This is a genomic window from Paraburkholderia xenovorans LB400, assembly GCF_000013645.1.
GTDB classification, from domain to species: Bacteria; Pseudomonadota; Gammaproteobacteria; order Burkholderiales; family Burkholderiaceae; genus Paraburkholderia; species Paraburkholderia xenovorans.
Genome location: NC_007951.1, coordinates 3,502,693 through 3,559,928 on the forward strand (window position 1 = coordinate 3,502,693; position 57,236 = coordinate 3,559,928).

Annotated in this window: 52 protein-coding genes and 3 tRNA genes; 13 read left to right on the forward strand and 42 right to left on the reverse strand. The window is 62.0% G+C overall.

The genetic code is table 11. The features are described from left to right. Positions 1–53 precede the first annotated feature (53 nt). The 11 genes from BXE_RS15545 to BXE_RS15590 all read right to left on the reverse strand — a co-directional run bounded on the left by BXE_RS15545 (position 54) and on the right by BXE_RS15590 (position 5,931). Positions 54–341 carry a hypothetical protein gene (locus BXE_RS15545; protein WP_011489229.1) on the reverse strand — a complete coding sequence of 96 codons (288 nt, stop codon included), beginning with the start codon at positions 339–341 and terminating at the stop codon, positions 54–56. Beyond that, a complete protein-coding gene (locus BXE_RS15550) occupies positions 338–748 on the reverse strand; it encodes a DUF2280 domain-containing protein (RefSeq protein ID WP_011489230.1) in 411 nt (136 codons plus the stop codon). The genes BXE_RS15545 and BXE_RS15550 overlap by 4 nt, the downstream gene beginning before the upstream one ends. An 11-nt stretch (positions 749–759) precedes the next feature. Further along, complete coding sequence (locus BXE_RS15555; RefSeq protein WP_011489231.1) at positions 760–1,056, reverse strand: hypothetical protein; 297 nt, start codon at positions 1,054–1,056, stop codon at positions 760–762. Continuing rightward, positions 1,053–1,256, reverse strand: coding sequence for a hypothetical protein (locus BXE_RS15560; RefSeq protein ID WP_038457592.1), 204 nt, complete (start codon positions 1,254–1,256; stop codon positions 1,053–1,055). The genes BXE_RS15555 and BXE_RS15560 overlap by 4 nt, the downstream gene beginning before the upstream one ends. Positions 1,257–1,281: 25 nt before the next feature. Continuing rightward, positions 1,282–1,533 (reverse strand): hypothetical protein, encoded by a 252-nt coding sequence (locus tag BXE_RS45875; RefSeq protein ID WP_148222951.1) that lies wholly within the window; start codon positions 1,531–1,533, stop codon positions 1,282–1,284. A gap of 27 nt (positions 1,534–1,560) precedes the next feature. Continuing rightward, positions 1,561–2,007 carry a hypothetical protein gene (locus tag BXE_RS15565; RefSeq protein WP_011489233.1) on the reverse strand — a complete coding sequence of 149 codons (447 nt, stop codon included), beginning with the start codon at positions 2,005–2,007 and terminating at the stop codon, positions 1,561–1,563. Further along, positions 2,004–2,525 carry a hypothetical protein gene (locus BXE_RS15570; protein ID WP_148222952.1) on the reverse strand — a complete coding sequence of 174 codons (522 nt, stop codon included), beginning with the start codon at positions 2,523–2,525 and terminating at the stop codon, positions 2,004–2,006. The genes BXE_RS15565 and BXE_RS15570 overlap by 4 nt, the downstream gene beginning before the upstream one ends. 5 nt (positions 2,526–2,530) lie before the next feature. Next, positions 2,531–2,764, reverse strand: a complete 234-nt coding sequence (locus BXE_RS15575) for a hypothetical protein (RefSeq protein WP_038457587.1) — start codon at positions 2,762–2,764, stop codon at positions 2,531–2,533. A gap of 141 nt (positions 2,765–2,905) precedes the next feature. Next, positions 2,906–3,223: a hypothetical protein gene (locus tag BXE_RS15580; RefSeq protein WP_011489235.1), complete on the reverse strand. Its 318-nt coding sequence runs from the start codon at positions 3,221–3,223 to the stop codon at positions 2,906–2,908. Positions 3,224–3,987: 764 nt separating this feature from the next. Then, on the reverse strand, positions 3,988–4,383 hold the full coding sequence (locus tag BXE_RS45880) for a hypothetical protein (RefSeq protein ID WP_148222953.1): 396 nt from the start codon (positions 4,381–4,383) through the stop codon (positions 3,988–3,990). Between the two features lie 183 nt (positions 4,384–4,566). Continuing rightward, positions 4,567–5,931 (reverse strand): tyrosine-type recombinase/integrase, encoded by a 1,365-nt coding sequence (locus BXE_RS15590; RefSeq protein WP_011489237.1) that lies wholly within the window; start codon positions 5,929–5,931, stop codon positions 4,567–4,569. A gap of 432 nt (positions 5,932–6,363) precedes the next feature. On the opposite strand from BXE_RS15590, the gene sixA reads away from it, so the two are divergent. Both sixA and BXE_RS15600 read left to right on the forward strand, forming a co-directional pair. Continuing rightward, positions 6,364–6,822, forward strand: coding sequence for a phosphohistidine phosphatase SixA (sixA, locus tag BXE_RS15595; protein WP_011489238.1), 459 nt, complete (start codon positions 6,364–6,366; stop codon positions 6,820–6,822). A gap of 334 nt (positions 6,823–7,156) precedes the next feature. Then, positions 7,157–7,969 (forward strand): GNAT family N-acetyltransferase, encoded by an 813-nt coding sequence (locus tag BXE_RS15600; protein WP_011489239.1) that lies wholly within the window; start codon positions 7,157–7,159, stop codon positions 7,967–7,969. A 147-nt stretch (positions 7,970–8,116) separates the two neighbouring features. Here BXE_RS15600 and ppx read toward each other — a convergent pair whose 3' ends face one another. Then, positions 8,117–9,742 (reverse strand): exopolyphosphatase, encoded by a 1,626-nt coding sequence (gene ppx, locus BXE_RS15605; RefSeq protein WP_038457582.1) that lies wholly within the window; start codon positions 9,740–9,742, stop codon positions 8,117–8,119. Between the two features lie 201 nt (positions 9,743–9,943). Between ppx and ppk1 the strand changes: the two genes are divergently transcribed. After that, the gene (gene ppk1 / locus BXE_RS15610; RefSeq protein WP_011489241.1) at positions 9,944–12,007 is read left to right on the forward strand and encodes a polyphosphate kinase 1; all 2,064 of its coding nucleotides are present in this window, start codon (positions 9,944–9,946) and stop codon (positions 12,005–12,007) included. Positions 12,008–12,255: 248 nt separating this feature from the next. On the opposite strand, the gene phoR is transcribed toward ppk1, so the two are convergent. The 11 genes from phoR to BXE_RS15670 form a co-directional block, all read right to left on the reverse strand. Beyond that, positions 12,256–13,569, reverse strand: coding sequence for a phosphate regulon sensor histidine kinase PhoR (gene phoR, locus BXE_RS15615; RefSeq protein WP_011489242.1), 1,314 nt, complete (start codon positions 13,567–13,569; stop codon positions 12,256–12,258). A gap of 136 nt (positions 13,570–13,705) precedes the next feature. Further along, positions 13,706–14,407, reverse strand: coding sequence for a phosphate regulon transcriptional regulator PhoB (gene phoB, locus BXE_RS15620; RefSeq protein ID WP_006051991.1), 702 nt, complete (start codon positions 14,405–14,407; stop codon positions 13,706–13,708). A gap of 26 nt (positions 14,408–14,433) precedes the next feature. Then, complete coding sequence (gene phoU / locus BXE_RS15625) at positions 14,434–15,138, reverse strand: phosphate signaling complex protein PhoU (protein ID WP_011489243.1); 705 nt, start codon at positions 15,136–15,138, stop codon at positions 14,434–14,436. A 28-nt stretch (positions 15,139–15,166) separates the two neighbouring features. After that, complete coding sequence (gene pstB, locus BXE_RS15630; protein WP_007181025.1) at positions 15,167–16,015, reverse strand: phosphate ABC transporter ATP-binding protein PstB; 849 nt, start codon at positions 16,013–16,015, stop codon at positions 15,167–15,169. 17 nt (positions 16,016–16,032) lie between these two features. Next, positions 16,033–16,929, reverse strand: coding sequence for a phosphate ABC transporter permease PstA (gene pstA / locus BXE_RS15635; protein WP_007181024.1), 897 nt, complete (start codon positions 16,927–16,929; stop codon positions 16,033–16,035). Beyond that, entirely contained in the window at positions 16,926–17,927 is a 1,002-nt protein-coding gene (gene pstC, locus BXE_RS15640) for a phosphate ABC transporter permease PstC (RefSeq protein ID WP_011489244.1), read from the reverse strand. Before pstC ends, pstA begins: the two co-directional genes overlap by 4 nt. Before the next feature lie 137 nt (positions 17,928–18,064). Then, the gene (gene pstS / locus BXE_RS15645) at positions 18,065–19,096 is read right to left on the reverse strand and encodes a phosphate ABC transporter substrate-binding protein PstS (RefSeq protein ID WP_038457577.1); all 1,032 of its coding nucleotides are present in this window, start codon (positions 19,094–19,096) and stop codon (positions 18,065–18,067) included. Between the two features lie 483 nt (positions 19,097–19,579). After that, positions 19,580–20,938, reverse strand: a complete 1,359-nt coding sequence (gene glmM / locus BXE_RS15655; RefSeq protein WP_011489247.1) for a phosphoglucosamine mutase — start codon at positions 20,936–20,938, stop codon at positions 19,580–19,582. A gap of 28 nt (positions 20,939–20,966) precedes the next feature. Next, positions 20,967–21,779, reverse strand: a complete 813-nt coding sequence (gene folP, locus BXE_RS15660; protein ID WP_011489248.1) for a dihydropteroate synthase — start codon at positions 21,777–21,779, stop codon at positions 20,967–20,969. A 169-nt stretch (positions 21,780–21,948) separates the two neighbouring features. Further along, a complete protein-coding gene (gene ftsH, locus BXE_RS15665) occupies positions 21,949–23,838 on the reverse strand; it encodes an ATP-dependent zinc metalloprotease FtsH (protein ID WP_007181019.1) in 1,890 nt (629 codons plus the stop codon). A gap of 189 nt (positions 23,839–24,027) precedes the next feature. Then, the gene (locus BXE_RS15670; protein ID WP_011489249.1) at positions 24,028–24,690 is read right to left on the reverse strand and encodes an RlmE family RNA methyltransferase; all 663 of its coding nucleotides are present in this window, start codon (positions 24,688–24,690) and stop codon (positions 24,028–24,030) included. Positions 24,691–24,892: 202 nt separating this feature from the next. On the opposite strand from BXE_RS15670, the gene BXE_RS15675 reads away from it, so the two are divergent. Then, positions 24,893–25,420 carry a YhbY family RNA-binding protein gene (locus tag BXE_RS15675; RefSeq protein WP_011489250.1) on the forward strand — a complete coding sequence of 176 codons (528 nt, stop codon included), beginning with the start codon at positions 24,893–24,895 and terminating at the stop codon, positions 25,418–25,420. 141 nt (positions 25,421–25,561) lie between these two features. Here the strand turns inward: BXE_RS15675 and BXE_RS15680 are convergent, their stop codons facing one another. From BXE_RS15680 to gloB, 7 genes are all read right to left on the reverse strand, one after another. After that, positions 25,562–26,071 (reverse strand): DUF4149 domain-containing protein, encoded by a 510-nt coding sequence (locus tag BXE_RS15680; protein ID WP_011489251.1) that lies wholly within the window; start codon positions 26,069–26,071, stop codon positions 25,562–25,564. A 20-nt stretch (positions 26,072–26,091) separates the two neighbouring features. After that, entirely contained in the window at positions 26,092–26,568 is a 477-nt protein-coding gene (gene greA, locus BXE_RS15685) for a transcription elongation factor GreA (RefSeq protein ID WP_007181015.1), read from the reverse strand. A 151-nt stretch (positions 26,569–26,719) separates the two neighbouring features. After that, complete coding sequence (gene carB, locus BXE_RS15690) at positions 26,720–29,974, reverse strand: carbamoyl-phosphate synthase large subunit (RefSeq protein ID WP_011489253.1); 3,255 nt, start codon at positions 29,972–29,974, stop codon at positions 26,720–26,722. A gap of 171 nt (positions 29,975–30,145) precedes the next feature. Then, positions 30,146–31,300 carry a glutamine-hydrolyzing carbamoyl-phosphate synthase small subunit gene (gene carA / locus BXE_RS15695; RefSeq protein ID WP_038457568.1) on the reverse strand — a complete coding sequence of 385 codons (1,155 nt, stop codon included), beginning with the start codon at positions 31,298–31,300 and terminating at the stop codon, positions 30,146–30,148. A gap of 513 nt (positions 31,301–31,813) precedes the next feature. Beyond that, positions 31,814–33,055 carry an MFS transporter gene (locus BXE_RS15700; RefSeq protein ID WP_011489255.1) on the reverse strand — a complete coding sequence of 414 codons (1,242 nt, stop codon included), beginning with the start codon at positions 33,053–33,055 and terminating at the stop codon, positions 31,814–31,816. Between the two features lie 211 nt (positions 33,056–33,266). After that, the gene (locus BXE_RS15705) at positions 33,267–34,961 is read right to left on the reverse strand and encodes a transglycosylase SLT domain-containing protein (protein ID WP_011489256.1); all 1,695 of its coding nucleotides are present in this window, start codon (positions 34,959–34,961) and stop codon (positions 33,267–33,269) included. A gap of 156 nt (positions 34,962–35,117) precedes the next feature. Further along, positions 35,118–35,909, reverse strand: a complete 792-nt coding sequence (gene gloB, locus BXE_RS15710; RefSeq protein WP_011489257.1) for a hydroxyacylglutathione hydrolase — start codon at positions 35,907–35,909, stop codon at positions 35,118–35,120. A gap of 19 nt (positions 35,910–35,928) precedes the next feature. Between gloB and BXE_RS15715 the strand changes: the two genes are divergently transcribed. The 5 genes from BXE_RS15715 to BXE_RS15735 all read left to right on the forward strand — a co-directional run bounded on the left by BXE_RS15715 (position 35,929) and on the right by BXE_RS15735 (position 40,624). Next, a complete protein-coding gene (locus tag BXE_RS15715; RefSeq protein WP_011489258.1) occupies positions 35,929–36,798 on the forward strand; it encodes a class I SAM-dependent methyltransferase in 870 nt (289 codons plus the stop codon). Continuing rightward, positions 36,795–37,241 carry a ribonuclease HI gene (rnhA, locus tag BXE_RS15720; protein ID WP_007181008.1) on the forward strand — a complete coding sequence of 149 codons (447 nt, stop codon included), beginning with the start codon at positions 36,795–36,797 and terminating at the stop codon, positions 37,239–37,241. The genes BXE_RS15715 and rnhA overlap by 4 nt, the downstream gene beginning before the upstream one ends. Before the next feature lie 78 nt (positions 37,242–37,319). Next, a complete protein-coding gene (gene dnaQ, locus BXE_RS15725) occupies positions 37,320–38,054 on the forward strand; it encodes a DNA polymerase III subunit epsilon (protein WP_011489259.1) in 735 nt (244 codons plus the stop codon). Between the two features lie 48 nt (positions 38,055–38,102). Next, positions 38,103–38,177: transfer RNA gene (locus BXE_RS15730), tRNA-Val, on the forward strand. Positions 38,178–38,746: 569 nt separating this feature from the next. Beyond that, positions 38,747–40,624, forward strand: coding sequence for an ABC transporter ATP-binding protein (locus BXE_RS15735; RefSeq protein WP_011489261.1), 1,878 nt, complete (start codon positions 38,747–38,749; stop codon positions 40,622–40,624). A 134-nt stretch (positions 40,625–40,758) separates the two neighbouring features. Here the strand turns inward: BXE_RS15735 and BXE_RS15740 are convergent, their stop codons facing one another. The 3 genes from BXE_RS15740 to BXE_RS15750 all read right to left on the reverse strand — a co-directional run bounded on the left by BXE_RS15740 (position 40,759) and on the right by BXE_RS15750 (position 43,548). Beyond that, positions 40,759–41,223 carry a DUF2214 family protein gene (locus BXE_RS15740; protein WP_011489262.1) on the reverse strand — a complete coding sequence of 155 codons (465 nt, stop codon included), beginning with the start codon at positions 41,221–41,223 and terminating at the stop codon, positions 40,759–40,761. A 151-nt stretch (positions 41,224–41,374) separates the two neighbouring features. Continuing rightward, on the reverse strand, positions 41,375–42,229 hold the full coding sequence (locus tag BXE_RS15745; protein WP_038458656.1) for a hypothetical protein: 855 nt from the start codon (positions 42,227–42,229) through the stop codon (positions 41,375–41,377). A gap of 254 nt (positions 42,230–42,483) precedes the next feature. After that, complete coding sequence (locus BXE_RS15750) at positions 42,484–43,548, reverse strand: glycosyltransferase family 4 protein (protein ID WP_011489264.1); 1,065 nt, start codon at positions 43,546–43,548, stop codon at positions 42,484–42,486. Positions 43,549–44,203: 655 nt separating this feature from the next. Here BXE_RS15750 and BXE_RS15755 point away from each other — a divergent pair. Then, positions 44,204–46,075 carry an ABC transporter ATP-binding protein gene (locus tag BXE_RS15755; RefSeq protein WP_011489266.1) on the forward strand — a complete coding sequence of 624 codons (1,872 nt, stop codon included), beginning with the start codon at positions 44,204–44,206 and terminating at the stop codon, positions 46,073–46,075. A 119-nt stretch (positions 46,076–46,194) separates the two neighbouring features. Here BXE_RS15755 and otsA read toward each other — a convergent pair whose 3' ends face one another. Beyond that, the gene (gene otsA / locus BXE_RS15760; RefSeq protein WP_011489267.1) at positions 46,195–47,655 is read right to left on the reverse strand and encodes an alpha,alpha-trehalose-phosphate synthase (UDP-forming); all 1,461 of its coding nucleotides are present in this window, start codon (positions 47,653–47,655) and stop codon (positions 46,195–46,197) included. Positions 47,656–47,710: 55 nt separating this feature from the next. Beyond that, positions 47,711–48,460, reverse strand: a complete 750-nt coding sequence (gene otsB, locus BXE_RS15765; RefSeq protein WP_038457563.1) for a trehalose-phosphatase — start codon at positions 48,458–48,460, stop codon at positions 47,711–47,713. Between the two features lie 472 nt (positions 48,461–48,932). Here otsB and BXE_RS15770 point away from each other — a divergent pair, with 472 nt between their 5' ends. Genes BXE_RS15770 through BXE_RS15780 form a run of 3 tightly spaced genes read left to right on the forward strand, consistent with a single transcriptional unit; the run spans position 48,933 to position 50,876 of the window. Beyond that, complete coding sequence (locus BXE_RS15770) at positions 48,933–49,502, forward strand: SCO family protein (RefSeq protein WP_038458652.1); 570 nt, start codon at positions 48,933–48,935, stop codon at positions 49,500–49,502. Positions 49,503–49,520: 18 nt separating this feature from the next. Then, a complete protein-coding gene (locus tag BXE_RS15775; RefSeq protein WP_011489270.1) occupies positions 49,521–49,982 on the forward strand; it encodes a copper chaperone PCu(A)C in 462 nt (153 codons plus the stop codon). A gap of 9 nt (positions 49,983–49,991) precedes the next feature. Further along, entirely contained in the window at positions 49,992–50,876 is an 885-nt protein-coding gene (locus tag BXE_RS15780) for a cytochrome c oxidase assembly protein (protein ID WP_011489271.1), read from the forward strand. Positions 50,877–50,962: 86 nt separating this feature from the next. On the opposite strand, the gene BXE_RS15785 is transcribed toward BXE_RS15780, so the two are convergent. The 7 genes from BXE_RS15785 to BXE_RS15815 all read right to left on the reverse strand — a co-directional run bounded on the left by BXE_RS15785 (position 50,963) and on the right by BXE_RS15815 (position 56,665). Beyond that, the gene (locus BXE_RS15785) at positions 50,963–51,475 is read right to left on the reverse strand and encodes a GNAT family N-acetyltransferase (RefSeq protein ID WP_011489272.1); all 513 of its coding nucleotides are present in this window, start codon (positions 51,473–51,475) and stop codon (positions 50,963–50,965) included. Between the two features lie 99 nt (positions 51,476–51,574). Then, positions 51,575–52,333: a TraB/GumN family protein gene (locus BXE_RS15790; RefSeq protein ID WP_038457560.1), complete on the reverse strand. Its 759-nt coding sequence runs from the start codon at positions 52,331–52,333 to the stop codon at positions 51,575–51,577. Positions 52,334–52,627: 294 nt separating this feature from the next. Then, positions 52,628–53,362, reverse strand: coding sequence for a hypothetical protein (locus BXE_RS15795; protein ID WP_011489274.1), 735 nt, complete (start codon positions 53,360–53,362; stop codon positions 52,628–52,630). Between the two features lie 477 nt (positions 53,363–53,839). Beyond that, positions 53,840–54,718 (reverse strand): hypothetical protein, encoded by an 879-nt coding sequence (locus tag BXE_RS46960; RefSeq protein ID WP_011489275.1) that lies wholly within the window; start codon positions 54,716–54,718, stop codon positions 53,840–53,842. Positions 54,719–54,721: 3 nt separating this feature from the next. Beyond that, complete coding sequence (locus BXE_RS46965) at positions 54,722–56,038, reverse strand: DNA methyltransferase (RefSeq protein WP_011489276.1); 1,317 nt, start codon at positions 56,036–56,038, stop codon at positions 54,722–54,724. Between the two features lie 372 nt (positions 56,039–56,410). Then, positions 56,411–56,484, reverse strand: a tRNA-Cys gene (locus BXE_RS15810). 105 nt (positions 56,485–56,589) lie between these two features. Further along, positions 56,590–56,665, reverse strand: a tRNA-Gly gene (locus tag BXE_RS15815). Positions 56,666–57,236: the final 571 nt, after the last annotated feature.

The window sequence follows — 57,236 nt, forward strand, 5'->3', positions numbered from 1 at the left end:
TGCGGGCGTGCCTGCGGATTTCATTCACGATGAACAGTCGAGGCGCTTCCACGTCATACCCCTTTTCCCAATGTGCTCGTGCCCGACTGGCCGTGCGCTGCCGCGTATTGGGCGTCGTCGTGTGCTTTGCGTTGCTCTGGCGTCATCTGCTCGCCTTGCAGCACGTCCGGCAGGCCACCATAAATGGTCACGCGGCGACCATCGGCGACGAGCTTGCGAACCTGCTGGGCGGCTTCTTCGGCGTTCGGGTCATCTTGTGGCAATCCACCGCTCGCGGTGATCGTGATCGGGCCGGTGTCAACAGCGCCAGCGCGCGGCTTGTGTACGAATTTCTTCATCATTCCACCTCGTCGGGGTTGTCGCTGTCGTCAACATCCTGATATTCGAAGGGCTGCATCTCCTTCGCTGCAAGTGCCAGCGCACCTAGTGCAGCCTTGAGGTTGCCGCTCTCGGATGCACGGTCGTAAAGGGATTCGAGTCGGCGTAACCTTGTGGCCCGATGCGCTAGCGGTAGTTTTTCCAGTTCCTCGACAAAATGCTCACGCGTGTCGAAAAACAGAGTGCGTAGCTCTTCACTCAGCGTCTCGCCCGCTGCCCGCGTCGGGTCGTATCGTTGTGCGGATGCGCGCGTGATCTGCACGTTGAACTGCTCGCGCACCTGCCGCACGACCTCGCTGGGCGTGTCGAAGCACGCGAGGGCACGCACGATGTGTCTCTTGATCGTCGTGGGCAACGGTGCGAATTTCATGGCGGTATGCGCTAGTCAACGTCCCGGTCAGCGTCAGCACGAACAATCGAACGCGCGAGGGCAAGGTGTCGTTGTTCATCAACGGACGCCAGCATTCGCTCGGTGAGGTCCAAACCACGCTGGGCCTGCTGATCGTGCGGATCGACTTCGAGTAGCGCGCCGTACACAAGCTGAAGGCGCACGACAAAGAACTCCTGTGAGCGAAGCCAATCGACCTCGGTGTACGCGTTCTGCCAGTGGCGAGAATCCTTCAGCATACGCGCGAGGCATCGGGCTTTCGACCACAAATCGACTGCTTCGTCGATCATAGCGACCCCAATGAGCGGTCACGGTCGAGCACGACGAGGAAACCTCGCGCAACGACCTCTGCATCGTCCTTCCGACCTTCGTGGATGCAACCCTCGATTGCCTGGATGGCCGTGCGATGGTGCTCGATGTTCGGGCATCCGCCCTTAATGAGTGCGTTTGCACGGGCAATCGCCCGGTCGATGGTTTCGGATTGATTCATTTTCGCCACTCCTTGGGTTGATGGCTCATTCGAAGTCGGAAGGTCGCACGTTGCCCGAAGCCATCGGGGCGGTCGTGGAATCGGCTTTGATGGGGCGGATAGCCGGTTTTGGCGATCCCACGGGCAGATCACGCACGACCCCTGCCGTGCCAGTAGTCGGCGTGGACTTGCCAGGTGCGGGCGTGCGTTGATACACATCGACCACGGAGGTGCCGTAGTGTTTTCTGCTGTCGGAACCGGCGTTGCCGGAGTTACGGCCACTTGATGCGTCGGACATGATGGTTCTCCGTAGTCCAAAATCGGCTCACAAAACTACTGGAATTACAGGCGGTGCGCCGCCGATTGCCTTCGTCAACATCGGCGGGAATTTGTAACGATCCATCCACGCAGATTTCCGGCCAAAAAATTCGGTTTGCTCTCGACCTGCCTGGTCTTTCGAAACAACGGCACGCAGTTCCGGCGACGCATGCGCGGCGGCAATGACGGCATCCCGTACCTTTGCCTCGGTCTGCGCGAGCCATTGTCCGGTCGCTTGAGGACTGGGTTCGGCCCGTACGCTCAGCGGAACCGACTTCGGCAAAGTCGCCTGTAGTTGACGTGTCAAGCTACGGCGTAAATCATCAGGACTCAGGGCGTCGGCCTTGCATGCGTCGATGATCCCCACCGGCAAACCAGCGGCCTGCACTACGTCTGAATACGCGTGGGCGATCTGATCGAACTGCACGGTAACTTTCGGGTCTTGGCGCATCATCCAATCTCCGGCAAGCTGGTGATAACACCGGATGCGATTTCGGCTTGCGTTGCGCGCCACGCTGCCTCATATGTTGCGGCTTGCTGCGGCGTCGGCGGTGTCTTGCAGATTCGCAATTGCTCGTACATGTCGCCGCAAAACGGGCGCATCCACGTACCGCGCTTCGTCTGACCGGGCTGTAGCTCAAACGTAAAGTGGGGTCTGTCGGCTTGGTCTAGGGACTTGACCATGCGCAGGCCATCTTTCACGGTCGCGCTGTCGGCACGAGCGCTCAGGATGGACACGAGGTCCGGGTTCTCGCCGCGCCGGATCGCCGCGCTCAGCTCCATCACCTGATCGACGGTCAGGTTTCGGGCAGTGGCCCGGAGGATTGCCCTGTCGGTCTCACGCGAAGCCGCGTCTGCTCTTGCGGAGTCGGCGCGTTGCTTCGCGAAGTAGTTATCGACCTTCACTTCTTTGGCGCGGCGGTCGATTTCCGAACGGGACATATCCCAAGATGGTCGACTTCTGATTGCCATGATCTCTACTCCTTCATACCCTTCATATATCGGGCGCGGGTCTGTTCGCGCAAGGCTTCGCCGTATCTCTCGGCCAATGCGTGATCTTCGGCAAGCCACTCATAAAAAGAACTCTTCCCCACGCCCGCGCTTTCACACGAACGCGACAGTGGTTCCCCACGGGCGACATTTTCCAGAATTAACTGGATCGTGCTGTCTGGAATCAACCGGCGTGGAATGGGTATCCGCTCTTCGATCACGACTTACTCCAAAGTCAGGCGGACGAATGTCCGTAGACCAAGTATGGCGGCTCACAAATCGGCGGTCGAGAATTTAATCAGTAGTCCCGCACTTGATTGCGTAGCGCATCCTGTTACGCATGCGGGCGAGAGGGGTTTGAATTATTTGCCGCAGAAGACACGCCAGTTCGCACAGAAAAAATCGGCGTGCGGGTGCTGTAGTTCCTCGGCGCTGTACTTGATCCGTGCGCCCTTCGCGGTGGCGACCCGTACGAAGTCCGGCCAGTCAAGAAGGATGCTGAGGATCAACCGGTCAGGATCGAGTCCGGCTTTCCATATATCCGAAGCTGTGAGGTTCAGATAACCGCGCTGGCGTGGTGTAAGCGCCTGTCCGGTGTGATCCTCCCACAGCGCCGCCCACCGCGATCGCACGCGCTTGACCTGTCGGCGGTCGGGATCGAATTCAGGCATGCTCAACATGATGGTCCTTCACCTGATAAGTCAAAAGCCGGATTCTTTCTACCTACAAAACTGGTAAGGCGAGAAACTGGTAAAGCGAAAATCAAAACCAGAGTAGGGCTGTCAGCCCTTCGGATACCAGGTATGCAAGCGGACATTCTTCCTAGGCTCGCTGTCAAAGTTACCCCAAGGGGAGCCTGTATCTAGACTCCACCTCGGGCGACACGGATCACGTCTTCCTGAGTTATCCGTCCGATGGTCTTGAAAATGGTTGCCATCGGTTGACAGACTTGAACGCGCCATGCTCCGCGCCCCACTCGGCTCTGTCAGTGCTCACGTCAGGGGAGCCAGTAACCGGAAGGCTTTCGCATACCCCACGGCCAAGGTTCGCCGCTGGTGCCGGTTGCTGATTGATCGCTACTGCGCTGCTGTCCCGATAACGCGGCTACGTCCCCACCGCTGGTCCTTGTGACCCGGTTGACCACGCTCACGACTCGCCGACCCGGCTGGTTAGCCCTGCCATCGGTGAACCGGTCTGGTGGCCGGAAAGCAAAAACCCCACAAGATGCTTTGATTGGAGCTTGAGCTTGGCGAGCCAACGGCAACCGTCTCGGCGAAGAGTAGAAAGACTTAACCGGTTGCCGCATGCAAGCCCCAATCGAAACGTCCTGCGGGGTTCATATGCTGTTCTACTCTTCGCGTTGTCTGGGTTGCCTTCCACAGACGGGATCATTGTCGGACTATCGTGAGCCCATGCCCAGCGCGCAACCGGATACATTCGACACTTACGGCTGATGCTGTTCGAGAAACGATCGCACGACCCCTGCCGTCCAATAGGGGCGTTTGTTGCTCGGGCCATCTTTGCCTGTTGGTTCAGGAATATTCCCGGCATCCACGCGGGCGTAAAACGCGCTGGCGCTGATCTTGAGCAGCCAGAGCCAGTTCGATACGCGGACCCGTACTAGGTCGTTGCTCAACTCGGCCATGCTGATCGGTTTGGGCTTCTGGTGTCCTCCACCGACCCGCTTGACCTTCGTTGTCGGCTCAGGAGTTGGTGACGGCGCTGTTGACGACGAGGCCGTCGGCGTCGAGGTCGGCAGTGCTGGTGCAGCGGAGGCGGATACGACTGGGGGAGTGAGAACAACGGCTTCGCCGTCGTGCTTCTTGGCTGAAACGACCATGTGCGGAATCTCCGATTGGTTCGGAAGACTCCGCAGGCCCTTTGCGGTCCGAAAGGCACCGACACGCCACATGGTTTAGGTGAATGGCACTACGTATCGGGCAATCAAATCTTCGTGGCTCCGACTGAAACCACAGTGACGAGGATACGCCGCTCACAAATCGGATGCAAACGGGTAGAACCGTCAGGCGACGGATGCATTCGGCAGGGTCAGCACATTGTCGGTCTTCAATGCCTGTAAGCGCACACCGAGTGCCGCCCACGCCTCGGCCATCTCCTTCGAGTAGTCGTGTTGCAGGTACACGCGATCGAGCTTGTCACTGCGTGCGTGATTCAGGCAACGGTGGACGATGGACTCCGGTACGCCAAGCGACTGCATAAGCGTCCCCGCCGTGCGGCGAAGGTCATGGCAACGCCATTGCCCGCCGTCGAGCGCGAGCGCGTCCACCTTCTCCGTCCTGCCCTTGATCGGTTCCCCACTGGTCCGCTGGCGATCGGCAAGCTGCTTGCCCACTGCCTGATTGTTGAGCGGCTTGGTTCGGTCGTTACGGCTCGGAAACACGTAGTCGCTGCGATCCTCAACCGGCAGGGCGTCACGTGCATCCGCAAGTGTCTGGAATTGCGCGAGTGCGAAGTCAGACAACGCAACTTCCAGCGCCACACCTGACTTGGTGTGTTCCTTCGGGATCGACCAGCGACCGGTTTGCAGATCGACATGCGCCCACTTCGTGGCGACGGTCTCACCGATACGGGTGCCGCACGACAACATGATCCAGATTGCGGCGCGCGTTGTGAGCGGCAGGTCGGCGGCAGGAACGAGCTTGGCAAGCTGCCTGATCTCCGCCTCGGTCAGCACGCGGGTTCGCTCGTTGTCGGCAACCGGATCGTAGTCGCCGCTCACAATGTCCTCCGGCTTGATCGCCAGTACGTCACTGGCGGCGAGTAGCCGCTTGTATGGTTGATTCTGGTCGCCCCAGCGAAACATCTGCTTCAGGTCGGTGAGCAACGCTGTAGCCTGCCGGTTCGCTCCTCCGTCAGATATCCGGGTCAGGATCGGTTGCACGTCCGACTTGTAGATGGTCGTCAACAGCTTGGTGCCGATCTTCTTCAGCACGAACAAATTGAACGTGCGTTCGATTTCCTTGCCCTCGTCTTTCCGGCCACGTTTGCCACGCTTCACGCTGATCGTGGGGAACCATGCATCGTACAGATCGCTCACGGTCAACGCCTCGGCCTTGCGCAGCGCTTCGGCGGCTTCCCGGTCGCGCCGGTCAATTTCACGCTGCTCGTTGGGGTCGCGTCCATCCTTGACGAGTGCGCGCGCGGCGTCCCGGTTCTTCCTGATCTTCGGCAGGCTCGCGGCGGGCCATGTGCCAATCGCGGTATCGCGGGTCTTGGCCTGCCACTTATACCGATACCAAAAGGTCACAGAAACGCCGTCACCGGCCTTGCGGACCCTTCCCCATATACCACCCTCGTCCCGGATCGTCGTGCCGATATCGGCGGGTTTTAGAGCTTCCAGTTCTTTTACAGTGAGCTTGCTTGCCATTTCCTTGACCCCAACTTTGACCCCAACCGAACTCCCGGATGATACCGGATAAAAAATCTATGTAACAGGATGCACACTTCCTTGAATCGCTTTCCTGTCAGTGGTTTTGCCCGGTCACATCCTGAAGTGTAGTCGAGGTGTCGGGAAGCTCAATAACTGATTTGGGATCAGAGGGTCGAAGGTTCGAATCCTTTCGCTCCGACCACGAAAAGCAACATAAAACCCGCGTAGCCTCCGGCTTCGCGGGTTTTTGCTTTTTGGGCTCATGCCTGCGATATACACGGTAGCGCATGCAGTCCGGCGTTCCGCCCGAATGATTCGCCTGAGCCATCGCCTTGCGGCCACACGGCGCCGCATGCGACAGTGATTGAAACCCGGCGCATGCCTGAACAAACGGGCTCGAGCGCCGCAACCAGAGTGAAGGAGACACGCATGGATCTGATTCTCTGGCGTCACGCCGAAGCCGAAGACATTGCCAGCACCGACCTCGCGCGAGCGCTCACCACCCGGGGCCGAAAGCAGGCGCAAAACGTCGCCAAATGGCTGCGCATGCGGCTGCCCGACGACGCCCTCGTGCTCGCGAGTCCGGCCGTGCGCACCATCCAGACCGCCGAGACCTTGAGCGACCAGTATCGCGTCGTGCGCGAACTCGCGCCCAATGCGAGCGCGGACAACGTGCTCGACGCAGCCGGATGGCCGAGAGGCATCGCGCAGACGGTGGTGATAGTCGGCCATCAACCGACGCTCGGCCATGTTGCCGCGCGTCTGCTCGGCAATAGCGAAGCAAGCTGGCCGCTCAGGAAAGCCGGCGTATGGTGGATTGCAAGCCGTGAACGCGACGGCGACGACCAGGCCGTGCTGCGCGCCGCAATGAGCCCCGATCTGGTCTGATCCGGTTCAACCGGGCCCGCGCCCTGAAACGCCAAAGCCCACACGGCGCGCGAACGCCATCGCGCCGCTCGCATCGGTCAGACAACTCATTTCACTGCGCCGGGATCACACCGTCCCGGCGCTCGACTCACCCTCGAATCGCCGCGGCCCATCGCACCACTCCCCGCCTTTCGCGCGACGACAACACTTGCCGACACCACTCGCGACATTACAAGCCGCGAGCACGCAGCTTACGCGCAGTCATCCAATCGTCATGGGTTTGCCATGCGAGCGTCACCAGGCGTTACTACATTGGCGAAAAAAGAAATCTCCCTTTTTTCGACCAGGACCCCCCATGCGAGAACTGCCGACGCCTACCCTGCCCCTCGCTTCGATCTTCGAGTCGCGCCGTCTGCCGCGCGCCGAAGAAACGGTCACCGCCCAGCATCGTCTGCAGGTTACGTGGGCGCGTACCGACGAGGAACTGCGCGAGGCCCAGCGTCTGCGCTACCGCGTGTTCGCCGACGAAATGGGCGCACGCCTGACGGGCCCGGCAGGTCTCGACGTCGATCCGTTCGACGCCTACTGCGATCACCTGCTGGTGCGCGATCTCGACACGCTGAAAGTGGTCGGCACGTATCGCGCGTTGCCGCCGCATCAGGCTGCGCGTATCGGTCGCCTGTATGCGGAAAGCGAATTCGACGTGTCGCGCCTGACGCACCTGCGCGCCAAGATGGTCGAAGTGGGCCGCTCATGCGTGCATCCCGACTATCGCAGCGGCTCGGTGATCATGTCGCTGTGGGCCGGCCTTGCCGCCTATATGAAGCACAACGGTTACGAGACGATGCTCGGCTGCGCGAGCGTCGCGATGGTCGACGGCGGCCACTATGCGGCGAATCTGTATTGCTCGGTGCGCGACAACGCGCTGACGGCGCCGGAATATCGCGCATTCCCGCACACGCCGCTGCCGGTGGATGAATTGCAGACGGGCGCCGAAGTGGCACCGCCGCCGCTGGTGAAGGGCTATCTGCGACTCGGCGCGAAGATTTGCGGCGCACCGGCATGGGATCCCGACTTCAATACCGCGGACTTTCTCACGCTGTTCCGTTTGTCCGATATCAATGCACGTTACGCTCGCCATTTCCTCGGCGACGCGTTGCCGCGCTGAGCGGACCCGCTCACGCGACGCGCGTTGATGCGCGTCGGCGGAAATAAATGGCTGCGAAAAAACGGCCGCAAAAAAAGCCCGGCGTGTGCATGCCGGGCTTTTTCATTCATGCGCCTCGCAGAAGGCTTCAACCGGCTTCAACCCGCTTCAATCGTCCGTATAAACCACACGATACGGAATGCCGACCTTCTCCCACTCCGCGGCTTCCTGAATCAGGCTGTAGTCGGTGAGCGGATTGTTGCTCACCCACTCGTTCGGCAAACGCGCCTCATAACCATTGTTGACCTGCGCCACCGAAATGCCCGGCAAGCCGACATCCGCACGCCGACGGCACAGCAGCGCCGCGAGTCGTAGACAGAACAGCAGCGGCCACTCCACTTCGCGCGTTTGCGAGAGCTTGCCGAGTTTGCCCGCGTGGCCGAGCACGAGCGCGGCGAGCCGCGCCTGGTCGGTGCGCGAAAAGCCTGGCATATCCGCGTTGCTGGCAATGTAGGCCGAATGCTTGTGATACGCGCTGTGCGAGATGGACAGACCGATTTCGTGCAGCGCCGCCGCCCAACCGAGAAACATGCGGTTCTCCGCCCGGCGTTCTTCGTCGGGTTCCTCGAACTGGTCGTAAAAGCGCACCGCGAGTTCGCCGATACGCCCCGCCTGCGCGCGATCCACGCCGTAGCGGCGCATGAAGCCCTCCACCGTCACCGTGCGCATGTCTTCGTGTTGCGAGCGGCCCAGCAGGTCGTACAGCACGCCCAGACGCAACGCGCCGTCCGTGGTGTCGACGTATTCGACGCCCAGTTCGTCGAACACCGCAATCATGATCGACAGGCCGCCGGCCAGCACCGGAATGCGATCGCCCTTCAGCGCGACGAGCTTCAGCCGATTGACGTTCTCCGCCTTGATCAGCGCGCGCTTGAGCCGTTCGAGGCCGCCGCGCGAAATGCCGTGCGTGACGCCCGCGTCGTTGAAGCCGTTCGCCTCGACCAGTTCAGCGAGCGCGCGCGCCGTGCCCGACGAGCCGATCGCCTGCTCCCAGCCGGTTTTCTTGTACTCGGCGGAAATGATCTGGATTTCGCGCCCGGCGGCGAGCTCGGCCTGGCGCATGGTGTATTCGTCGACATTGCCGGCCGGGAAAAATGCACGGCTATGGCTCACGCAACCGATATACAGACTCTCCATCTTGATCGGCGTGTAGTGCGAGCCGATGATGAATTCCGTCGAGCCGCCGCCGATATCGACCACGAGGCGTTTGCCGGGACTCGCGGGCACGGAGTGTGCGGCGCCTGCGTAGATCAGGCGCGCTTCTTCGCGCCCGGCGATCACTTCGATCGGGAAGCCGAGCGCGGCTTGCGCCTCGCCGAGAAATTCGCCGGCGTTCTTGGCGATGCGCAGCGTATTGGTGGCGACCGCGCGGACGTGATCGGGATGAAAGTCGCGCAGACGCTCGCCAAAGCGCTTGAGGGCGTCCCAGCCGCGCACCTGCGAAGCGCGGTCGAGCATCTTGTCGCGCGACAGGCCGGCGGCAAGACGGACCGGTTCGCGCAACGCGTCGACCTGATAAATCTGGCTGCCCGCGTCGGTTTCCTCGACCCGGCCGACGATCAGCCGGAAGCTGTTCGAGCCGAGATCGACGGCAGCGAGGAGTTGTGGCGTAGTGACCATCGAGTAAGCGGACTCCATGCGCGCAAGCGCGGCGGCGGTGGATGCGTTGGGAGCCGGATGTCCATTCGACGCCTTGGGCGCCTTCTGGCCGGCCGCGCTGTTCAAAGACGCCATTCTAAGCGTACCGGACCTCACGATGTCACCTCGCAGCGTTGGGGGGAGCTATGGTCCCATATGAACTGCGTCATATTGACGACACGCAGCGAATCCGGCGTAAAATTTAAAAGATCGAGAATGTCATAACAACGTCATCATACTGTGAGAATTTCCGAGCGTCTTTCCGCCTCTCTTCCTGACATTCCATTCTCGCTGCCGATGTCCATCCGCTACCCCTTATTGAATCGCGAGCTGGGCATTCTGGGTTTCAACGAGCGTGTGTTGGCACAAGCTGCCGACCCAGCCGTCCCTTTGCTTGAACGCCTGCGCTTCATCTGCATCACCAGCAGCAATCTCGACGAATTCTTCGAAGTCCGCATGGCCGGACTGCAGGAGCAGATGCGCGACAACCCCGGCGCACTGTCGCCGGACGGCATGTCGCTGCAGCACGTGTACGACCTCGTGGTCGAACGCGCGCAGAAGCTCGTGCACCGTCAATACACCATGCTGCACGACACGGTGCTCACCGCGCTCGAAGCGGAAGGCATCTATTTTCACGGCACCGAAGCATGGAACGAGGCGCAGACCGAATGGGCGCGCAACTACTTCTTCGACGAACTGCTGCCGGTGCTCACGCCGATCGGTCTCGATCCGGCGCATCCGTTTCCGCGCGTGCTCAACAAGAGCCTGAACTTCGTGGTCGAACTGGAAGGCAAGGACGCGTTCGGCCGTCAGGCGATGATGGGCATCGTGCAGGCGCCGCGTGCATTGCCGCGGCTCGTACGCATGCCGCAGGAACTATCGGGCTACCCGCATGGCTTCGTGCTGCTGAGCTCGCTGTTGCAACGCTTTGTCGGCGAGCTGTTTCCGAACCTCGTCGTGCGCAGTTGCAATCAGTTTCGCATCACGCGCAATAGCGAACTGTTCGTCGACGAAGATGAAATCACCAACCTGCGTGTCGCGTTGCAGGGTGAGTTGCCGGCGCGGCATCTGGGCAACGCGGTGCGGCTCGAAGTGTCGGCGGAAACGCCCACGCATGTGGTGCGGCGCCTGCTAGACGAAAGCAGCCTCTCCGACAAGGACTGCTATTACGCCGACGGCCCCGTCAATCTGGTGCGGCTGATGCAGTTGCCGGAGATGGTGGACCGCCCCGATCTGAAGTTCGTACCGCATATTCCCGCTATTCCGCAGCAGATCGCCAACAGCGCCAGCATGTTCGACGTGATCGATCAGGGCGACGTGCTGCTGCATCATCCGTACGAAAGTTTTCAGCCGGTGCTCGAACTGTTGCTGCAGGCCGCCAAAGATCCGAACGTGGTGGCCATCAAGCAGACCATCTATCGCACCGGCACCGATTCGCCGCTGATGGACGCGCTGATGCAAGCCGCGCGCAATGGCAAGGAAGTCACGGTGGTGGTCGAACTGCTCGCGCGCTTCGACGAAGAAACCAACATCAATTGGGCCTCGCAGCTGGAAGCGGTCGGCGCGCACGTCGTGTACGGCGTGGTGGGCCACAAGTGCCACGCGAAGATGATGCTGATCGTGCGGCGCGTGTCGGCCGGCGGCAAGACCACGCTCAAGCGTTACGTCCACCTCGGCACCGGCAACTATCATCCGCGTACCGCGCGTCTTTACACCGACTTCGGCCTGATGACCGCCGATCAGAAAATCTGCGAAGACGTGCATCACGTATTCCAGCAACTGACCGGCATTGGCGGCGAACTGAAGCTGCACGAGTTGTGGCAATCGCCGTTCACGCTGCATCCGAAACTGGTCGAGGCGATTCGCGCCGAAGCCGAGCATGCGCGCGCCGGCAAGAAAGCGCGCATTGTCGCGAAGATGAACGCGCTGCTCGAACCCACGGTGATCGCCGAGTTATACGAAGCCGCGCAGGCCGGCGTGAAAATCGATCTGATCGTGCGTGGCGTGTGTTCGTTGCAGCCGGGCGTGGCGGGCCTCTCGGAGAACATCACCGTGCGCTCGATAGTCGGGCGCTTTCTCGAACATCACCGCATCTTCTACTTCTACGACGACGGCCGCGAACAGGTGTATCTGTCGAGCGCCGACTGGATGGACCGCAATTTCTTCCGGCGCGTGGAAGTCGCGTTCCCGGTCAACAACCGGCGCCTCAAGCGGCGCGTGATCGCCGAAGGCCTGTCGGCATTTCTCGGTGACAATCAGTCCGCGTGGCTGATGCAAAGCGACGGCCACTACCGGCGCCGCCGGCCGGGCAAGTCTTCGCGCAACGCGCAGATGAGTCTGCTGGGGAAATTCTGTTCGTGATGCATGATGGTCGGGCTCGCCCGGCGAGCTGAGCTCGCGACGACACTCGTCACCGCCGTTGAGCAAGGCTTTTCTCGCTTTGGAAAGGGGCTTTCCCGGCGACGGGCGGCGTCGGCCTCAAAATCACCTGCATGCGGTTATTCAGCGCGGAGTCGCTATCGCCTCATGATTTGAGTCGATTATGCGGTCAATCGACTCACGGTGGGCTACGCGAGCATGCCGAATCAATGCTAACAATGCATTCGCGCTCAAACCGGCGCCGGTTGCCGACGCGCGGTGCGGTACACCGGAAAGCGCACCGTGAACGTGCTGCCGCGCCCCTCTTCGCTCTTCACATCGAGCTGTGCGTCGTGACGCTGGAGCACATGTTTGACGATCGCAAGTCCGAGGCCCGTGCCGCCGGTATCGCGTGAACGGCTGCGATCGACGCGATAGAAGCGCTCCGTCAGCCGCGGAATGTCCGCGGCGGGAATACCCAGTCCGCTGTCCGTCACGGAAAACACCGCATGGCCGCCCTGTGCGTGCCACGACACCCGGATCGCGCCGCCGTCCGGCGTGTAGCGGATCGCGTTCGTGACGAGATTGCCGAATGCGCTGAGAATTTCCGTTTCGACGCCGGTGACCGTGAGCCCTTCGTCGGCATCGAACACGATCTTGTGATGATCGCTCGACAGGCTCTGCGCGTCGTCACGCAGATGCCGCAACACCGCACGCATGTCGATCATCTGATCGCTCGGCGGCTTGTTGTCGCCCTCCAGCTTGGCGAGCACCAGCAGATCGCTGACGATATGGCGCATGCGCGAAGCCTGCTGCTCCATCAACTCCAGATAGCGTGAACGTTCGCCTTCGCTCAGCGGCAACTCGCGCATGGTCTCCAGAAAACCGGAGAGCACCGTGAGCGGCGTCTTCAATTCATGCGAAACATTCGCGACGAAGTCGCGCCGCATCGCGTCGGTCCGTTCGAGTTCGGTGATGTCCTGCGAAAGCACCAGTTTGCGGTTTTCGCCGTACGGAAACACCTGCACCGAGAGCACGTTCTGACGCTTGTCGCCCATGCCGCGCATGATCAGCATCTCTTCGTACCGATGCGAATTCAGGTAACGGACGAAATCGGGCTGACGCACCAGATGCGTGATGTGCTGGCGCAGATCGCGCTTCGCATCCAGCCCGAAATGGAGTTCGGAGATGGCGTTGCACCACTCGATCTGGTCATGATCGTCGAGCATCGCCACGCCGTTCGGCGAAGCCTGGATCGCTTGGATGAAACGCGAATGCTGCTGCTCGACCTGGCGCACCTGGGCGTGCCAGCGCTTCGCGAGCTTGTGCAAACGGTAGTAGATTTCGCCCCAGATGCCGGGAGCGCTCGGCACTTCGCCGTAGACCGGCGCGTCGAGCAGACGCCACAGACGCTGTTTATGGAAAGTGCTGAAAACGCTCTGCGCGAGCAGCATGACGATCGCGAGGACGAGCGCTGCCTTGACGTTCACGAGTGCGCCGACCACCACGCACAGAACAGCCAGCAGCACGACCGACACGATGGAGCGCGCCCAGATGATGTTCATGGTCTAGCGATCGAAGAAAAAACCCATGCACCGGAATCTGAATCGCGGCGCCTGACATTGCGAAGGGTGACGAGAAGCGTTGCGAAGATGACGTACCCGGCGCGTGCGGCCCGCACGCCGCCACCGTGAACGCCGGTCAGGCGCTCTTCGCGAGCCGGTAACCGCTGCCCCGCACCGTCTCAATCATAGCATCGCAGCCGGCCGGCTTGAGCGCCGCGCGCAGGCGCTTGATATGCACGTCGACCGTACGCTCTTCGACGAACACGTGATCGCCCCACACCTGATCGAGCAACTGCGTGCGGCTGTGCACGCGCTCCGGATGCGTCATGAAGAAGTGCAGCAGACGGAATTCGGTCGGACCGAGATCGAGCTTGATCTCGCTGCCTTCGGCATGCGCGGCCACGCGGTGTGTGGCCGGATCGAGCTTGAGGCCGTTGATCGCGACCACGTCTTCGGTCAACTGCGGCGCACGGCGGCGCAACACCGCCTTGATGCGCGCCATCAGTTCTTTCGGCGAGAACGGTTTGGTGACGTAGTCGTCGGCGCCGATTTCGAGGCCGAGCACCTTGTCCTGCTCGTCGCCGCGTGCGGTCAGCATGATGATGGGGATATGCTTCGTGCGCTCGTTGTTGCGCAGATCACGCGCGAACGCAATGCCCGATTTTCCCGGCAACATCCAGTCGAGCAGGACGAGGTCGGGCAATACGTCGCTGATCAGGTTCTGCGCCTGCTCCGCGTTGTACGCGCGAATCGGGCAGTGTCCGGCGTGTTGAAGATTGACCGAAATCAATTCGGAAATGGCGGGCTCATCTTCAATGACGAGAATGCTGCTGGGCATCGGCACCTCTGGTCCTTATATCTGGATTAACTGAGCGCTTCGCGTTCGAGCGCGTCGCGTGACTTGTGCCGCACGTCCGTGCCCTTGACGATGTAAATGATGAACTCGGCAATGTTCTTCGAATGGTCGCCGATCCGCTCGATCGCCTTGGCGATGAACAGAAAGTCGAGGCCCACCGAGATCGAACGCGGATCTTCCGTCATGTACGAAATCAGCTTGCGCACGAAAGCGCGGAACTCTTCGTCGATGGCCTTATCGTCGCGCACGATCTGCGCCGCGGCGACCGTGTCGAGGCGCGCGAACGCATCCAGCGCGCGGCGCAGAATCGACACCGCCATTTCGCCCGACAGCTTGATTTCCGCAATGTTGATGGTGCGCGAGGCGCCGTCTTCCATCAACCGCTTGGTGCGCTTGGCGATCTTTTCGGCTTCGTCGCCGGCGCGTTCGAGATTCGTGATGGTCTTCGAAATCGCGATCAGGAGGCGCAGGTCGCGCGCGGCCGGCTGACGGCGCGCGATGATGTTGCTGCACTCTTCGTCGATTTCAATTTCCATCGCGTTGAGGCGTTCTTCCGCGGCGATCACCTGTTCGGCGATGTCGAGATCGAATTCGTTGAGCGCCTGCATGGCCTTGACGATCTGCGATTCGACCAGGCCGCCCATTTCGAGCACCTTGGAGGAAACCAGGTTCAGATCGGCGTCGAACTGGCTGGACAGGTGTTTGTCGGACATGTCGTACTCCCTTGTTTGGCTCGGCGACTTAGCCGAAGCGGCCAGTGATGTAATCCTCGGTTTCCTTGCGGACCGGCTTGATGAAGATCTTTTCGGTGTCGCCGAATTCGATCAACTCGCCGAGGTACATGTAGGCAGTGTAGTCCGAACAGCGGGCCGCCTGTTGCATGTTGTGCGTGACGATCACCACCGTGTAATCGCTCTTCAATTCGGCGATCAGTTCTTCGATACGGCCCGTGGAAATCGGGTCGAGCGCCGAACACGGCTCGTCGAGCAGCAGCACTTCCGGACGGATCGCGATTCCGCGCGCAATGCACAGACGCTGCTGCTGGCCGCCCGACAGACCGTAGCCGCTCTGCCCGAGCTTGTCCTTCACTTCGTTCCACAGCGCGGCCTTGGTCAGCGCCCATTCCACGCGGTCGTCCATTTCCGAGCGCGGCAGCGTCTCGAACATCTTCACGCCGAACGCAATGTTGTCGTAGATCGACATTGGAAACGGCGTCGGCTTCTGGAACACCATGCCGATCCGTGCGCGCAGCAGCGAAATATCGCGCTTGGTGGTCAGCAGATTTTCGCCGTCCATCAGGATCTCGCCCTCGGCGCGCTGCTCCGGATAGAGCGCGTACATCTTGTTGAGCGTGCGCAACAGCGTGGACTTGCCGCAACCCGACGGACCGATAAAGGCGGTCACCTTGCCTTCGGGAATCTGCAGGTTGATGTTCTTCAGCGCGTGATACTTGCCGTAGAAGAAATTCAGGTCGTTGATCTCGATCTTCGGGCGCGACGGCGCTTGCGATTGACCGCTCTGGGCGGGGTCGAAACCGGCGGGCGCGGTGGGACGCGCGATCGGATTGAGTTGAGTTTCTGCCATATTCATCGGATTACACTCCGCCCTTACTTGTTCGTGAAGATCGTGCGCGCGAGGATGTTCAGTCCCAGCACCGCGAGCGTGATCAGGAAGACGCCGGCCCACGCGAGCGATTGCCACTGCGCGAACGGGCTCATCGCAAACTTGTAGATCGTGACCGGCAGGTTCGCGACCGGCTGGTCCATGTTCAGCGAGAAGAACTGGTTCGACAGCGCCGTGAACAGCAGCGGCGCGGTTTCACCCGCGATACGTGCCACGCCGAGCAACACGCCGGTGACGATACCCGCGATCGAAGCCTTCAGCGTGATCGACAGCACCATCTTCCACTTCGGCGTGCCGAGTGCGAAAGCGGCTTCACGCAGCGCGTTCGGCACCAGTTTCAGCATGTTTTCCGTGGTGCGGATCACGATCGGAATCTGCAGCAACGCGAGCGCGAACACACCGGCCCAGCCGCTGAAGTGGCCCATCTTCGCGACAACCAGTGCGTATACGAAGAGACCGACCACGATCGAAGGCGCCGACAGCAGAATGTCGTTGATGAAACGCGTGAAGCTCGCGAGCCAGCCCCTCTGGCCGTATTCGGCGAGATACACGCCGGCCAGAATGCCGATCGGCGTACCGACGAACGTGGCGAGCCCAACCAGCATCAAACTGCCGACGATCGCGTTGGCGAGGCCACCGCCGTCGGTGTTCGGCGGCGGCGTCGATTGCGTGAACAGCTCGACGGACAAACCGCCGACACCGAGGCGCAAGGTCGTGTACAGAATCCAGATCAGCCAGACCAGACCGAACGCCATCGCGGCGAGCGACAAGGTCAGCGCGACCGCATTCTTCATGCGGCGGCGCCCTTGCAGACGCACGCGCATCGCTTCGAGCGCGGCGGCGTCGGTCGAACCCGGCATATTCAAAGTGGGCTGGCTCATTTCGCGCCCTCCCCTTTTTCGAGACGAAGCAGCATGATCTTCGAAATCGCCAGCACGATGAAAGTGATCACGAACAGAATAAGGCCGAGTTCCATCAACGCCGACGTATGCAGGCCCGGATCCGCTTCGGCGAATTCGTTGGCGAGCGCCGACGTAATGCTGTTGCCCGGCGAAAACAGCGACACGTTGTCGAGCAGATTGGTGTTGCCGATCACGAACGTCACGGCCATCGTCTCGCCGAGCGCGCGGCCGAGACCCAGCATGACGCCGCCGATCACGCCGCTCTTGGTGAAGGGCAGCACGATCTTCCACATCACTTCCCACGTCGTGCAGCCGATGCCGTAAGCCGACTCTTTCAGCAGCACCGGCGTGACTTCGAACACGTCGCGCATCACCGAGGCGATGTACGGGATGATCATGATCGCGAGAATCACGCCCGCGCACAGGATGCCGATGCCGATCGGCGCGCCCTGAAACAGCGCACCGACGAAGGGAATGCCGCCGAGCACCGCGCCGAGCGGCTTCTCGAACCACGTCGCGAAGATCGGCGCGAACACGAGCAGGCCCCACATGCCGTACACGATCGACGGAATCGCGGCGAGCAGCTCGATCGCGATGCCGAGCGGCCGGCGCAGCCACGCGGGCGCGAGTTCGGTCAGGAAAAGCGCGATGCCGAAGCTCACAGGCACCGCGATGATGAGTGCAATGATCGAGGTGGCGATCGTGCCGTAGATCGGCACCAGGGCGCCGAACTGCTTGCTGGGTGGATCCCAGTCGGCGGTCCACAGGAAGCTGAGACCGAATTGCCTGATCGACGGCATGGACGCGACGATCAGCGAAACGATGATGCCGCCGAGCAGCAACAGGGTGATGATGGCGGCGAGGCGCGCGAGACCGCCGAAGATCACGTCGCCGGCCCGCCTGGGCGCTTTCTGCTGCGATGCGCTGCCGGGCGGGGTGGATCTGCTCGCGCCGGACGCTAATTGGATATCGGACATGAGAGCCTGATGGACCTGTTTCCAGTTGCCGTATGACACGTGTCGTGCGGCCGGTGGTGCCGGGGGGTTAAAGCCGTTGGCCGTCCTCACAGGAGGACGGCCAACGTGTTACGTACTGCAGATGCTGTGCGCCTGACTTACTCGGCGATTGCCTTGCCCGACGTGTCCTTCACCTTCGACTTCCACTGCGTGCGGATTTCCGACACGACCGAATCCGGCAGCGAGATGTAGTCCAGATCGTTCGCGGCTTGCGTGCCGTTCTTGAATGCCCAGTCGAAGAACTTCAGCGTTTCGGTGCCTTGCGCCGGCTTGTCCTGTGCCGTGTGAACCAGCACGAACGTTGCGCCGACGATCGGCCATGCGTTCTTGCCCGGCTCGTTCGTCAGGATCTGGTAGAACGACTTCGACCAGTCCGCGCCTGCTGCCGCTGCCTTGAACGTGTCCGTCTTCGGCTCGACCACTGCACCCGACGAGTTCTTCAGTGCGACGTACGTCATGTGGTTCTGCTTCGCATACGCCCATTCCACGTAGCCGATTGCGCCCGGCAGACGTTGCACGAAGGCCGCGACGCCGTCGTTGCCCTTGCCGCCCGTGCCCGTCGGCCAGTTGACCGTCGAACCTTCACCCACCTTCGACTTCCAGTCTGCGTTGACCTTCGACAGGTAGTTCGTCCAGATGAAGCTGGTGCCCGAACCATCGGCGCGGCGGACCACGGCGATGTCGGTATCCGGCAGCTTGACCTTCGGGTTCAGCGCAACGATCGCCGGATCGTTCCACTTCTTGATCTTGCCCAGGTAGATGTCGCCGAGCACTTCGCCCGACAGCGTCAGTTCAGCCGGCTTCACGCCCGGCACGTTGACGACCGGCACCACGCCGCCGACCACCGTCGGGAACTGGAACAGGCCTTCCTTGGCGAGCTCGTCGTCCTTCAGCGGAGCGTCCGAACCGGCGAAGTCGACGGTCTTCGCGACGATCTGCTTCACGCCGCCCGACGAACCGATGCCCTGATAGTTAACCTTGCCGCCACCGGACTTCTGGTAGGCGTCAGCCCACTTCGTGTAAATCGGTGCTGCGAAGGTGCTGCCCGCGCCGGTGATGTCTGCGGCTTGCGCTGCGATCGCGAAAAGCGCGCCAGCGACGCCAGCGAACACGGTTTGCATCAATTTCATGAGACCTCCAAGGTGTGAGCGGTGTGAGCGAGTAACACGAACACCGCGAAGCTTAGGGTCTCTTTGTGACAAAAACGTGACTTATCGTGAAACGGATGTGACAGTGGGATTACTGGGGTGAAAGGCGCTTGCGCGGAAAATCCGCCTGTTTGGCTGAGGGTGGGTGCGTTGCAGTACAGATTAGACGAAAAAGACGAGGCGCGAACGTTTGCGTGTGTGTGGGGCTGTGGGGCTGTGGGGCTGTGGGGCTGTGGGGCTGTGGGGCTGTGGGGCTGTGGGGCTGTGGGGCTGTGGGGCTGTGGGGCTGGTGCGGCTGGTGCGGCTGGCGGGGCTGGCGGGGCTGGCGGGGCTGGCGGGGCTGGCGGGGCTGGCGGGGCTGGCGGGGCTGGCGGGGCTGGCGGGGCTGGCGGGGCTGGCGGGGCTGGCGCGCGGCGGGACGATCTTGCGATGTCCCGCCGCGTTGTGCCACGAAGGCGGCGTGGCTTACGCCGTGGCCTGCTTCACCGCGCTGGCGATCGACTCCGCATACTGAACTGCGTCGGCGACATTTTCAGCTTCCACCATCACGCGCAGCACCGGCTCGGTGCCGGACGCGCGGATCAGCACGCGGCCGCGCCCGTTCAGCGCGTCCTCAGCCTTGGCGATGGCGCGGCGGATCACGTCGCTGCCCTTCCAGTCCGCGTCGGGCTTCATACGCACGTTGATCAGCTTTTGCGGGAACAGCGTGACGCCGCCGAGCAACTCGGCGAGCGTCTTGTCGCTGCGCTTCATGGCCGCCAGCACCAGCAGCGCGGAGACGATGCCGTCGCCCGTGGAATGGCGGTCAAGAGAGAGAATATGGCCGGAGCCTTCGGCCCCGAGCTGCCAGCCGTGTTCGCGCAGCTGCTCGAGCACGTAACGGTCGCCGACCGCCGCGCGGACGAACTTCACGCCGGCTTCCTGCAGCGCCACCTCCACCGCCATATTCGTCATCAGGGTGCCGACCGCGCCCTCCACCTTGCCCTCGGTCGCGATGCGATCCTTGACGAGGATGTACAGCAACTCGTCGCCGTTATAGAGACGGCCTGCGGCGTCGACCACCTGCAGGCGGTCGGCGTCGCCGTCGAGCGCAATGCCGAGATCGGCATGATTCGCCCGCACGGCGCGCACCAGCGCATCCGGTGCGGTCGCACCGACTCCGTCGTTGATATTGAAACCGTTCGGCGCGACGCCGATCGGAATCACGTCGGCGCCGAGCTCATGGAACACGTGCGGCGCGACGTCATACGCGGCACCGTGCGCGCAGTCGACGACCAGCTTCAGACCGCGCAGATCGAACGCGGCCGGAAAGGTGCTCTTGCAGAACTCGATATAGCGGCCCGCTGCGTCGTCGAGACGCCGCGCCTTGCCGAGTTGCTCGGATGCCGCGCAGGCGAGCGGCTGGTCGAGCTGCTCTTCGATCTGCGCTTCCACTTCGTCCGGCAGCTTGTTGCCGTCGGCGGAGAAAAATTTGATGCCGTTGTCGTAGTAGGGGTTGTGCGACGCACTGATGACCACGCCCGCGGCGAGCCGCAGCGCGCGCGTCAGATAGGCGATACCAGGGGTCGGCATCGGGCCGGCCAGCATCACATCCACGCCCGCGGCGGAGAAGCCCGCTTCGAGCGCCGCTTCGAGCATATAGCCCGACACCCGCGTGTCTTTACCGATCAGCACAGTTGGCCGCGTGCCCGTCTTCGCCCAGCGGTCCGCGCCCGCCAGCACCTTGCCGGCCGCGTAGCCGAGCCTCAATACAAATTCCGGCGTGATAGGCCCTTCGCCGACTTTGCCGCGAATGCCGTCCGTTCCGAAATAACGACGTGCCATGTTTTATATTCCTCCTTGGCTTATAGGCTCAACCGCGCGCGCGGCTGTGATTCGCCGCTTCGCGCATGGCTGCCCAGACTTTCAATGCATCTACTGTTTGCGCGACATCGTGCACGCGCAGAATCGCAGCGCCCCGTTCAGCGGCGCACACCGCCGCCGCAATACTGCCCGCAACGCGTTCCGGCGCCGCGCGTCCCACCACTGCGCCGATCATCGACTTGCGCGACATGCCAGCAAGAATCGGATACGGCGGCTCGGCTCGCGGTGCCGTATCCGGCAGGTTCGCAAGCAGCGCGTAATTATGTTCGACCACGGCCTTGCCGAAGCCGAAACCCGGATCCACGCTAATACGGGCGCGCGCGACGCCCGCCTGCTGAAGCGCGGCGACCCGCTCCTCGAGAAAATCCCGCACCGCGCTCACCACGTCGTCATAGACAGGCTCGCCGAGCTGCATGGTTTGCGGCTCGCCAAGCATATGCATGACGCACAGACCACATTCGCTGTCGCGCACGGCGTCGATTGCGCCGGGCATCCGGAAGCCCCAGATGTCGTTGATCAGATCGGCGCCGGCGGCCAATGCGTGGCGCATCACTTCGGGCTTGTAGGTGTCGACCGACAGCGGCACATTCGCGCCGCGCAATTGCTCGACGAGCGGAATCACCCGCTCCAGTTCTTCGTTGAGCGGCACCGGCGGCGCGCCCGGCCGCGTCGATTCGCCGCCGATGTCGATGATGTCCGCGCCGTCGAGCATCATACGCTCGGCCTGGCGCAACGCATCGCCGCGCATCGCGTATTGGCCGCCGTCGGAAAAAGAATCAGGTGTGACGTTCAGAATGCCCATAACCAACGGGCGTTCAAAGCTCAGTTTGAATCGACCGCACTGTAACGGTTGGGGAATAGGCAGAGAAGGGAATTCGACTTTCGACACGTGGCGGTGTTTCGCGCAAACGGATAAATGCAAAACGGGCCGGTGTGAAACACACCGGCCCGCACTTTCTACTGGTCGCCGATCAGGCCGGCGCCGTTGCGCTACCGGGCTTGACCTCGGTACCCGGGCTGCCGCCCGACGAGGCGTCGGTTGCCGACGGCGTCGAACTCTTCGGCGAACGCGGCGGACGGCCGGCCATGATGTCGTTGATCTGATCGGCGTCGATCGTTTCCCACTCCATCAGCGCGGCGGTCATTGCTTCGACCTTGTCGCGGTTTTCGTCCAGCAGGCGCTTCGCGAGGTTGTACTGCTCGTCCAGCACGCGGCGGATTTCGGCGTCGACCTTCTGCTGCGTCGCTTCCGAAATGGTGCGCGTGAAACCACGCCCGAACGGCGTTGCGTCGTTTTCGTCGTCGACGTAGACCATCGGTCCAAGTGCGTCCGTCATACCAAAGCGAGCCACCATTGCACGCGCCGTTTGCGTCGCCTTGTTGAAGTCGTCCGACGCGCCGGTGCTGATCAGGTTCAGGAACAATTCTTCCGCCACGCGGCCACCGAACAGGATCGCAAGCCGATCCAGCAGGTAGTCCTTCGAATACGTTTCGTTGTCATGCTCCGGCAACTGCCACGTCACACCCAGCGCACGACCGCGCGGAATGATCGTGACCTTGTGCACCGGATCGGCCTTCGGCAACAGCTTGGCGATCACCGCATGACCCGACTCGTGGTACGCCGTGGCACGCTTCGATTCTTCGCGGATCACGGCCGACTTGCGCTCCGGACCCATGAAGATCTTGTCCTTCGCGTCTTCGAAGTCCGTCATTTCGACGATCCGCTTGCCGCGGCGAGCCGCGAACAATGCCGCTTCGTTCACGAGGTTCGCGAGATCGGCGCCCGAGAAACCCGGGGTGCCGCGCGCGATCACCGCTGCGTCGACGTCGTTCGAGATCGGCACCTTGCGCAGATGGACTTTCATGATGTGTTCGCGACCGCGGATATCCGGCAGACCGACGTACACCTGACGGTCGAAACGGCCCGGACGCAACAGCGCCTTGTCGAGCACGTCCGAACGGTTCGTTGCAGCGATCACGATAACACCCGAGTTCGCTTCGAAGCCGTCCATCTCGACCAGCATCTGGTTCAGCGTCTGTTCACGTTCGTCATTACCGCCGCCCATGCCGGCGCCGCGATGACGGCCGACCGCGTCGATTTCGTCGATGAACACGATGCACGGCGCGTGCTTCTTGGCCTGTTCGAACATATCGCGAACCCGAGCCGCGCCAACACCGACGAACATTTCGACGAAGTCCGAACCCGAGATGCTGAAGAACGGCACTTTCGCCTCGCCAGCGATGGCGCGCGCCAACAGCGTCTTACCGGTTCCCGGCGGGCCAACCAGCAGCACGCCGCGCGGAATACGTCCGCCCAGTTTCTGAAATTTCTGCGGATCGCGCAGGAAGTCGACCAGTTCGGAGACTTCTTCCTTGGCCTCGTCGCAACCGGCGACGTCGGTGAAATTGATTGCGTTGTTGTTTTCGTCGATCAGACGTGCACGGGATTTACCGAACGAGAACGCACCGCCTTTCCCGCCTCCCTGCATCTGTCGCATCATGTAGAACCAGAAACCGATGATCAGGATCGTCGGTCCGAGGTAGTACAGCGCGGACACCAGCGCATTGGGTTCGTCATCAGCCTTGCCGCTCACCTGAACGCCATACTTCATCAGATCGCCGACCATCCAGATGTCGCCGGGCGACACGATCTGGTACTTCTGGCCGTCTGCTGGAGTGACCGTGAGGTTCCGCCCCTGGACAATGACGTTCTTGACTTTGCCGTTCTTTGCGTCGTCCATGAACTGCGAATAGGAAACGCCTTCCTGGACACGGGGCTTGTCGAACTGCTTGAACACCGTAAACAGCACCAGTGCGATAACCAGCCACACTGCTGCTTTCGAAAACATATTGTTGTTCAAAGCACCACTCCTTCACTTAGACGGGCGCCTACATTTGCCTTGCGGCACCACGAAAGCATTCTAATCCAGTCCGCAGACCCCTGCCATAAGGTTTCACTACCACAGAAATAGGACAACGTGCCATTGCAGCACCCTTTTCCAAGGCCGTGGTCGCATTAACGGCAGATGCGGAACCTTCCTGCAGCGCGCCTATGCGGGCCGCTTGAGATGCTTACCCAAAATAAACGTTTCTGACGATTTATCCCGCGACGCTTTCGGCTTGCGGGCCGCCACCACCCTGAACTGACGCTTGAACTTTTCGACAATCTGGCTGTAACCGCTGCCGTGAAAGCATTTGACTAAAAGGGCACCATCCGGTTTCAGGTGGTTTTGCGAGAATTCCAGTGCGAGATCACAAAGATGCTCGATCCGCGCGGCATCCGCCACCGCCACTCCCGACAGGTTGGGAGCCATATCCGAAATTACAAGGTCAACCTGGCGTTCTCCGACCAATTCTTCCAGTTGCGCGATAACCGAGTCTTCGCGGAAGTCGCCCTGAATGAAGTGGACGTCGGCGATCGGCTCCATTGGCAGCAGGTCCAGCGCGATGATCGTGCCGTCGATCCCGCCTTCGCGCTCGGCGTCGCGCTGGGCGCCTTTGGCAAGCTTGTTGCGCGCGTACTGGCTCCAGCTGCCCGGCGTCGAGCCGAGGTCGACGATGACCTGCCCCGCGCGGATCAGCTTGTCCTGTTCGTCGATTTCCTTGAGCTTGTAGGCTGCACGGGCGCGATAGCCTTCCCGCTGCGCCATTTTCACGTACGGATCGTTGATGTGGTCATGCAGCCACGCGGTATTGAACTTGTTTTTTGCCATTAAACGTTGAACTCTTGCTGCGTGACGTCACGCTTTAGCGGATAATACGCGGTTAATTCGCGCGGCCACCGCCAAAACTGGCGGCCATCCGCGATTCTGTTGTTCTGACGCGCCGCCCTGCCGGATCGCCTCGAATCAAGTCAATCGAATGACTGAACGGGGGACGCAGGTGCCGCCATTTTAGTCGAGTCTCCCACTTTCCATGCCCGCCCTCAAAGTCTCTTCCGATCAACGCGCCGAGTTGCGCTCCCAGGCACATGCGCTCAAACCGGTCGTACTCGTCGGCGCCGAAGGTTTGACAGACGCTGTGCTCTCCGAGATCAAGGTTCACCTTGGCGCTCATCAGCTCATCAAAATCCGCGTGTTCGGCGACGAACGCGAAGCACGCCTTGCAATCTATGAAGAAATCTGTGACAAGCTGAACGCCGCGCCGATCCAGCATATCGGCAAGCTGCTGGTGATCTGGAAGCCGGAAGCCGCACAACCGGCGGTGAAGGCCAAACGCGGCGCGCTGCCGAGCGCGCGCGAAGCCGCTGTGGAAGCCAAACCCGGCAAGGGCCGCGCGCCGCGCGTCGTGACGGTGGTGAAGCCCAGCGAAATCCCGATGCGCAAACCCAAGGCCAAAGCGGTCGTGGTGCGCGGCAATGAACGGGTGACTCAAGGCGGCAACATCAAGCGCGCCAAGAAGCGCCAAACCAGCGCAAAGCGCGCGCATCAGTCGTCGAAGTAAGCGAAAGATGTTGGGTGCGGACAGGTTCCGCACCTCGGCGTGGACTGCTAGCCAGCCGGAACCTGCAAGCTCAACATTGCTCAGGAAAACCGCCAAGGCGATTTGTACGCAAGCCGGAGAGCCTCCCGCCGGTCAGCCGTGCTAGCCCGTGACCTTGCCCGCCGTGCCGCTAGCACCGTGCTCCGCCGCCGCAACACCCGCACCCGCAGGTAACTTCCACACCAGCGCCACGCCCAGCAGGCTTTCGATCAGATAGAACAGACTCGACACGCCATGCAGGATGCCAAAGCGCGTCGCATAGGCCGAATGCCCTACGTCGCTGCCCGCTTCGAGCGCGGCAATGCGCATTGCATTCATGAATGGCTGCAACGCGAAGTAGCCGACCAGCACACACACCAGCATGCCGGCGATCAACCAGCGCAACCGGCGATAGGCGTCACCACCGCGGCGAACCAGTACGTTCGCGAGACCCAGCAGCAAAATGCCGCACACCGCACCGAGCACCCCTTCAATGCGGAACAGTTGCGCCGCGACCGCGCCGGCCGTCATCCGGTCGAGCGAGGTGAACAGCACGGGCGCGACGGCATAGCCGATGGTCAGCAGACTGCCGACCCATACCACCGTCAATAACCGGAACAGTCGATGTGGCATCTGGGGCACCAGCGGCGCGTTCAAACGTAGCTGACCGCGATGATTTCGTATTCGCGCACGCCGCCCGGTGCCTGCACCGACGCAACGTCGCCCTCCGACTTGCCGATCAGGGCGCGCGCAATCGGCGAGCTGATCGAGATCAGGCCGTGGTCGATATCCGCTTCGTCGTCGCCGACGATCTGATATTTGACGGACGCACCCGAATTCAGGTCTTCCAGCTCCACCGTTGCACCGAACACCACGCGACCATCCGCCTCCACCGCCGCCGGATCGATCACCTGCGCGCCGGCCAGCTTGGATTCGATCTCGGCGATCCGGCCTTCGATAAAGCCCTGCTTTTCCTTCGCCGCGTCGTATTCCGCGTTTTCCGACAGATCGCCCTGGGCACGCGCTTCCGCGATCGAATTGATCACCGAGGGACGCTCAACCGATTTCAGGCGCTGCAATTCATCGCGCAACATTTCCGCGCCGCGCTTAGTCAATGGAACAGTGCTCATAAACAACTCTATGCAAAAAACAGCCGTAAAAAAAATCACCGCGGTTAAGTGCATTCCGCGGGGGCCAGAGCACCGGGCAAAACCCGGCGCCAAGCACCTGCGGAACGCCGCTTAACCGCGGCACTTACATCTTGGACAGGTATTCGAAGCCTTAGTTTAGGCGAGCGTGCAGGCCTTGTAAATCATAGACTTCCAGGTCTTTCAAATAGCGCAAACCTTCAACAGCGGCACGCGCGCCGGACATGGTCGTGTAATACGTGACCTTGTTCGCCTGCGCGCTCATGCGGATCGAACGCGAGTCGGCGATCGCGGCGCGGGTTTCGTCGACGGTCGTGAAGACCAGCGCGATTTCCCCGTTCTTGATCATGTCGACGATGTGCGGACGGCCGTCCTTCACCTTGTTGACGACCTTGACCGGCACGCCGGCCGCTTCGATGGCGGCGGCCGTGCCCTTGGTCGCGACGAGCGGATAACCGAGTTCGTGCAGCATACGCGCGACTTCGACGGCCTTCGGCTTGTCGGCGTCCATCACGGTCAGCAGCACCGTGCCCGACTCCGGCAAACGCGAACCCGCGGCGAGCTGCGATTTGAACAACGCTTCGCCAAAGGTTTGACCCACGCCCATCACCTCGCCGGTCGAACGCATTTCCGGTCCGAGCACCGGATCGACTGCCGGGAACTTGACGAACGGGAACACGGCTTCCTTCACGCTGAAGTACGGCGGATCGATTTCCTTCGTCACGCCTTGCTGCGCGAGCGTCTGGCCGACCATCGCGCGCGCCGCGATCTTCGCGAGCGGCAGGCTGGTCGCCTTCGACACGTACGGCACCGTACGCGAGGCGCGCGGGTTCACTTCGAGCACGTAAATGACGTCTTCTTTCGAACCGTCCGCCTGCGGCACCTGCTGGATCGCAAACTGCACGTTCATCAGTCCGATCACGTTCAGCGCCTTCGCCATCGCGCCGGTTTGACGCTTCAACTCAGCCACGGTTTCCTTCGACAGCGAATACGGCGGCAGCGAGCACGCCGAGTCGCCCGAGTGCACGCCGGCCTGTTCGATGTGTTCCATCACGCCGCCGATGAACACGGCTTCACCGTCGGAGATGCAATCCACGTCGCATTCGATCGCGTCGTTCAGGAAGCGGTCAAGCAGCACCGGCGAGTCGTTCGACACCTTCACGGCCTCGCGCATATAGCGCTCGAGGTCGCGCGGCTCGTGGACGATCTCCATTGCGCGGCCGCCCAGCACGTACGACGGACGCACCACCAGCGGATAGCCGATTTCGTCGGCGAGCTTGAGCGCTTCGTCTTCGGCGCGCGCGGTGCGGTTCGGCGGCTGACGCAAGCCGAGGTCCTGCAGCAGCTTCTGGAAACGCTCGCGGTCTTCCGCGGCATCGATCATGTCCGGCGACGTGCCGACGATCGGCACGCCGTTCGCTTCGAGATCGAGCGCGAGCTTCAGCGGCGTCTGACCGCCGTATTGCACGATCACGCCGACCGGCTTTTCCTTGTCGACGATTTCGAGCACGTCTTCGAGCGTCAGCGATTCGAAGTACAGACGATCGGACGTGTCGTAGTCGGTCGAAACGGTTTCAGGGTTGCAGTTGACCATGATCGTTTCGTAGCCGTCTTCGCGCATGGCGAGCGCGGCGTGCACGCAGCAGTAGTCGAACTCGATGCCCTGGCCGATCCGGTTCGGGCCGCCGCCGAGCACCATGATCTTTTTGTTGTTCGTCGGGTTCGCTTCGCACTCTTCCTCGTAGGTCGAGTACATGTAGGCGGTTTTCGTGGCGAACTCGGCCGCGCAGGTGTCGACGCGCTTGTACACCGGACGCACGTTCAGCTCGATACGGCGTTGGCGCACTTGCGCCGGCTTCGCGCCAAGCAACTTCGCGAGACGCCGATCCGAGAAGCCGCTCTGCTTCAGATACTTCAGCTCTTCCTTCGAAAGGCTCGCGAGCGTGCGGCCAGCCAGCGCCTTTTCCTTCAGGATGATCTGTTCGATCTGCGCGAGGAACCACGGGTCGATCGAGGTTTCTTCGAAAATCTCTTCGGCCGTCATGCCGACACGGAACGCGTCGCCCACGTACCAGATGCGATCCGGACCGGCTTCGCCGATCTCGCGGATGATCTCGTCGCGGTTATCGGTCTTTTCGTCCAGACCGTCCACGCCGACTTCCAGACCGCGCAGCGCCTTCTGGAACGACTCCTGGAAGGTGCGGCCAATCGCCATCACTTCGCCGACCGACTTCATCTGCGTGGTCAGACGCGAATCGGCTTCGCGGAATTTTTCGAACGCGAAACGCGGAATCTTGGTGACGACATAGTCGATGGTCGGTTCGAAAGACGCCGGGGTCTGACCGCCGGTGATTTCGTTCTTCAGCTCGTCCAGCGTGTAGCCGACCGCAAGCTTGGCCGCGACCTTGGCGATCGGGAAGCCGGTTGCCTTCGAAGCCAAAGCCGACGAACGCGACACACGCGGATTCATTTCGATCACGATCATCCGGCCGTCTTTCGGATTGATCGAGAACTGCACGTTCGAGCCGCCGGTGTCGACACCGATCTCGCGCAGCACCGCGAGCGATGCGTTACGCAGAACCTGATATTCCTTGTCGGTGAGCGTTTGCGCCGGCGCGACGGTGATCGAGTCGCCCGTGTGGATGCCCATCGGATCCAGGTTTTCGATCGAGCAGACGATGATGCAGTTGTCCTTTTTGTCGCGGACCACTTCCATCTCGTACTCTTTCCAGCCGAGCAGCGACTCTTCGATCAGCAGCTCGCGCGTGGGCGACAGGTCGAGACCGCGCTTGCAGATCTCTTCGAACTCGTCGCGGTTATACGCGATGCCGCCGCCCGAGCCGCCCAGCGTGAACGACGGACGAATCACGACCGGATAGCCGCCGCTGCCCGTTTGCGAAGCGATGTCCGCTTGCACGGCGAGCGCCTCTTCCATGGAATGCGCGGTGCCCGATTTGGCCGAACCGAGGCCGATCCTGGTCATCGCGTCCTTGAACTTCTGACGGTCTTCCGCCTTGTCGATCGCTTCCGGCGAGGCGCCGATCAGCTCGACCTTGTACTTCTCCAGCACGCCGTGCGCGTGCAGATCGAGCGCGCAGTTCAGCGCGGTCTGGCCGCCCATCGTCGGCAGGATCGCGTCCGGGCGCTCCTTCGCGATGATGCGCTCGACCACTTCCCACGTGATCGGCTCGATGTAGGTCACGTCGGCCGTGTTCGGGTCGGTCATGATCGTCGCCGGATTGCTGTTGACGAGAATGACCTTGTAGCCTTCCTCACGCAGCGCCTTGCATGCCTGCGCGCCCGAGTAGTCGAACTCGCACGCCTGGCCGATGATGATCGGACCCGCGCCGATGATGAGGATGCTCTTGATGTCTGTCCGCTTGGGCATAACGCTCTCGCTAATGTATTCCTGAATTCTTTCCGTCGGCGCGCGTCGCTGCTACGTTGCGCGCGCTCTGCTCTGTCTGGTCCGGCTCGCCGCGTGTGCGTCGCTCGTGCGCCGCTTCCGCGCCGCGTGTTGATCGATCACGCGCGGCGCGAGCCGTGCGCTGCCGGGACTTTATGCCGCTGCGGTCTTGCCGGCCTTCTTCGTGTCCATCAACGCCGTGAAGCGGTCGAACAGATAGGCGATGTCATGCGGACCGGGCGACGCTTCCGGGTGACCCTGGAAGCAGAACGCCGGCTTGTCGGTCAGCGTGAAGCCCTGCAGCGTGCCGTCGAACAGCGAAACATGCGTGACGCGGGCATTGGCGGGCAGCGTGTCGGCATCGACCGCGAAGCCGTGGTTCTGCGACGTGATCACCACGCGGCCGTCGTCCAGATCTTTCACCGGATGGTTCGCGCCGTGGTGGCCGGTCTTCATCTTCATGGTTTTGGCGCCGACCGCGAGGCCCATGATCTGATGGCCGAGGCAGATGCCGAAGGTCGGAATGCCGCGGTCGATCAGTTCCTTCGTGGCGCGGATCGCGTAGTCGCACGGTTCCGGATCGCCCGGGCCGTTCGACAGGAAGACGCCGTCCGGATTGAGTGCCAGCGCGTCGGCGGCGGAAGCTTCCGCCGGCAGCACGGTGACGTGACAGCCGCGTTCGGCGAGCATGCGCAGGATGTTGTACTTGACGCCGTAGTCGAACGCCACCACGCGGTACTTCGGCGCATTCTGCGTGCCGTAGCCGCTGCCCAGCCGCCATTCGGTCTGGGTCCATTCATAGGACTCCTTCGTCGACACGACCTTCGCGAGGTCCATGCCCGAAAGGCCCGGGAACGAGCGAGCGAGTTCGATGGCGCGAGCTTCATCGTCCGAACCGGCGAGGATCGCGCCGTTCTGCGCGCCCTTGTCGCGCAGAACGCGGGTCAGCATGCGGGTATCGAGGCCGGCGATGGCGACCACGCCTTCGTCCTGCAGGTATTGCTGGAGCGTGCGCTCCATGCGGAAGTTCGACGCGAGAACCGGCAGATCACGAATGATCAGGCCGGCGGCATGGACTTTCGCCGCTTCGACGTCTTCGGCATTCACGCCGACGTTGCCGATATGCGGATACGTGAGGGTCACGATCTGGCGCGCGTAGCTCGGGTCAGTCAGGATTTCCTGATAGCCGGTGATAGCGGTGTTGAACACGACTTCGCCGATGGTATGCCCGGGGGCGCCGATCGAGTAACCACGAAAGACCGTGCCGTCGGCGAGCGCGAGCAGAGCGGGAGAAAATGACGGCAACACGGGAGACTCCTTGGGGAACACCCTGTTGCCGACCTGTCTATCCGACTGCGAGCCGCAGCGAAACGCATCCACGGGATGCGCGCGCAGACTCGCTCGCGAACTGCCGTTGACGTTGCAAAGGGCGCGATGGGTCCATTGTGTGGACGGATCGGCTGGGAACGGGTCCCCGGGCCCTGCTTGCTACGCCAGTGGCGCGCGGCGGATGAACGGTATGGGAGAGGTAGGCGCTAGGGTGCGGGTTGATAAGCTCAAACCTTGAAATTATAGCGTGAAACTGCCCTTCCTTCCAAATCCGAGATGGCATGCGCGCGTGGGAAGGCCTCGCTCAAAGTCGCTCAAAGCCCCGCTGCGACTGGCGCCGCTGGCGCTGGACTTCGTTTCCACTGGCTCGAATCGGGATAGCGCAAGCCAGGCGGTAACGACCGCCCAGACAGCCTCGGCGGAGTGCTCGCGACCCGCGGAAACGACTCGCCAGGCGGCATCAGGACGGGCGCGAGACAGCTTCGCGCAAGCTCAGGCACTTTGTTCCGCGTGGGCTTCGGCCGGCCGAACCAGCTTGCGGCCAGGCAAAACGTACCAGACCGCGCTCAACACCTGCAGCACGACCAGAATGCCCCAGGCGCTCAAATGCGCGGCCGCCGGATAATGGCCACCGCTCGCGGGCCAATGCGACAGCACGGCACCCACGCCGATCTGGAAGCCGAAAATCAGCAGGAAGATCAGTAACGTGAGCGTGGTATTGACCCGGCCGATCATCTGCGCCGGGAAGTGCCGGGCCATTACCGCGTAGCTGAGAATGCCGGTGCCGCCGAAAATCCCGTACGCCGCCCACAGAAGCGCCGCGGGCAGCGGCGCCTTGAACATGATCAGCAACTGCGTCACAACGAACAGCGCCATACCGACGCCGCAAAACGCATAGAGCGAGATGCCGCGCCGCTCGAGACTGCGCGCCGCCGCGCCGAAACTCACGCAACCGGCCATCATCGCGAAGCCGAGAACCGAGACGAGCGCCGCGGCTTCGCGCGGCTCGAAACCCTGCACGTCACGCAGCCACGCACCGACCCAGAGCGACTGCATCGCATAGAAGACGCCTTGCGTGACGACCGAGAACGACGCGATCTTCCAGAACGCCGCGCTGCGCAAGATATGCAGCGTGCCTTTGAACTGCGCGCCGAGACCGGCCTGGTGATGCGTTTCCTTCGTGTCCGGCGCGAGCGTCCATTGCGCCAGCGCGACCAGCACGGTCAGCAAGCCCAACCCGACGCAGACGGTCCGCCAGCTCGCGAACGTCAACACCCACGTCAGCGGCGAGCCGACCATCACGCCGCCGAAGCCGCCGATCGCCATCACCAGTCCGTTCATCAGCGGCAGGCGCGCCGGCGCGAAATGCTGGGCCAATGCCTTGAACGCAGCGCCAAGACAGACAGAGACGCCGATGCCGATCAGCAGGCGCCCCACCATCATCATGCCGACGCCTTGCGCGGCGCCGAACACCCAGATGCCGAGCGCGGCAAACAGCAGCGTGGCGGCCGTGACCCGGCGCGTGCCGAAGTGATCGAGCAGCACACCGGCCGGAATCTGCGCACCCGCGAAGCCGAGAAAGTAGAGACTGGTGAGGAGCCCCAGATCCGCAGCCGAGAGGCCGAGATCATGGGTAATGAACGGCGCGAAGCCAAGGTTGACGCCACGGAACACGTAGGAAACGAAATAACCGGCGGAGAACAGCAGGAAGACACGCAACTGGGTCGACGACATGAGCTTTTGAATTGGGCGGCTGGCCGAATCGGTTTGACCAAAGCACGAAAGATAAAGCAAAAGCGTCGGCTTTACCTGAAACGCTCTGCACAATGAAAAACGCCGTCACCACAAGTGACGGCGTTGGAAAAAGCACGGTGCGTGATCGGAGCGCGATTCATGCGCTGCCCCCGCAGCGCATGTGGTCACTACCGTGTGAGCCGCTGTTGGTCTACTTACCCTTCTTTGCGTTGGCCGCGGTTTTTGGGCGGCTCTCAGCCGCAGCCTTCGGCGCCTTGCTGGACGTGGAGCCCGATACCTTGGTCACCTTGCCCTTACTGGCGCTCGACGCTGCCGGCTTGCTGAGCTTGCCCACCGGCTCGGAAACCTTCACCACGCCTGACCGGCCACGACCCTTGCGGTTATCGTAGCGCGAATTGCTTCTCGTGTCCGCGACACGGGTGCCGATCTTCTCGACGCCGCCGCCCTGCACGTCTGTCGCAATACGCTCGGGACCCGGCTCGCTCGGCATGGCCTTGCCGACCGGCACGTGCAGCACGATCACCTGGCCGCGCGACACGCTGTCCCGATGAGTGCGGTTCCATGCCTTCAACTGACCGATCGACACGCCGTAACGCACGGCAATGGCGGCCATGCTCTGATTGCGGCGCACACGGATCAGCATCTTGCGGGTATCGGGGACGTCGGGCTCCATCGCCAGCACGGCGCTTTCAGCCACGTCGGCGCTGATGTCTTCGTCGTCGTCCGAACCGCGCGGCACCACGATCGTGGAGCCGGGTTTCAAACGCATGCCGACCGGAATCTTGTTCACTTCCATCAGCGTGTCGGCATCGACCCCGATCTTCTGCGCGATCGCCGCCGGCGCCGCGCGCTCGGTGACCGTATAGGTGGTCCACGACGACAGGGAGCCGGAGTAGGTCTTCAGATTGCGTTCGAACGCGCTCGCGTTGTCGAACGGCAGCAGAATCTGCGGCTGCGTGGCGCCGAGAATCACCGGCTTTCTGAACGACGGGTTCAACGAGCGGAACTCGTCGGTGGAGAGATTCGCGAGCTTGGCCGCCATGTCCACGTCGATATCGTGCGAGGTGGTCACCGTCACGAAATACGGGTGGTTCGGAATGGACGGCAGCGTGAGCCCGTACATTTGCGGGTTCATCACGATGTTCTTCACCGCCTGCAGCTTGGGCACGTAGTTGCGCGTCTCGTTCGGCATGCGCAGGCTCAGGTAGTCGGTGGGCAGGCCCGCCGCCTCGTTGCGTGCGATCGCGCGCTGCACGTTGCCTTCGCCCCAGTTGTACGCCGCGAGCGCCAGTTGCCAGTCGCCGAACATGTCATGCAGACGCGACAGGTAGTCGAGCGCGGCGCTGGTGGACGCCAGCACGTCGCGGCGCTCGTCCTGCCACATATTCTGCTTGAGATTGTAGGTGCGGCCCGTGCCCGGCATGAACTGCCACATGCCGGCCGCCTTCGCTACCGACAAAGCCTGCGGGCTGTACGCCGATTCGATGAATGGCAGCAACGCGAGCTCGGTCGGCATATGACGCGCTTCGAGCTCTTCGACGATGTGGTACAGGTACTTCTGCGAGCGCTCGGTCATGCGCTGCACGTAATCGGGACGCTGCGCGTACCAGTTGACCTGCATGTCGACGAGGTCGGTTTGCAGGTCCGGCATCTGGAAACCACGGCGAATACGGCCCCAAAGATCGGCGTCAGCACTCGTCAACTGCGAGACGGAGCCTTGGTCGACATTGATCGTCTCTTTGGCGGTGGCGCTCTTGCGAAGGGCGTCAGCTACGGCTTGCTGACTGGCGGGGTTGGTTGAAGTGGAAAGGCTGCTCGTCGTTGGTCCCTGGCTCGCGCAGGCGGCGAGCGTCAGGACCAGCAACGCACTGAAGATAAATCGCATGAACGTCTCGGCTTCCACAAGGGCTGGAATTTGCAGCCGATAGTACGAAACGGCAACGTTTACGTCAATCGGAAAATTACGAAAAAATCAAGTAAATCTTGGGCTTGGCGAATTTTCCCGATTCTTCGCGTGAGGAATACCCTCATCCGGACCGGGTCAACGGAAGCGGTTTTTCCATTCGCGCATCAACGTGAAGGCCGTCAATCGATCGGGCACCTTTTCGTGCAGCTGCTCCCGCAGGCTTGCCTGCACTGCCGGATTGCCGGCACGCAAAAACGGATTCACCGCGCGTTCGTGGGCGATCGTGGTGGGCAGCGTCGGCACGCCGCGCGCGCGCAATTCCCCTGCTTTATCCCGCCAGGCTTGCAGTTCGGCGTTGGCCGGCTCGCAGGCGAGCGCGAAGCGGATATTCGACAGCGTGTACTCGTGCGCGCAATGCACCTCGGTTGCGCCGGGCAGCGCGGCGAGCGCATCCAGCGAGGCGAGCATCTGCTTCGGCGTGCCTTCGAACAGCCGGCCGCAACCGCAGGCGAACAGCGTGTCGCCGCAAAATACGTGCGGCGTGCCGCGCGGGTCCGCCGCCTGAAAATAGGCAATGTGACCGCTCGTATGGCCGGGCACGTCGAGCACGCTCAATTCGAGCGCGGGGGCCGCGATCGACACGTGATCGCCATTTTTCAGGCGGTGCGTGAGATGCTCGATCGCTTCACCGGCGGGGCCGTAGACGGGCACCGCCTGGCCATTCAGCAGATCGGCCACCCCGCCGACGTGGTCTTGATGATGGTGCGTGAGTAAAATAGCGCTCAGCCGCCAACCCCGTTTCGCCAGATAAGCTTGCACGGGGGCGGCCTCACCCGGATCGACGACTACCGCAGAGTGTCCGTCGGAAACGACCCAGATGTAATTGTCATCAAACGCCGGGACCGGTACGTACTCGAGCGCATTCATAGGCGACGCATTCTCTGATATGACTGATCGAGCGATTATAGACTGGCCCGCCTGGACCGATTCGCCGCCTGGCCGCTACGTGCTCGAGTGGGAGCAGACCCAGCTCGACCGCGTGGTGTCGGACGTGTTCGGTTACCATGCGCTGCAACTCGGCCTGCCGCAACTCGACGCCTTGCGCGAAAACCGCATGCCGTGCCGCGGGCTCGTGCTCGACGCCGCGAGCGGTGCGAGCGCGCCTTACGCATTTCCGCGCGGCGGCGCGGGGCACGCCGGCGGCAATGGCACCCGCAGCGGTTTGAACAACGGCGCCGCACAGGGCGGGCTTGCCGGCCTGCCCGCGCCGGCCGGGCGCAGCGCCGTATGGTGCGACCTGCTGGACTTGCCGTTCGAAGCACAGAGCGTCGATCTGATCGTGATGCCGCATACGCTGGAATTCACGAGCGATCCTCACCGTCTGCTACGCGAGGCCGAGCGCGTGTTGATGCCCGAAGGCCAGTTGATCATTCTCGGCTTCAATTCGCTCTCGTTATGGGGCGCTCGGCAATCGGTCGGCAAGATGACCGGCCGGCCTTTCGTGCCGGCGGCGGTCGACCTGATCGCCTTCACGCGCCTCAAAGACTGGATCAAACTGTTGGGCTTCGACCTTGAACGCGGGCGCTTCGGCTGCTATCGTCCGCCGCTCGGCAGTGAACAATGGCTGTCGCGCTACGGTTTCATGGAAGCCGCGGGCGACCGCTGGTGGCCGATTTTCGGCGCCACGTACATGATCAAGGCGATCAAGCGCGTGCGCGGCATGCGCCTCGTCGGCCCGCTGAAAGTGAAGAAACCCGTTCTCGCCGCGGGCCTCGCGCCCGCCGCCACACCGAATACACGCAACCACACTCAATGACTTCCGATCTCATCGATATTTATACCGACGGCGCCTGCAAGGGCAACCCGGGCCCCGGCGGCTGGGGCGCGTTGCTGCGCTTCGGCGACCAGGAAAAAGAACTGTTCGGCGGCGAAGCCAATACCACCAACAATCGCATGGAACTGATGGGCGTGATCGCCGCGCTCGAAGCATTGAAGCGGCCCTGCAAGGCGGTCGTGCACACCGACTCGCAATACGTGCAGAAAGGCATCAGCGAGTGGATCCACGGCTGGAAAAAGAAAGGCTGGATCACCGCCGCGAAGCAGCCGGTGAAGAACGCCGACCTGTGGAAGCGGCTCGATGCGCTCGTCGCGCAACACGAGATCGAATGGCGCTGGGTACGCGGGCACAATGGGCACCCGGAAAATGAGCGTGCCGATCAACTGGCCAATCGCGGCGTGGCGTCGCTGGCGCAGCTCTGATTTCCGCTGCGCCGGCCGCCCCGGCTCACCGCGCGCGCCACTTTTTTGCTGCAAATTTCTGAGGCAGGCTAATCCGACATGCGTCAACTCATCCTCGATACCGAAACCACCGGCCTGAATGCCCGCACCGGCGACCGGATTCTCGAACTCGGCTGTGTCGAGCTGGTGAACCGCCGGCTCACCGGCAACAACCTGCACTTCTATATCAACCCGGAACGCGACAGCGATCCGGGCGCACTGGCCGTGCACGGCCTGACCACTGAATTCCTGAGCGACAAGCCGAAGTTCGGCGAGATCGCCGACCAGTTCCGCGACTTCATTCAGGGCGCGGACCTGATCATTCACAACGCGCCGTTCGACATCGGCTTTCTGGATGTCGAATTCGCGTTGCTGGGCTTGCCGCCGGTGAGTACCTACTGCGGCGAAATCATCGATACGCTGGCGCGCGCCAAGCAGATGTTCCCCGGCAAACGCAATTCACTCGACGCACTGTGCGATCGTTTCGGCATCAGCAACGCGCACCGCACGCTGCACGGCGCGCTGCTCGACTCGGAACTGCTCGCCGAAGTCTATCTGGCGATGACGCGCGGCCAGGAAAGCCTCGTCATCGACATGCTCGGCGAATCGCACGCCGGCGGCGATGCGCGCGCACCGCGTGTCGCAATCGATTCGCTGGATCTGGTCGTCATCACCGCCAGCGACGACGAACTTGCCGCACACCAGGCGCTGCTCGACGGTCTCGACAAGGCGATCAAGGGCACAAGCGTGTGGCGCCTCGAACCGGCGCCGGCCGCGGATGAGCAGACCGCTTAAAAAGTGCTGGACGGGCACAAAAATCCCTGACATAATTCGGCTCTCTTCGGGTGGTTAGCTCAGCGGTAGAGCACTGCCTTCACACGGCAGGGGTCACTGGTTCGATCCCAGTACTACCCACCAGAATTTTGGTGTGTCGATCACCGAAGACAAAAGGGCTTACGTAGAAATGCGTAAGCCCTTTTTCATTTGCTGTTGTGGCCTGTTGCGGCACGCCGAAAACCGTACGGAATGCCAGGTAGATTGCGGTTATCCGCCACGGAGCGCCCAGGCGTTCGCTTCGTTTCGGTTGATTCGCACCGACCAGTTCGATGCATCGTCATGCGCGCAGGCGTCGCGCTTTGTCGTCAATACCGAATCTTCGTACGTTTGCGGGCGCCAAATACTGCTGATATAGTTGCTGCTCGGGCATTCGCCCCGTCCTTTTTCTTCACCTCATTCGACCACAGGGAGGCGCCACATGTTTGCAATGCGTATCGCCGCCCCTGGCATGGTCTCGCGAGCGTTGCCGCGACCTTAAGCCGTTCGGGTCGCCCATTCGCTGCACGCGGTTCAGCCTGAAAAGGCGCTCCGCGCAATTCCCAGACAGTCCGCAGTTCTATCGCCAAAGCATATCGGCGCGTTCTGACTGTCTCGTCCTTTCGCTTCTGACTGGAACCTCGGTGCGCTCATGCGCCACCGGGTCGTGGCAAATGACCAGAAAAAAACTCGACTTTCGCGGACAGGCCTTCAAGGACGTCCTCGGCTTTACCTTCCGTCACTGGGCGCAGCAGCCCTGGCGCATCGTCGTCATCACGGCGCTGGTGCTGCTCTCCGCATTGGCCGACGTGCTCACGCCGATGTTCGCGGGACACCTCGTCGACGCCATCGCGTCCGGCGCGGCCAGCAACGCCGTTGCGTGGCGCGCGGCGGTGACGGCTTTCTGCGTGCTGGGCGCGCTCGGTCTCGGCGCCACGCTGCTGCGGCAAGGCGTGTACTTCAACATCATCCGGCTCACGCTCAGGATGATGAGCGAAATCGCCGCGAACGCGTTTCATCGCGTGCAGCGTTTTTCGACCGACTGGCACGCCAACAGCTTCGCCGGTTCCACGGTGCGCAAGATCACGCGCGGCATGTGGGCGCTCGACCTGCTCAACGACACGCTGCTGATCGCGCTGTTCCCGTCGCTCGTCATGCTGGTCGGCGCCACGGTCCTGCTCGGCTGGCGCTGGCCGATGATGGGCGCGGTCGTCGGCATCGGCTCGCTGCTCTATATCGCGGTGACGGCGGCTATGTCGCTCGGTTTCGTGGCGCCGGCCGCGCGGCTCGCGAATGCGTGGGACACGCGCATGGGCGGCGCGCTCGCCGACGCGGTCAGCTGCAACGGCGTGGTCAAGGCGTTCGGCGCGGAAGATCGCGAAGAGGCGCTGCTCGCGCGCGTGATCGGCAAGTGGCGGCACCGCACGCGCCGCACGTGGATGCGCGGCACGATCAACGGCGGCGTCCAGGGCGGCATGCTGGTAGCGATCCAGGCCGCGATTCTCGGCGCGGCGCTGCTGTTGTGGGCGCGCGGCGAAGCGAGCGTCGGCGACATCACGTTCGCGCTGACCATGTTCTTCATGCTGCAAGGCTATCTGCGCGACGTGGGCATGCATATCCGCAACCTGCAACGCTCGGTCAACGACATGGAGGAACTGGTGTCGCTGGAAAGCCAGCCGCTCGGTATCGAGGACCCGCCCGGCGCGGGCCCGATCGCGATCGGCAAAGGCGAGATCCGCTTCGAGCACGTCACCTTCCATTACGGAACGAACGGCCAGCCGCTCTACGACAACTTCTCCGTGCGCATTGCGCCGGGCGAACGCGTTGGACTGGTCGGGCATTCGGGTTCCGGGAAGACCACGTTCATCAAGCTGATCCAGCGGCTCTATGACATTTCGGAAGGCCGGATCACGATCGACGGTCAGGACATCGCCAAAGTGCGGCAGGCGTCGTTGCGCAGCCAGATCGCGATCGTTCAGCAGGAGCCGGTGCTGTTTCACCGCTCGCTCGCCGAGAACATCGCGTATGCGCGGCCCGGCGCGAGCCGCGCCGAGATCGAGCACGCCGCCAGGCTCGCGAGCGCGCACGATTTCATCGCCGCGCTGCCCAATGGCTACGACACGCTGGTCGGTGAACGCGGCGTCAAACTGTCGGGCGGCGAACGCCAACGCGTGGCCATCGCGCGGGCGTTTCTCGCCGACGCGCCGATCCTGATTCTGGACGAAGCGACGTCGAGTCTCGACAGCGAAAGCGAAGTGCTGATCCAGCAGGCTATGGAACGGCTGATGATGGGCCGCACCACGCTGGTGGTCGCGCACCGTCTTTCCACCGTGCGTGCGCTGGACCGGTTACTGGTGCTGGATAAAGGCAAGGTGATCGAGGAAGGCAGCCACGAGGCGCTGATCAGACTCGAGAACGGCCTCTATCGCCGGTTGTTCGAGCGGCAGGCACTAGAGCTCATCAAGGGGCTGGGCGAGCCGGAATTCGCGCATCACACCTCACGGCCGGGCGCGAACCGCATGGACGATTCCAGCTTGCTGGTCGGGAAGTAAATGACGCCGGGTGTGCGGGACGTCAGCTGGAAACCGCCGGTATGCGCCGGCGGCTTCCGGCGGCATTGCGCCGCTAACTTTTCAGGCGGTCGATAACGACGCGCGCGCCGTCCGAACGCCCGGGCACTCCCCCGCTACACCACACCCGCAGGCAGCCCGACGCCACGCGCCATGCCGGTGGCGGCAAACACTATCAGCACCATCAATATGGTCTGGATCACGCTAAAGCGTGCATAGGAACGCGCCTTGTGCAGATCGGGCGCGGCGCCTTTCCTGATTGCGGCCCGCCAGCGCATCAGCGCGAGCATCGACGGAATCTCGAGGATGATAATGACCGCCAGCAGCGTCATCTTGAGATGAAACAGCGGCTCGTGAAGGTAGTAGTCGGCGCCCTTTTCGAAGCCGCCGAAAGCGCGCATCAACCCGGTGACGATCAGCACCAGTGCCGAGATGCCCCACCCCGTATCCGCGCGGAAAACGGATCGCAACGCGGCGGGCACAGTGGCGCGGCGTAGGGCCCACGTGCGCCGCAGAATCGACGCGAGCGCGAAGCCATAGGCAAGCAGATGGATGGCGGCAAGCAACCAGCGAACCAGCATGGCGACTCCTGCAAAGGACGCAATACGATCGTTGTATGTCTCACTCGCCCGCGCTGAAGCAACGGGCGCCATGACTTCATTATCGACTACGGTTCAATTTACAACGCCTGCTTCGGGCACGGGGTGTGGCTAACTGCACAAACCGGCAGATTCAGACCTGCTGCAACGACGTGTCGAGCGCGCGGGCGGCGACCCGATCGCCTTCGGTGGTCAGCGCCGTGCGGAATACGGTTTGCCGGTTGTGGCCCGCCGCGGCCGGCGAATCCCACAGCAACTCGATTTTCGGACGGCGGCCGAAAGCGCCGCGCGCCAGCGAAGGCGCGGCTGCCGCCCCTACCGAGGCGCCCGCGCCACCCGCCTCACCCACCGCGCCGAACGCCACTGCGGGCGTGGGTGTCGGCGTCGAACGCGCGCCTTGAGCCACGGCCCAGCGCACGGACAATTCGCGCGCGTCGTACTGCCCCACTTTGCGGCGCTCCGCCCACACGATCACCGTTCGCGTGACCGGATCTAGCGAGACCGCATAGCGGCCGATCGCAAAGCGGCGCGCGGCGATATTGGTCCGCCACAGCGCGCGCGGCCGGCAGATCCACAACACGGCCGCATACAGCGCCGGCGCAACCAGCAGCCAGCCATTGGAAGCCGCCACCGCGTTGGCGGCGCGGCGCCAGCCGGCGCTCGCCGTGAACGCGCCGACCGACCACACCGCAAACAGAAAACCGAGGAAAGCGAACAGACGCAATGCCTGTCGCAGCCATTGCGGCAGCGGATGAAACGGACGCTCGGCCACGGCACGCGCGCCCGGCAGGAAAATCAGAAGGAACAGAAAGACGAGGTTGATGCACGCCCACGGCGAAGACACCATAGCCAGCAGCGATGCGCCCGCATCCATCTGCGCCATCGAAAACAGCCAGCGGGCGAGGAGCACGAGACCGATGGCGCGTAACGCGAAAATCGTTCCGGCGCCGGGCGCCGCGTTCGCACGCGTCTCTTTCGTTCTCGCCAAGGCATCCTCCTGTCGTCGGCGGCGCCGCAGCCAAATTTGCGGCACGGCCATTATAGGGATATTACGGAGAGTGGCTCATTCTTACCGGTCGAAACTCCGCAGTTTCGTCCGTTGATTGGGGAAAACGCGGCGCGCTTGCAACAACGCCCCGTAGCCGGATGGCACACGGGGCGTTGCGGGCGGTTGGCGGAACGCCGCGAAGCGCTCCTCGAACCGGATTGACTCTCTATCTGTTGCGCATCAGACGGCGTCGCTTAACCGGCGTTGACTTCGCGCAGCACGGTGCGATGCTTCTGACGCAGCAGTTCTTCGTACGTGGCGACGTAGTTCCGCGCCATGACCTTCGACGAGAAGCGCGACTCGAACGCCTTGCGCACGTTGGCGCGCGGCAGCGTGTGCAGACGCTTCAACGCGGCGACCGCGCTGATCTCGTCTTCGACGACGAAGCCCGACACGCCGTTTTCGATCACTTCCGGCACCGAACCGCGGTTGAACGCGATCACCGGCGTTCCGCACGCCATCGCTTCGATCATGACCAGACCAAAGGGCTCCGGCCAGTCGATCGGGAACACCAGTGCATGCGCGTTGCCGAGGAACTCACGCTTTTCGGCTTCGCCGATTTCGCCGATGTACTCGACGTGCGGGAGCGCCATCAGCGGCTTGATCACTTCTTCGTAATAGGCGCGGTCGGCCTTGTCGATCTTGGCGGCGACCTTCAGCTTCATGCCTGCCTGGCCGGCGATGCGGATCGCGCGGTCGAGGCCCTTCTCCGGCGAAACGCGGCCGAGGAAAGCGAGGTAGCCCGGCTCGACGTTCGGGATCGGCGTGAGCACGTTCTCCGGCAGGCCGTGATAAACGGTTTGCAGCCAGTTTGCCTGCGGCAGCGGAATGCGCTGGTTGTCCGAAATCGACACCACCGGCACGTCGCTGAACGTGTTGAAGATCGGCTGCAGTTCCGGCAGGTCGAGACGGCCGTGCAGCGTGGTCAGGAACGGCACCGGCTGGCGGGCGAACAGCGAGAACGGATAGTAGTCGATGTGGAAATGCAGTACATCGAATTCGTCCGCGCGGCGGCGCACTTCTTCGAGCAGCAGCATGTGCGGCGCCATTACGTCGCGGATGGTCGGGTCGAGGCGCAGCGCCTGCGGCCAGAAGGCTTCGAGTTTTGCCGAGGTTTGCGAATCGCCGCTCGCAAAGAGCGTGACGTCGTGGCCCTGCTCGACCAGAGCTTCGGTCAGATAGGACACCACTCGTTCCGTACCGCCATACAGCTTGGGAGGAACCGCCTCGTGCAACGGAGCGATTTGAGCGATTCGCATAATGAAGAACTCCTCGTAAAAAATCAGGCAAAGGTACTGCGTTTGGTAAAAGCGACTCGCTTGCTCGCCAGGGCAGTCTGGCCGGACTTGCCGGCGCGGGCCTGATTCTTTCGAGAAATCCTGCGATGGATCGCTTGGGTCGTGAGCCCAGACCGGCGGTCACCGTCTGCGCATGTGCCGGTAAACGCACACATGACACCTACGTTGACAAACTGTCAGAAATTTCGGTGGGCCTACAGAGCATGCATTATCGATGCCGGCCGTTCTGCTGCACCACAACATTTCAAAGTCTTTACGTTGTTACAAAGGCGAAACACTTTGCAAACCCTTGTTTTCTAAGACAGTTCTACAGTGGCAACTGGCTTGCGGTCAGCAACCGCCCACCTGGCGCCGTCAACTCCCGCGGCGACTTTGCCGGCAAGCGTTGAAAAAATGCCGCATCGCGGTTGAATGCAATTTGTAATTATATCCTGAAATGGTTGCGCGACCTGCGTCACCCTGACCCGCTGGCGGGCAGGGCAACAGCAGCTCGCGAACATCTATCGCGAAATCATCGCGCCAAGGCCCGGATACACAGGGCGCAATCGCTTTTGCATGTTTACAATGCGAAGCATCGGCTTCGCGGCGAACCTTTTTCACATGGCCCGCGCTTTGCATGCACAACCCCGAACCCATCGACCTTCACGATCAATTGGAACATTTAACCGTCGCCCAGCGTAATGCCCAGGACGCAAAGCTCGCGAGCTATGCGCACCGGCCGCTCGCGTTTCTTTTCCGCTTTATCCGCCGCCATCCGCTCGCGCACGCGATCGTCCTGTGCAGCGTGTTCGCGGCCGTGGGCTGTGCGCTCGCTTCTCAATATGCGATCAAGCATCTGATCGACGTGCTCGGCGAAGGCCGGCATCATCCCGGTCCGCTGTGGGGCGCGTTCGCCATCCTCGTCGCCCTGATCGCCGCGGACAATCTGCTGTGGCGTGTCGGCGGCTGGGTTGCCGCGCATACGTTCGTCGCTGTGACCGGCGACCTGCGGCGCGACCTGTTCCAGTATCTGAGCGGACATTCGCCGACCTATTACTCCGAGAAGCAGCCAGGCATGCTCGCGAGCCGGATCACGGCCACCTCGAACGCGGTCTACACAGCGGAGAACACCACCGCCTGGAACGTGCTGCCGCCGTGCATTGCGGTGCTCGGCGCGATCGTCATGATCATCGCGGTGAATCCGCTGATGGCCGGCGGCCTGATGCTGTGCTCGGCGATTCTGTCGGTCGTGCTGTACAAGCTGGCCGGCCGCGGCTCGGCGCGTCATCACCATTTCGCCACCAGGGCCGCTTCGGTGGACGGCGAGCTGGTCGACGTGATCAGCAACATGGGCCTCGTGCGCGCGTTCGGCATGACGTTTCGCGAGCAGCAGCGGTTCGGCGCCACGGTCAAGGCCGAGATGGACGCGCGCCAGCAAAGCCTGCTGTATCTGGAAAAGCTGCGCCTGCTGCATGCCGTGATCACCGCGCTGCTGTCGGCGGGCTTGCTGGGCTGGGCGCTGTGGCTGTGGGATCAGGGCAAGGCGACCTCGGGCGACATCGTGCTGGTCAGTTCGCTCGGCTTCACGATCCTGCACGGCACGCGCGATCTGGCCGTGGCGCTCGTCGACGTCACGCAGCACGTGGCGCGTCTCGCGGAAGCCGTGCGTACGCTGCTCGAGCCGCACGGCATGCCGGACCGGGACGACGCGACCGAACTCGTGCCGCAGGGCGGCCGCATCGATTTCGAAAGCGTGACGTTCGCCTATCCGCGCCGGCGCCCGATTCTCGACCATTTCGACCTACATATCGAACCGGGCCAGCGGGTCGGCCTGATCGGCAAGTCGGGCGCGGGCAAATCCACGGTGCTCGCCCTGCTGCAGCGTTTCTACGAGACGCAGGGCGGCGCGATCAGGATCGACGGCCAGGACATCGGCATGGTCACGCAGGACAGCCTGCGCCACGCCATCGCGGTGGTGCCGCAGGACATCTCGCTGTTCCATCGCACGGTGTACGAGAACATCGCCTACGGGCGTCCGGAGGCGACCCGCGAAGAAGTGCTCGCCGCCGCGCGCGAGGCGCGTTGCTCGGATTTCATCGAGGCCATGCCGGAGGGCTACGACACGATCGTCGGCGATCGCGGCGTGAAGCTGTCCGGCGGGCAGCGTCAGCGGATCGCCATTGCCCGCGCGATCCTGAAGAACGCGCCGATCCTGCTGCTCGACGAAGCGACCTCGGCACTCGACAGCGCGTCGGAAGAAGCCATTCAGAAGGCGCTCGACCGGCTGATGGTCGGCCGCACCGTGGTCGCGATTGCGCACCGCCTGTCGACGCTGAACAACTTCGACCGGATCATCGTGATGAGCGCCGGCAAGGTGATCGATGACGGCAGCCCGGAAGAGCTGCGCCAGCGCCCGGGCCTGTACCGCGATCTGCTCTCCAAGCAGTATGGCAAGGGCACGACGCTGCACATCGGCGGCAAGAAGGTCGACGAACAGCACGTGGTCTGAGCCCGCGCGCGGCGTACTTCGAGCCGCTGTCCCGGCACGTCGTCCCGGCACCAAAGGAAAAGCCGCTTCAAAAGCGGCTTTTCTGTTTTTACACGCCACGCCCCTCGGCCCGTATGGACCTACCCGGCCTGCGTTTCGCGCGCCGCCTTTTTCCCCGCCACTGCGCGCGCCTTCCCATTCCGGGTGCCCTTTGCACCAGCGACGCCCTGCAGATCGCGCATGAAGTTATCGCGCCACACCGACACATTGTTCTCGCGCAACTGCACCATCATGTCGCGATGACGCGCCTGACGCTCCGCGAGCGGCATGTCGAGCGCCCGTGCGAGCGCCTCGGCCATGCCGTCGATGTCGACCGGATTGACGATCAGCGCGCCGTCCAGTTCCTGCGCGGCGCCGGCAAAGCGTGACAGCACGAGCACGCCGGGATTCTCCGGATCCTGCGCCGATACGTACTCCTTGGCGACGAGGTTCATGCCGTCACGCAACGGCGTGACATAGCCGACATGCGCGGTGCGGAACAGCGCGGCCAGCACCGAGCGCTCGTATTGCTTGTGGATGTAGAGAATCGGCGTCCAGTCCAGTTCGGCGAAGCGCCCGTTGATGCGCCCCGACTCCCCTTCGAGCTGCAAGCGGATGTCCTGGTATGCGTGCATGTCGGCGCGCGTCGGCGGCGCGATCTGCAGGAACGACACCTTGTTGCGTTGCGCGGTCGAGTGTTCGAGCAGACGCTCGAAGGCGCGAAAACGCTCGACCAGCCCCTTCGAGTAATCGAGCCGGTCCACGCTCATGATCAGCTTGCGCGAGTGCAGCGTCGCCTTCATCGTGCGCACCGGTTTGCCGCGCTCGCCCGCTTTCGCGAGTTCGGCGATCTCGTCCGGATAGACGCCGATCGGATAAGCTGCCGCCCGCAGCGTGCGGCCGAACGCGTGGATCGTCAGCGGACCGCTTGCCGATGGGTCGGCGGTGCCGTTCGCCTCATTGACGATGTAGTCGCAGAACGCGCGCAAATCCGGCGCAGTCTGGAAGCCGAGCAGATCGAACGAACACAGCGCTTCGACAAGTTCGCGATGCGGCGGCACTGCCAGCAGCACCTGGGAAGCCGGAAACGGAATGTGCAGAAAAAAGCCGATGCGATTCTTCACGCCCGCCGCACGCAGCGCCTGCGCAAATGGAATCAGGTGATAGTCGTGAACCCAGATCACATCGTCTTCGCGCAACAGCGGCACGAGTTGTTGCGCGAGCCAGGCATTGACGCGCCAGTAGCCCTCGAAGTCGTGCCGGTCGTATTGCAGCAGGTCGGCGCGATAGTGGAACGCGGGCCACAGCGTCGCGTTCGAGAAGCCACGGTAGTACTGATCGTAATCGCGGCGCATCAGCGCGATCGTCGCGAAGGTCACCGGGCCGCGCTCTTCGACCTTGATCTGCGGCTGGCCCGAACTGAGCACGTCGCCGCTCCAGCCGAACCACATGCCGCCGGTTTCCTTCAGTGCGTCGTACACGCCGACCGCCAGACCACCCGCCGCCGGGCCGCCCTCCGAGATCGGCGCAACCCGGTTCGATACGATGATCAGTCGGCCCATGAAGCACGATTCCCGATGCGGTTTGTTATAGGTTCTGAGCAATGCGGCATGGCCATCATGCCGCGCGCGCGGCCGCGACGATCGATGCCAGCCAGTCGAGCAGCGCCGGGACCGAGTCGATGCGCGTTCGCGCCATCGTCTCGCCCGGGCCGACCTTGATCGACAGCCCGCCGCGTTCGTTGACGACGGCGAAGCCTTTCTCGTCGGTCAGATCGTCGCCGGCAAAGACCGGCTGGCGGCCGACGAAAGGCGGCTCGTCGAGAAAGGCGCGCAGCGCGCGGCCCTTGTCGACATCTTTCGGTTTGATTTCGTAGACCATCTTGCCCGGCTGCAACACGTAGGCGCCGGCGTAATCGGCGACCAGCCGGCTGGTTGCCTCGCGCGCCACCGGCTCGCGGTCCGGCGCATTCCGGTAGTGCAGCGCCACGGCCGCGCCCTTGATCTCGAGCAGCATGCCGGGGTTTTCGTTGACCACTTGCGCGAGCACCTGCTCCATGCGCAGGAGCCGCTCGTCATGAAAGCCGATGCGTTGCGTGTCGCCGTTCGCGTCACGCCGTTCGGCGCCGTGCAGACCGGCAATCGGCAGATCGGGAATACCCAGAAAACTGTCGATGCTGTCGATCCCACGCCCCGACACCACCGCGACGGCACCGTTCGTCAGGCTGCGCAACTCGCTCAGCAAGTCGATCACGCGAGGTTGCACCAGCACGCCGTCCGGCGTGGGAGCGAGTTCGACGAGTGTGCCGTCGAAATCGAAGAAAAATGCCGTCTCGCCTGGAGACAGAACAGCCGGGAGTGCTTGCATCGGTTGGTTATGCCTTTCAGCCTTGTGCGGCCGGAAAAGTGTGCGCATCTTACCGCGCATCCGTCAATTTTTCGAGAAAGTAAGGCTGGACACAAGCCCAGCCGGGCGCCACCCGCATGCACCGCCGTCGATTGCGTTCAAAATGACAACAATCAAGCTTCATGCAGCTTTCAGCCGCCTGCGGCAAATTGCCTCGCAAACGCGCGCCCGCGGGCGCGGCGCGACGCCGCGACCGATTTTGCGCTACAGTCGCAGCCACACAGATCATTGCCGTTACGACCATATTTGCACACTATGACGGCCCGCGCGTTGCGCGCAAATCGAGCCGCGCCGTTCACGGTCGCACGGGCGCCGCAATTCAATCGAGTAACTGAACGCCGCTTTGTTCCCGATCTTCTCATCCAGCTATTCGCCGACGCACCCCGCAACCCCACGCGGGCTGCGGCCCGCGCGCCTGTTTGCGTTGACGCTCATGCTGGGCGCACTCACGGCGCTTGCCGGCTGCACGCATCGGCAGGAAACATGGCAGTTGACCAATGTGACCGGCCACCTGCCGGATCTCGATTTCACGTTGACCGGCGACGACGGCCGCGCCGTCAACGGCGCTTCGTTCAAAGGCCGCACCTCGCTCGTCTATTTCGGCTACACGCACTGCCCGGATGTCTGTCCTGAGACGATGGGCCGGTTGATGCAGGTGCTCGGCAAGCTCGGCCCCGACGCGCAGAAGGTGCGCATTCTGTTCGTCACCGTCGATCCCGCGCGCGACACGGCGCAAGCGTTGCACGATTACGTCGGCGCCTTCGACCCGAAACACGCCGAAGGGCTGACCGGCACCGACCGGCAGATCGAGTCGCTCGCCAAGCGGTACCGCGTCGCCTATCAGATGGAAAAACGCGACCCGCACGGCAACTACGAAGTCACCCACAGTTCCGCCGTCTACGTGTTCGACAGCCAGGGCCACGCGCGCCTGCTGGCCACCGACCACGACACGCCCGATGCGATCGCGGAAGACCTGCGACGTATCATTGAAGACCGTTCCTGACCTTTCCCGAGTTCATTCATGTCGATCAAGATCAAAACGTTCGCTGCATTGAGTTGTGCCCTCGCCCTCTCGTTCGGTGTCGCAACGGCCGCGCAAGCCGCGGGCGCCAACGCGGTCAGCGCGAACAACGCGTGGGTGCGCTGGCTGCCCAACAACCTGCCCGCCGCCGGTTATGTGACGCTCGTCAACGCGGGCGACAAACCGGTCGACCTCGTCGACATCTCCAGCAACGACTATGGCGACGCGATGCTGCATCAGACCGTGTCGAACGGTTCGTCGCAGAAAATGGTGATGGTCGACAAGCTGACGGTGCCGGCGCACGGCCAGGTCGCAATCGCGCCCGGCGGCTACCACGTCATGCTCGAAGATGCGAAGCACAAGATCGCGCCTGGCGACACCGTGCATCTCACGCTCAAGTTCTCCGACGGCGAAACACTCGACACGCCGTTCGCCGTCAAGTCGCCGGCGCAGACCAAGTAATCTGCCGCGATGAATCTGCTCTACTGGCTCGATCCCTGGGAGTTTTCGCCGACCGTCGTGATCGCCTTGCTGGTGCCGGCGATCCTCTTCGTGCGCGGTGCGCGCAAGGCGAAGGTGTCGCTCGCGCGGCGTCTGTCTTTCTGGTTCGGGCTAGTGGCGTTGTATGTCGCGTTGCATACGCGGCTCGACTATTTCTTCGAGCATGAGTTTTTCATGCATCGCGCGCAGCACCTGGTGCTGCATCACCTCGGGCCGTTCTTTATTGCGCTGTCGTATCCGGGCGCCGCGTTGCGCGCGGGCATTCCGTTCAGCTGGCGGCAACGCTTCGTGCGGCCCGCCCTGGAGACGCCGGTCGTGCGCAAGCTGCTCGACGTGGTAATGCATCCGGTGGTCGCGGTGACATTGTTCGTCGGGCTGATCTACTTCTGGTTGATGTCGCCGATTCATTTCGTGGCGATGCTCGACTGGCGGCTGTATCGCGTGATGAACTGGAGCATGGTGATCGACGGCCTGCTGTTCTGGTGGCTCGTGCTCGATCCGCGTCCCGCGCCGCCGGCGCGTCTGTCGCCGGGCAAGCGCGTGCTGGTGGTGATCGCCGCGATTCCGCCGCAGATCATTCTCGGCGCCTTCATCTTCTTCACGCCGCACGAGTTGTATCCGATCTACTCGATCTGCGGCCGCGCATTTACATGGTTGAGCCCGATGCGCGATCAGCAGATCGGCGGGCTGTTGCTGTGGATTCCGGGTTCGATGATGAGCGTGATCGGCGCACTATTGGCCTTGCGCCACTGGATGCGGCTATCGGCACGCGGCCGCCTGCGCGGCGAACGGCGTGCGAAGGCGGCGCACGCAATCGCGAGCGCCGCTTCGACGCCCGCTGGCCACCGCGGCTGATATCCGGCGGTCCGCAACGATCGACGCTTGCGGCAAGCCCGGCGCGCCCGCGCCGAGGCCGCTATGGCCGGCGCTGTTTCGCCGCTTCAGGCCGAACGCATCCAGATATGCGGGATGCCGTCTTCTTCGTGGACTTCCGACACCGGCGCAAAGCCGAACGCACCGTAAAACCCTTGCAGATGGGCCTGCGCGTGCAAACGGATCGGCGTGCCAGGCCATTGCGCGCGAATGTGCGTAAGCGAGCGTTCGAGCATCGCATTGCCCAGACCGATGCCGCGGAACTCCGCGGTCGTAAGTACCCGGCCGATGCGAATGTCCGTGTCGTCCGCATCGTCTGTATCAGGCAGCAGCACGCGCAGATAACCCGCGAGCGGCGGCTGTTTTTCACCGGGACCACCGGGACCATAGGCCAGCAGATGCCACGCGTCCGTATCGAGCCCGTCGATATCGCCATACACGCAGTTCTGCTCGACGACGAACACCGCGCTGCGCGCGCCCAGCATCGTGTAAACCTCCAGGCTCGTGAGGTCGTCGAAGGATTTCCAGCGCCAATCGAGTTGCGCCAGCCGCGTGGCGGCGCTTTGCTGTGGTTCGGTCATGACAACGTTTTTCTATAGAAAGGAGCGCACCGCACACACCGCGGTGATGCGAGATTATGCCGCACACGACCCGTTTCCGACCGCGCTGCGACGCGCCTGTCATGGATGGGCAAAGACCGGCTCGACGGGCCGCGCGAGACATTCGATCAGGTTGCCGGGTCCGCACAAATGCAGCGCGCCGACGACCACCAACGTGCGTTCCGGCCGTGTGAGCCACTCGGCCAGGCGCGCGGCCCAGGCGCGATTGCGCGCGTCGAGAATCGCGTGCCGGATGCCGGGCAGATTGAACATCGGCGATTCGACGGCGATGCGGTGCACGGCGGGCAGATCGCCTTCCAGCCAGGCCGCATGCATGCGCTCGAGCGTGCGCTGCGGTTCGTCGAGATCGGCCATCAGCAGGCCGAGCGCTGCGCCGAGCGCATCGAGCGGGATCGAATCGAGCGCCGCCGCCACCTCCTGCGCGGTCTCGAGATACCGATACGGTTTGGCCTGCGCGATCGCCGAGCGCAACATGCGCGGCTCGACACCTTCGACGACGTGCTGGAACAGCGTCGGCGCGACGATCAGCGCGGCCCACGGACGCAGATCGACGAGCGGCGCCAGCGGGCCTTCAACAGGCCACGCGGCTTGAAGCTGCTGCCATGCGTCGGCGGATAGCAGCGGCTGCAACCGGGCGGCGCCGTCTTGCCCGGCGGCCTTCAGCAACGGGAGAATCGTCGGCGGATCGGACTCGAAGACGAGCGCTTCGGCCCAGTCATACGCTTCAGCGATCCACGGCGGCGTTCTGCGACTGGTCGCGGGAAAGAGATGCATCGAGCCAAGCACGCGAACGTGAGTGCCGGTGAGTTGTAGGTACATGCAACCTCGGGGGTGGACAGGCAATGACACAGAAAAGCAGGCGCGCTGCTCAATCGAACAATTGAGGTGCCGCGCGTGCGCGCGGTGACGGGCGCGAGCCCACCATAGTCCCACCCGAGGCTGTGCGTCAACGCCACGTGCAAATGCGCTCAAGCGGCCGCGGCCAGCGCGCGGACAATGTCCCGCATGGACATCTCCAACCAGGGTCTAATAAAAAATAAAGCCCCAAACAATGGGGCTTTTCTGGCGCAGAAAATCTGCTGCCGCATAAATCGCATGCCGCATGCGAAGCGCTTATTCGGCGCTTCTTTTGAACGACTCCAATTCACTCGTATAACGCTCGTTTCGCACGCCATTGCTGGCGTAATACTCCTCCACCGATTTTACCCAGCGGCCGATTTCCGGCACATACCAGATCGCTTTATAAGTACGCCCGGTCGCCTGAACAGGGCCGGTTTTCTGCGCATGAGTGATCATCGCGGTGTCGCCCTGCTGGACCTGCACGGCCTGCGTGACGGTCTGCGTCGGTTCGAGTTGCGCGGTCCAGTTGCCTTCCGCTTCGACCTTGATCGCCTGGAATTTGCCCGCCGGCACTTCGACGGTTTCCGTATCCACTACCCGATATTGAGTGCTCCATTTTTCCGAAGCGTGCATCTTGTTCGGATGCTGTTCCGTGTAGTCGATGCTCCAGGTTTTGCCGGGCGACAGCGGGAACGCGAGCGGCCGGTTCACCACCATTTCCGTGCCGTTCACACTGCGCTCGCGGCTCCAGTCGGCGCCCGCGATCAGCTCATTGGGCGCCTGAGTCGAGCCCACCGGCTTCGACGCGTAGTAAACGTGGGCCGACGTGGCGCGCAAGACGCTCACCTCGTCGTGCGTCTGGCGCCAGACTGAAGGCGCTTTCTCAAACGTGTCGACGTACGTCCAGGTGTCCCCGGCCTTGAGGGCCGGAGGCGGCGCCGACTGGGCAATAGCCAGCATCGGCAGGCCGACGGCGAACAGCACGGCTGCAGTTATGATTTTTTTCATTGGTCGAGATGTAGTAGTTGTAGCGGGTCGTAACCTGCCCCGATTTTTCGCGCTGATAAGGCACCGCCATTCATTGAAGCGGATGGCTGCCACCTTCATAAGTGCGCGAATTGGCTTTGGCTACTGTACATTATCGGCAATTACTGATGGTAATCAAAAGTGCGATTCGAGGTAATGGGCAATTGCCGGAACGGATATGAAAGACAATAAAATAAAAATGAAAGAGCAGGAGAGGGAATTGTAAACAACGAAGGATCCTGACGGTCGGCGCCTCGCCACACTCGAACCGGAACGGCCACTCCGGCTTGAGATATGCCGACGCATGAAACAGTAACCGACCATGAGTAACCGGCCATGTACCGCCTTGGCTTACGCTCCCACACGGACAATCTGATGGGCAGCAGCGCGCTCCCGCAGCGGTCCGTCGCCCGTCGATAATCAACTCAAGCAGACCATATTGTTCCGCTCACGATGCATTCAGGGCGCAATCCTCCTTAAAAACTCTTGCGCTCCGTCGTCGTCCTTGAAGGATGCACGGATGGAATCTTCGTTATCGTAATCAACGATAACCTCAATCTTGTGGAGCGTTCCTGATGCCTTTATCTTGTCCAATTTAGCCAGTTTTTCGATAGCATCCTGTACATTGCCACAGATGACTTCCGTACCAAAGAGGGGTAACAATATGATCCGCGTTATTAGCCGCTCAAGCGATTTTTGCAGCGCAGTCATGAATGCGTCGGTCTGTGGCTTGGAGGCGGTTATTAATGCATTGCGGAGCGTTGTTTTATCTGCGTCGGTAAGCGAAAACAGTCGTTGATTAGCCTCCGCAAACGCGGCATCAGACGTACCTTCGTTGAACGCGATATCGAAATCAATGGCTTTGAACGCATCCACTACATCATCATATGGGATATATAAGACCGAAAATCTATGTCTTCGAAGCTGCTCCAGTGCAGGCTTCGTAAACTCTCCGGCTAACACTGCACCAAAAAAAGGCGCCGAGAGATGGTGTACTTCAATGATGGGAAGTATCGCAGCCTGTATTTCCTGGGCTTTGTTTTTCGAATGTTTGGTGTAGCGGCGCCAAGCCGCTTCGATAAACGCCACTGGCGTTCCGCGCGATTCCTCGGTTCCCCCTACTTCGATCACGAAGTCTAAATCGTGGGTATTTCCATATTTGTCTGCCCACGTGACTTTCTTACCGGTGCGCGCCGGCCGGTCTTTTTGCCAGTCAAGATAATAGTTTTTTGCCTTCGCAAAACTCTCGAGGCGAGGTTTTAGTATCAGATATAAGACTACGTGTTCAAGCAGGTTGCCAAGATCCTGGCCAAACTTATGCGAAGGGGAATTCGCCATGCCTTATCCTTTAATCCAGAGTCGACCTTCATGAAGTGGGACGGTATGTTTGCGGTTCTTCCACTTGATGTTGCGGTCTCGTATTTTCTCAAACGACCACGATTCAAATCCTGATGCGATAGCGAGTTCACCGAACCAACGTTCAACGGGTGCGTGAACGCCATATGGCGCGGAGTCGCCAATGACCAGACACATGTTCGCACCAGGCGACGTTACGCGGCGCAAAGCATTGAATGTCTCAGCCATGTCGCCAAAGTAAGCTGCGATCATCGTGTGATAGGCCTTTTTGCCGGCCTTTAATGTACGAACCTCCGCCAGCTCATTGCAGACGGCTGTAAGTTCGTCGCGGATCGGTGCAACCACCGGTCTCTCCAGTAAGGCGTCCAGTTGCAACTTATCGCTCGTAGCATGTTGTGAACTCGAACAGATCAGGAATTGACGGACCGAACCGTGCAAATCTCCCCACGAACTTATTTCGCCCCAAAACGTCATTTCGAGCCGAGTAGCGTCCGCATAATCGTAGTTGTTAGCATACGGCGGCGATGTGATGACGAGGTCGACGCGTGCGTCAGGTATACCTTTGAGTGTCCGCGCATCGCTCTGAAGTAGTTTCGCGCGACTCTTTGTCTGGCCTTTTTGCATGTCGCGCATGTCATAAGCCATGATGGTTGCCTGTGCGGTCAACGCGTCCGATGGAGTCGATACGCTGGCTTTACGCTTGTTAGGCAAAACGTATTGCCACTGCGCTGTCCCTACGTGACTAGACGGGCGAAGAATGGCGTTCAACGCGAGGAAAACCAGCAGGCGGATATCGTCTGGCAGATCGTTGGCAATTGTCAGGTACGCGTCACGAAGCTTGAACAGTTCGACGAGCGTTTCGACTTCGTAGCATTTTTTGAGGAGGTCAGGAATCGCATGATTGCTACATGAACGTGATTCGCCGGCAAGTTTCTCGACAGCCGCGATCGCCGCTTCGAATGCTTCCGGGCTCGACGCCCAAGCCAATTTACCGCGCGCCAGGCGATAAACAAACGGATGCGATTCGACACCATACGATTTAATGCCGGCCTTATCCGCCTCCACGCACACGGTCCCTGATCCGACGAATGGGTCGAGTACAACTTTCGCCGCACGGTTTCCAATCACCTGCTTCACCCAATCAGACGAGAAACCAGCGGAGTACCGGAACCATCGATGGACTGGCAACCTCATGTTCGGCGTGAAAGTGCCAGATTGCTCGACGTCGATGGTAGCTCTCGATTTTTTTGCTGTTGGTGCTGCTACCGTATCGAATAGCTCCGCTTGCGCGCTGATGGTCATAGGTGTCTTGGGGGGATGCGAGGAGGCGAAAAAACCTGACTTGCAATTATAAGGTGCCATCGACCATAGAGAGCCAAGGCGACACACTCGTGCATCGCTTTGCACCGCCGCCGGCCAACCTCGAAGTTGCTTTGCCAAGGCGCGGTCAGGCAGGATGAAGCAACGTGAACGGCCAGCTTCGCAGGTGCCGCCGCAAACTCTCGCAGACGGCCAATTAGCCGATATACGAGTGGTTTAGCGTTTTTATCGAGTGGTTGGAGAGGGCTTTGTACTGCTTCAGACAGCGCATTTCCACAGATGGAAATATGCAAAATCATGAGCTAGAAAAACGAAAAGCCCCGACTAGTCGGGGCTTTTCTTTACATCAACTACTGGAGGCGCGAGCCGGAGTCGAACCGGCCTAAACGGCTTTGCAGGCCGCTGCATAACCGCTTTGCTATCGCGCCGCAAGCGGACTGGAACCTAGCAACAGATTCACAGATTCTGTCTGGCGGAAAACCGGAAGGACCGGCCCACCAAACAAAAAGGGAAGCACTGCTTCCCCTTATGTATGGAGCGGGAGACGAGGCTCGAACTCGCGACCTCAACCTTGGCAAGGTTGCGCTCTACCAACTGAGCTACTCCCGCATTGCACTGCTTCACAACGCCTTGCCTTTTACTTCTTTGCCAAACAACGCGCTGCTTCAAATTTGGAGCGGGAGACGAGACGTTTACTAGGGCAGTAAGTCGTTGATTCCCAAGCTCTTTCTTCGCCGAGGTGGCCAGCGAAGACCTAGATTGTAGCCTATTTTTTCGTCCCCGCCAACAAAGATCGTCCAAAGAGTTCCACTGGCATCCATAGACCCACACCCAGCACACCAGACCCGCAGTCGTCACAACGTCATCGGCGACGGTCTCGAACTGGCCGCCCGTGCCCCTGCTCTCAGTTCCCGCATCCGCTTCCGCGATGACGCCCAGGCCGATCCTCTCGGTGCCGGCCCAGTTCGGATGCCATCTACGAGCCGCATGCAACGCGCATTGCATTGCCCGTCTGCGCAAGCAAGTCACGCAGGAAGAACGCGCACCCTAGCCGTGGCGCGTCAGCACGCGATTCTTTATCGGTATATCAGGATGCCAGGGCGGGTATGACAGGCGTGGATTCGCCCAGTTTTCCTAGACCTTGGACAACGACCACCATCTCGTCGCGCCTTGTGAAACC

Excerpts from the sequence above, each read along its gene's own strand:
- BXE_RS15545 (WP_011489229.1), bottom strand. The coding sequence starts at position 341 with ATGATGAAGAAATTCGTACACAAGCCGCGCGCTGGCGCTGTTGACACC.
- BXE_RS15550 (WP_011489230.1), bottom strand. The coding sequence starts at position 748 with ATGAAATTCGCACCGTTGCCCACGACGATCAAGAGACACATCGTGCGT.
- BXE_RS15555 (WP_011489231.1), bottom strand. The coding sequence starts at position 1,056 with ATGATCGACGAAGCAGTCGATTTGTGGTCGAAAGCCCGATGCCTCGCG.
- BXE_RS15560 (WP_038457592.1), bottom strand. The coding sequence starts at position 1,256 with ATGAATCAATCCGAAACCATCGACCGGGCGATTGCCCGTGCAAACGCA.
- BXE_RS45875 (WP_148222951.1), bottom strand. The coding sequence starts at position 1,533 with ATGTCCGACGCATCAAGTGGCCGTAACTCCGGCAACGCCGGTTCCGAC.
- BXE_RS15565 (WP_011489233.1), bottom strand. The coding sequence starts at position 2,007 with ATGATGCGCCAAGACCCGAAAGTTACCGTGCAGTTCGATCAGATCGCC.
- BXE_RS15570 (WP_148222952.1), bottom strand. The coding sequence starts at position 2,525 with ATGGCAATCAGAAGTCGACCATCTTGGGATATGTCCCGTTCGGAAATC.
- BXE_RS15580 (WP_011489235.1), bottom strand. The coding sequence starts at position 3,223 with ATGTTGAGCATGCCTGAATTCGATCCCGACCGCCGACAGGTCAAGCGC.
- BXE_RS45880 (WP_148222953.1), bottom strand. The coding sequence starts at position 4,383 with ATGGTCGTTTCAGCCAAGAAGCACGACGGCGAAGCCGTTGTTCTCACT.
- BXE_RS15590 (WP_011489237.1), bottom strand. The coding sequence starts at position 5,931 with ATGGCAAGCAAGCTCACTGTAAAAGAACTGGAAGCTCTAAAACCCGCC.
- sixA (WP_011489238.1), top strand. The coding sequence starts at position 6,364 with ATGGATCTGATTCTCTGGCGTCACGCCGAAGCCGAAGACATTGCCAGC.
- BXE_RS15600 (WP_011489239.1), top strand. The coding sequence starts at position 7,157 with ATGCGAGAACTGCCGACGCCTACCCTGCCCCTCGCTTCGATCTTCGAG.
- ppx (WP_038457582.1), bottom strand. The coding sequence starts at position 9,742 with ATGGCGTCTTTGAACAGCGCGGCCGGCCAGAAGGCGCCCAAGGCGTCG.
- ppk1 (WP_011489241.1), top strand. The coding sequence starts at position 9,944 with ATGTCCATCCGCTACCCCTTATTGAATCGCGAGCTGGGCATTCTGGGT.
- phoR (WP_011489242.1), bottom strand. The coding sequence starts at position 13,569 with ATGAACATCATCTGGGCGCGCTCCATCGTGTCGGTCGTGCTGCTGGCT.
- phoB (WP_006051991.1), bottom strand. The coding sequence starts at position 14,407 with ATGCCCAGCAGCATTCTCGTCATTGAAGATGAGCCCGCCATTTCCGAA.
- phoU (WP_011489243.1), bottom strand. The coding sequence starts at position 15,138 with ATGTCCGACAAACACCTGTCCAGCCAGTTCGACGCCGATCTGAACCTG.
- pstB (WP_007181025.1), bottom strand. The coding sequence starts at position 16,015 with ATGAATATGGCAGAAACTCAACTCAATCCGATCGCGCGTCCCACCGCG.
- pstA (WP_007181024.1), bottom strand. The coding sequence starts at position 16,929 with ATGAGCCAGCCCACTTTGAATATGCCGGGTTCGACCGACGCCGCCGCG.
- pstC (WP_011489244.1), bottom strand. The coding sequence starts at position 17,927 with ATGTCCGATATCCAATTAGCGTCCGGCGCGAGCAGATCCACCCCGCCC.
- pstS (WP_038457577.1), bottom strand. The coding sequence starts at position 19,096 with ATGAAATTGATGCAAACCGTGTTCGCTGGCGTCGCTGGCGCGCTTTTC.
- glmM (WP_011489247.1), bottom strand. The coding sequence starts at position 20,938 with ATGGCACGTCGTTATTTCGGAACGGACGGCATTCGCGGCAAAGTCGGC.
- folP (WP_011489248.1), bottom strand. The coding sequence starts at position 21,779 with ATGGGCATTCTGAACGTCACACCTGATTCTTTTTCCGACGGCGGCCAA.
- BXE_RS15670 (WP_011489249.1), bottom strand. The coding sequence starts at position 24,690 with ATGGCAAAAAACAAGTTCAATACCGCGTGGCTGCATGACCACATCAAC.
- BXE_RS15675 (WP_011489250.1), top strand. The coding sequence starts at position 24,893 with ATGCCCGCCCTCAAAGTCTCTTCCGATCAACGCGCCGAGTTGCGCTCC.
- BXE_RS15680 (WP_011489251.1), bottom strand. The coding sequence starts at position 26,071 with ATGCCACATCGACTGTTCCGGTTATTGACGGTGGTATGGGTCGGCAGT.
- greA (WP_007181015.1), bottom strand. The coding sequence starts at position 26,568 with ATGAGCACTGTTCCATTGACTAAGCGCGGCGCGGAAATGTTGCGCGAT.
- carB (WP_011489253.1), bottom strand. The coding sequence starts at position 29,974 with ATGCCCAAGCGGACAGACATCAAGAGCATCCTCATCATCGGCGCGGGT.
- BXE_RS15700 (WP_011489255.1), bottom strand. The coding sequence starts at position 33,055 with ATGTCGTCGACCCAGTTGCGTGTCTTCCTGCTGTTCTCCGCCGGTTAT.
- BXE_RS15705 (WP_011489256.1), bottom strand. The coding sequence starts at position 34,961 with ATGCGATTTATCTTCAGTGCGTTGCTGGTCCTGACGCTCGCCGCCTGC.
- gloB (WP_011489257.1), bottom strand. The coding sequence starts at position 35,909 with ATGAATGCGCTCGAGTACGTACCGGTCCCGGCGTTTGATGACAATTAC.
- BXE_RS15715 (WP_011489258.1), top strand. The coding sequence starts at position 35,929 with ATGACTGATCGAGCGATTATAGACTGGCCCGCCTGGACCGATTCGCCG.
- rnhA (WP_007181008.1), top strand. The coding sequence starts at position 36,795 with ATGACTTCCGATCTCATCGATATTTATACCGACGGCGCCTGCAAGGGC.
- dnaQ (WP_011489259.1), top strand. The coding sequence starts at position 37,320 with ATGCGTCAACTCATCCTCGATACCGAAACCACCGGCCTGAATGCCCGC.
- BXE_RS15735 (WP_011489261.1), top strand. The coding sequence starts at position 38,747 with ATGACCAGAAAAAAACTCGACTTTCGCGGACAGGCCTTCAAGGACGTC.
- BXE_RS15740 (WP_011489262.1), bottom strand. The coding sequence starts at position 41,223 with ATGCTGGTTCGCTGGTTGCTTGCCGCCATCCATCTGCTTGCCTATGGC.
- BXE_RS15750 (WP_011489264.1), bottom strand. The coding sequence starts at position 43,548 with ATGCGAATCGCTCAAATCGCTCCGTTGCACGAGGCGGTTCCTCCCAAG.
- BXE_RS15755 (WP_011489266.1), top strand. The coding sequence starts at position 44,204 with ATGCACAACCCCGAACCCATCGACCTTCACGATCAATTGGAACATTTA.
- otsA (WP_011489267.1), bottom strand. The coding sequence starts at position 47,655 with ATGGGCCGACTGATCATCGTATCGAACCGGGTTGCGCCGATCTCGGAG.
- otsB (WP_038457563.1), bottom strand. The coding sequence starts at position 48,460 with ATGCAAGCACTCCCGGCTGTTCTGTCTCCAGGCGAGACGGCATTTTTC.
- BXE_RS15770 (WP_038458652.1), top strand. The coding sequence starts at position 48,933 with ATGCTGGGCGCACTCACGGCGCTTGCCGGCTGCACGCATCGGCAGGAA.
- BXE_RS15775 (WP_011489270.1), top strand. The coding sequence starts at position 49,521 with ATGTCGATCAAGATCAAAACGTTCGCTGCATTGAGTTGTGCCCTCGCC.
- BXE_RS15780 (WP_011489271.1), top strand. The coding sequence starts at position 49,992 with ATGAATCTGCTCTACTGGCTCGATCCCTGGGAGTTTTCGCCGACCGTC.
- BXE_RS15785 (WP_011489272.1), bottom strand. The coding sequence starts at position 51,475 with ATGACCGAACCACAGCAAAGCGCCGCCACGCGGCTGGCGCAACTCGAT.
- BXE_RS15790 (WP_038457560.1), bottom strand. The coding sequence starts at position 52,333 with ATGTACCTACAACTCACCGGCACTCACGTTCGCGTGCTTGGCTCGATG.
- BXE_RS15795 (WP_011489274.1), bottom strand. The coding sequence starts at position 53,362 with ATGAAAAAAATCATAACTGCAGCCGTGCTGTTCGCCGTCGGCCTGCCG.
- BXE_RS46960 (WP_011489275.1), bottom strand. The coding sequence starts at position 54,718 with ATGGCGAATTCCCCTTCGCATAAGTTTGGCCAGGATCTTGGCAACCTG.
- BXE_RS46965 (WP_011489276.1), bottom strand. The coding sequence starts at position 56,038 with ATGACCATCAGCGCGCAAGCGGAGCTATTCGATACGGTAGCAGCACCA.